This is a genomic window from Arthrobacter sp. MYb213, from assembly GCF_002979915.1.
GTDB lineage: Bacteria > Actinomycetota > Actinomycetes > Actinomycetales > Micrococcaceae > Glutamicibacter.
This window is the reverse complement of record NZ_PCQA01000005.1, coordinates 57,672-115,342: the sequence shown is the minus strand read 5'-3', so window position 1 is coordinate 115,342 and position 57,671 is coordinate 57,672. Positions and strand designations below refer to the sequence as shown.

49 protein-coding genes and 1 pseudogene (2 of these 50 cut by a window edge) are annotated in these 57,671 nt (G+C 54.4%); 22 read left to right on the top strand and 28 right to left on the bottom strand.

Translation table 11 applies throughout. The features are described 5' to 3' along the window. The 7 genes from CQ011_RS12950 to CQ011_RS12920 form a co-directional block, all read left to right on the top strand. On the top strand, positions 1–140 hold the 3' portion of the coding sequence (locus tag CQ011_RS12950; RefSeq protein WP_105678141.1) for a LamB/YcsF family protein. It extends 619 nt beyond the left edge of the window; 140 of the gene's 759 nt are visible here — the last part of the coding sequence; its start codon lies beyond the left edge, outside the window; it ends in the stop codon at positions 138–140. Further along, the gene (locus tag CQ011_RS12945; RefSeq protein ID WP_105678140.1) at positions 137–1,747 is read left to right on the top strand and encodes a 5-oxoprolinase subunit B/C family protein; all 1,611 of its coding nucleotides are present in this window, start codon (positions 137–139) and stop codon (positions 1,745–1,747) included. The genes CQ011_RS12950 and CQ011_RS12945 overlap by 4 nt, the downstream gene beginning before the upstream one ends. Further along, a complete protein-coding gene (locus CQ011_RS12940; RefSeq protein WP_105678139.1) occupies positions 1,744–3,480 on the top strand; it encodes an acetyl/propionyl/methylcrotonyl-CoA carboxylase subunit alpha in 1,737 nt (578 codons plus the stop codon). The genes CQ011_RS12945 and CQ011_RS12940 overlap by 4 nt, the downstream gene beginning before the upstream one ends. Before the next feature lie 47 nt (positions 3,481–3,527). Continuing rightward, a complete protein-coding gene (locus CQ011_RS12935; protein ID WP_286161190.1) occupies positions 3,528–4,208 on the top strand; it encodes a GntR family transcriptional regulator in 681 nt (226 codons plus the stop codon). A 7-nt stretch (positions 4,209–4,215) separates the two neighbouring features. After that, the gene (locus CQ011_RS12930; protein WP_105678137.1) at positions 4,216–4,659 is read left to right on the top strand and encodes an HD domain-containing protein; all 444 of its coding nucleotides are present in this window, start codon (positions 4,216–4,218) and stop codon (positions 4,657–4,659) included. A gap of 62 nt (positions 4,660–4,721) precedes the next feature. Further along, complete coding sequence (locus CQ011_RS12925) at positions 4,722–5,159, top strand: Clp protease N-terminal domain-containing protein (RefSeq protein WP_105678136.1); 438 nt, start codon at positions 4,722–4,724, stop codon at positions 5,157–5,159. Positions 5,160–5,382: 223 nt separating this feature from the next. Then, complete coding sequence (locus CQ011_RS12920) at positions 5,383–6,393, top strand: adenosine deaminase (RefSeq protein ID WP_105678135.1); 1,011 nt, start codon at positions 5,383–5,385, stop codon at positions 6,391–6,393. A 78-nt stretch (positions 6,394–6,471) separates the two neighbouring features. On the opposite strand, the gene CQ011_RS12915 is transcribed toward CQ011_RS12920, so the two are convergent. From CQ011_RS12915 to CQ011_RS12890, 6 genes are all read right to left on the bottom strand, one after another. Further along, entirely contained in the window at positions 6,472–7,278 is an 807-nt protein-coding gene (locus CQ011_RS12915; protein ID WP_105678134.1) for a putative hydro-lyase, read from the bottom strand. A gap of 29 nt (positions 7,279–7,307) precedes the next feature. Continuing rightward, on the bottom strand, positions 7,308–8,525 hold the full coding sequence (locus CQ011_RS12910; RefSeq protein ID WP_105678133.1) for an NRAMP family divalent metal transporter: 1,218 nt from the start codon (positions 8,523–8,525) through the stop codon (positions 7,308–7,310). Positions 8,526–8,769: 244 nt separating this feature from the next. Continuing rightward, entirely contained in the window at positions 8,770–8,892 is a 123-nt protein-coding gene (gene ykgO / locus CQ011_RS12905; RefSeq protein ID WP_105678132.1) for a type B 50S ribosomal protein L36, read from the bottom strand. Next, positions 8,889–9,992, bottom strand: coding sequence for a GTP-binding protein (locus CQ011_RS12900; protein WP_105678131.1), 1,104 nt, complete (start codon positions 9,990–9,992; stop codon positions 8,889–8,891). Before CQ011_RS12900 ends, ykgO begins: the two co-directional genes overlap by 4 nt. Before the next feature lie 124 nt (positions 9,993–10,116). After that, entirely contained in the window at positions 10,117–11,787 is a 1,671-nt protein-coding gene (gene purH / locus CQ011_RS12895) for a bifunctional phosphoribosylaminoimidazolecarboxamide formyltransferase/IMP cyclohydrolase (protein WP_181148116.1), read from the bottom strand. Between the two features lie 102 nt (positions 11,788–11,889). Beyond that, positions 11,890–12,645, bottom strand: coding sequence for a DUF4303 domain-containing protein (locus CQ011_RS12890; protein WP_105678129.1), 756 nt, complete (start codon positions 12,643–12,645; stop codon positions 11,890–11,892). A 149-nt stretch (positions 12,646–12,794) separates the two neighbouring features. Here CQ011_RS12890 and CQ011_RS12885 point away from each other — a divergent pair, with 149 nt between their 5' ends. Beyond that, a complete protein-coding gene (locus tag CQ011_RS12885) occupies positions 12,795–14,132 on the top strand; it encodes an MFS transporter (protein WP_105678128.1) in 1,338 nt (445 codons plus the stop codon). Positions 14,133–14,658: 526 nt separating this feature from the next. Here CQ011_RS12885 and CQ011_RS12875 read toward each other — a convergent pair. Further along, positions 14,659–15,573, bottom strand: a complete 915-nt coding sequence (locus tag CQ011_RS12875) for an N-acetylglucosamine kinase (protein WP_105678288.1) — start codon at positions 15,571–15,573, stop codon at positions 14,659–14,661. Positions 15,574–15,789: 216 nt separating this feature from the next. On the opposite strand from CQ011_RS12875, the gene CQ011_RS12870 reads away from it, so the two are divergent. Beyond that, positions 15,790–18,804 carry an alpha-mannosidase gene (locus tag CQ011_RS12870; RefSeq protein ID WP_105678127.1) on the top strand — a complete coding sequence of 1,005 codons (3,015 nt, stop codon included), beginning with the start codon at positions 15,790–15,792 and terminating at the stop codon, positions 18,802–18,804. Between the two features lie 76 nt (positions 18,805–18,880). Here the strand turns inward: CQ011_RS12870 and CQ011_RS12865 are convergent. Then, positions 18,881–20,396 (bottom strand): annotated as a pseudogene (locus CQ011_RS12865) (SDR family NAD(P)-dependent oxidoreductase). A 33-nt stretch (positions 20,397–20,429) separates the two neighbouring features. Continuing rightward, entirely contained in the window at positions 20,430–20,999 is a 570-nt protein-coding gene (gene purN / locus CQ011_RS12860) for a phosphoribosylglycinamide formyltransferase (RefSeq protein ID WP_105678126.1), read from the bottom strand. Between the two features lie 128 nt (positions 21,000–21,127). On the opposite strand from purN, the gene CQ011_RS12855 reads away from it, so the two are divergent. Together CQ011_RS12855 and CQ011_RS12850 are read left to right on the top strand one after the other, a co-directional pair. Next, positions 21,128–21,649: a DinB family protein gene (locus CQ011_RS12855; RefSeq protein ID WP_105678125.1), complete on the top strand. Its 522-nt coding sequence runs from the start codon at positions 21,128–21,130 to the stop codon at positions 21,647–21,649. A gap of 109 nt (positions 21,650–21,758) precedes the next feature. After that, the gene (locus CQ011_RS12850) at positions 21,759–22,394 is read left to right on the top strand and encodes a hypothetical protein (protein ID WP_105678124.1); all 636 of its coding nucleotides are present in this window, start codon (positions 21,759–21,761) and stop codon (positions 22,392–22,394) included. A gap of 25 nt (positions 22,395–22,419) precedes the next feature. On the opposite strand, the gene CQ011_RS12845 is transcribed toward CQ011_RS12850, so the two are convergent. The 4 genes from CQ011_RS12845 to CQ011_RS12830 form a co-directional block, all read right to left on the bottom strand. Continuing rightward, a complete protein-coding gene (locus CQ011_RS12845; protein ID WP_286161189.1) occupies positions 22,420–23,781 on the bottom strand; it encodes a cell division protein PerM in 1,362 nt (453 codons plus the stop codon). A 30-nt stretch (positions 23,782–23,811) separates the two neighbouring features. Further along, complete coding sequence (locus CQ011_RS12840) at positions 23,812–24,621, bottom strand: aldolase/citrate lyase family protein (RefSeq protein ID WP_181148115.1); 810 nt, start codon at positions 24,619–24,621, stop codon at positions 23,812–23,814. Then, positions 24,606–25,391 (bottom strand): 2-oxo-hept-4-ene-1,7-dioate hydratase, encoded by a 786-nt coding sequence (gene hpaH, locus CQ011_RS12835; RefSeq protein ID WP_096253701.1) that lies wholly within the window; start codon positions 25,389–25,391, stop codon positions 24,606–24,608. The genes CQ011_RS12840 and hpaH overlap by 16 nt, the downstream gene beginning before the upstream one ends. Before the next feature lie 154 nt (positions 25,392–25,545). Beyond that, positions 25,546–26,232 (bottom strand): CE1759 family FMN reductase, encoded by a 687-nt coding sequence (locus CQ011_RS12830; RefSeq protein WP_105678123.1) that lies wholly within the window; start codon positions 26,230–26,232, stop codon positions 25,546–25,548. A 149-nt stretch (positions 26,233–26,381) separates the two neighbouring features. Here CQ011_RS12830 and kynA point away from each other — a divergent pair, with 149 nt between their 5' ends. Next, positions 26,382–27,251 (top strand): tryptophan 2,3-dioxygenase, encoded by an 870-nt coding sequence (kynA, locus tag CQ011_RS12825; RefSeq protein WP_105678122.1) that lies wholly within the window; start codon positions 26,382–26,384, stop codon positions 27,249–27,251. Next, positions 27,238–28,077, top strand: coding sequence for a PaaX family transcriptional regulator (locus tag CQ011_RS12820; protein WP_105678121.1), 840 nt, complete (start codon positions 27,238–27,240; stop codon positions 28,075–28,077). The genes kynA and CQ011_RS12820 overlap by 14 nt, the downstream gene beginning before the upstream one ends. A gap of 20 nt (positions 28,078–28,097) precedes the next feature. On the opposite strand, the gene CQ011_RS12815 is transcribed toward CQ011_RS12820, so the two are convergent. Next, positions 28,098–29,486, bottom strand: coding sequence for a CoA transferase (locus CQ011_RS12815; RefSeq protein ID WP_181148114.1), 1,389 nt, complete (start codon positions 29,484–29,486; stop codon positions 28,098–28,100). Between the two features lie 143 nt (positions 29,487–29,629). Beyond that, positions 29,630–30,379, bottom strand: coding sequence for a LysM peptidoglycan-binding domain-containing protein (locus tag CQ011_RS12810; protein ID WP_105678285.1), 750 nt, complete (start codon positions 30,377–30,379; stop codon positions 29,630–29,632). A 577-nt stretch (positions 30,380–30,956) separates the two neighbouring features. On the opposite strand from CQ011_RS12810, the gene CQ011_RS12805 reads away from it, so the two are divergent. After that, positions 30,957–32,135: a YihY/virulence factor BrkB family protein gene (locus CQ011_RS12805; protein ID WP_105678119.1), complete on the top strand. Its 1,179-nt coding sequence runs from the start codon at positions 30,957–30,959 to the stop codon at positions 32,133–32,135. On the opposite strand, the gene CQ011_RS12800 is transcribed toward CQ011_RS12805, so the two are convergent. Beyond that, positions 32,103–32,828 (bottom strand): M50 family metallopeptidase, encoded by a 726-nt coding sequence (locus CQ011_RS12800; RefSeq protein ID WP_181148112.1) that lies wholly within the window; start codon positions 32,826–32,828, stop codon positions 32,103–32,105. The genes CQ011_RS12805 and CQ011_RS12800 overlap by 33 nt on opposite strands. 159 nt (positions 32,829–32,987) lie before the next feature. Between CQ011_RS12800 and CQ011_RS12795 the strand changes: the two genes are divergently transcribed. Both CQ011_RS12795 and CQ011_RS12790 read left to right on the top strand, forming a co-directional pair. After that, positions 32,988–33,296 (top strand): hypothetical protein, encoded by a 309-nt coding sequence (locus tag CQ011_RS12795; RefSeq protein WP_105678117.1) that lies wholly within the window; start codon positions 32,988–32,990, stop codon positions 33,294–33,296. 83 nt (positions 33,297–33,379) lie between these two features. Next, complete coding sequence (locus CQ011_RS12790) at positions 33,380–36,838, top strand: TM0106 family RecB-like putative nuclease (RefSeq protein ID WP_105678116.1); 3,459 nt, start codon at positions 33,380–33,382, stop codon at positions 36,836–36,838. Between the two features lie 31 nt (positions 36,839–36,869). On the opposite strand, the gene CQ011_RS12785 is transcribed toward CQ011_RS12790, so the two are convergent. Continuing rightward, positions 36,870–38,135, bottom strand: coding sequence for a polysaccharide deacetylase family protein (locus tag CQ011_RS12785; RefSeq protein ID WP_105678115.1), 1,266 nt, complete (start codon positions 38,133–38,135; stop codon positions 36,870–36,872). 217 nt (positions 38,136–38,352) lie between these two features. Here CQ011_RS12785 and CQ011_RS12780 point away from each other — a divergent pair, with 217 nt between their 5' ends. From CQ011_RS12780 to CQ011_RS12770, 3 genes are read left to right on the top strand one after another with little or no spacing between them, the layout of a single operon-like run. Beyond that, positions 38,353–39,819, top strand: coding sequence for a DUF3375 domain-containing protein (locus tag CQ011_RS12780; RefSeq protein ID WP_353616174.1), 1,467 nt, complete (start codon positions 38,353–38,355; stop codon positions 39,817–39,819). Continuing rightward, complete coding sequence (locus CQ011_RS12775; RefSeq protein WP_105678113.1) at positions 39,816–40,502, top strand: DUF4194 domain-containing protein; 687 nt, start codon at positions 39,816–39,818, stop codon at positions 40,500–40,502. Before CQ011_RS12780 ends, CQ011_RS12775 begins: the two co-directional genes overlap by 4 nt. A 3-nt stretch (positions 40,503–40,505) precedes the next feature. Further along, positions 40,506–43,838: an ATP-binding protein gene (locus tag CQ011_RS12770; protein WP_105678112.1), complete on the top strand. Its 3,333-nt coding sequence runs from the start codon at positions 40,506–40,508 to the stop codon at positions 43,836–43,838. Positions 43,839–44,086: 248 nt separating this feature from the next. Here the strand turns inward: CQ011_RS12770 and CQ011_RS12765 are convergent, their stop codons facing one another. The 4 genes from CQ011_RS12765 to CQ011_RS12750 all read right to left on the bottom strand — a co-directional run bounded on the left by CQ011_RS12765 (position 44,087) and on the right by CQ011_RS12750 (position 48,764). Next, complete coding sequence (locus CQ011_RS12765) at positions 44,087–46,573, bottom strand: ABC transporter permease (protein ID WP_105678111.1); 2,487 nt, start codon at positions 46,571–46,573, stop codon at positions 44,087–44,089. A gap of 4 nt (positions 46,574–46,577) precedes the next feature. Beyond that, positions 46,578–47,327, bottom strand: coding sequence for an ABC transporter ATP-binding protein (locus CQ011_RS12760; RefSeq protein WP_105678110.1), 750 nt, complete (start codon positions 47,325–47,327; stop codon positions 46,578–46,580). Between the two features lie 124 nt (positions 47,328–47,451). Next, positions 47,452–48,390, bottom strand: a complete 939-nt coding sequence (locus tag CQ011_RS12755; RefSeq protein ID WP_105678109.1) for a cation diffusion facilitator family transporter — start codon at positions 48,388–48,390, stop codon at positions 47,452–47,454. A gap of 2 nt (positions 48,391–48,392) precedes the next feature. Continuing rightward, on the bottom strand, positions 48,393–48,764 hold the full coding sequence (locus CQ011_RS12750) for an ArsR/SmtB family transcription factor (protein WP_105678108.1): 372 nt from the start codon (positions 48,762–48,764) through the stop codon (positions 48,393–48,395). Positions 48,765–48,846: 82 nt separating this feature from the next. On the opposite strand from CQ011_RS12750, the gene CQ011_RS12745 reads away from it, so the two are divergent. Both CQ011_RS12745 and CQ011_RS12740 read left to right on the top strand, forming a co-directional pair. After that, a complete protein-coding gene (locus CQ011_RS12745; protein WP_105678107.1) occupies positions 48,847–49,443 on the top strand; it encodes a DNA-3-methyladenine glycosylase I in 597 nt (198 codons plus the stop codon). Continuing rightward, positions 49,444–50,289, top strand: a complete 846-nt coding sequence (locus tag CQ011_RS12740) for a DNA-3-methyladenine glycosylase family protein (RefSeq protein ID WP_105678106.1) — start codon at positions 49,444–49,446, stop codon at positions 50,287–50,289. 311 nt (positions 50,290–50,600) lie between these two features. On the opposite strand, the gene CQ011_RS12735 is transcribed toward CQ011_RS12740, so the two are convergent. The 3 genes from CQ011_RS12735 to CQ011_RS12725 form a co-directional block, all read right to left on the bottom strand. Next, on the bottom strand, positions 50,601–51,452 hold the full coding sequence (locus CQ011_RS12735) for a siderophore-interacting protein (protein ID WP_181148111.1): 852 nt from the start codon (positions 51,450–51,452) through the stop codon (positions 50,601–50,603). 63 nt (positions 51,453–51,515) lie between these two features. Beyond that, the gene (locus tag CQ011_RS12730; protein WP_105678105.1) at positions 51,516–51,983 is read right to left on the bottom strand and encodes an acyl-CoA thioesterase; all 468 of its coding nucleotides are present in this window, start codon (positions 51,981–51,983) and stop codon (positions 51,516–51,518) included. Continuing rightward, a complete protein-coding gene (locus CQ011_RS12725; protein WP_105678104.1) occupies positions 51,983–53,065 on the bottom strand; it encodes an App1 family protein phosphatidate phosphatase in 1,083 nt (360 codons plus the stop codon). Before CQ011_RS12725 ends, CQ011_RS12730 begins: the two co-directional genes overlap by 1 nt. A gap of 96 nt (positions 53,066–53,161) precedes the next feature. Between CQ011_RS12725 and CQ011_RS12720 the strand changes: the two genes are divergently transcribed. Then, a complete protein-coding gene (locus CQ011_RS12720) occupies positions 53,162–53,593 on the top strand; it encodes a pyridoxamine 5'-phosphate oxidase family protein (RefSeq protein ID WP_105678103.1) in 432 nt (143 codons plus the stop codon). Positions 53,594–53,667: 74 nt separating this feature from the next. Here the strand turns inward: CQ011_RS12720 and CQ011_RS12715 are convergent, their stop codons facing one another. The 4 genes in view from CQ011_RS12715 to CQ011_RS12700 are tightly spaced (at most 30 nt apart) and all read right to left on the bottom strand, a layout consistent with a single transcriptional unit that may run on beyond the window. After that, the gene (locus CQ011_RS12715; RefSeq protein WP_105678102.1) at positions 53,668–54,534 is read right to left on the bottom strand and encodes a 3-hydroxyacyl-CoA dehydrogenase family protein; all 867 of its coding nucleotides are present in this window, start codon (positions 54,532–54,534) and stop codon (positions 53,668–53,670) included. 12 nt (positions 54,535–54,546) lie between these two features. Continuing rightward, positions 54,547–56,001, bottom strand: a complete 1,455-nt coding sequence (locus CQ011_RS12710; RefSeq protein WP_105678101.1) for an aldehyde dehydrogenase family protein — start codon at positions 55,999–56,001, stop codon at positions 54,547–54,549. Between the two features lie 30 nt (positions 56,002–56,031). Then, positions 56,032–57,216: an acyl-CoA dehydrogenase family protein gene (locus CQ011_RS12705; protein WP_105678100.1), complete on the bottom strand. Its 1,185-nt coding sequence runs from the start codon at positions 57,214–57,216 to the stop codon at positions 56,032–56,034. A gap of 13 nt (positions 57,217–57,229) precedes the next feature. Next, positions 57,230–57,671, bottom strand: partial view of a CaiB/BaiF CoA transferase family protein gene (locus tag CQ011_RS12700; RefSeq protein WP_105678099.1) — the 3' portion only. 704 nt of this gene lie beyond the right edge of the window; 442 of the gene's 1,146 nt are visible here — the last part of the coding sequence; its start codon lies off the right edge, out of view — the gene reads right to left on this strand; the stop codon is at positions 57,230–57,232.

Sequence of the window (57,671 nt, the reverse complement as noted above, 5' to 3'; positions counted from 1 at the left end):
AAGCCATCGATGGATCGATAATCCAGATGCCCGCCGAATCCATCTGCGTCCATGGCGATACCGCCGGATCCGTAGCAATGGCCGCAGCGGTGCGCGCCGGGCTAGAATCCGCCGGCGTCCAGATCAAGAGCTTCGTATGAGCATCACCAACGTATTTGCCGCCGGAAGCCACGATGTACTCGTCGAGATGGAAGACCTCGACTCGGTCCTAGCTCTCGACGCCTACCTTCAAGCCCAGCCGCTACCTGGTCAACGCGATGTTTTGGCTGCCGCCCAAACGGTCATGGTGAAGTTTGAAACCACCGAGCAAGCTCGAGCCGCCGTCAATCAGCTGCCCCAGCTGAAGCTCAACACGGCTGCAGTAGCGTCCGGAAAACTAGTCACCATCGAGGTCTACTACGACGGTGAAGACCTCGATACCGTCGCCCAGCTCACCGGCTTGAGCGCGCAAGCCGTGGTCAATGCGCACACCGGCCAGCAGTGGCGGGCCGCTTTTGGTGGCTTCGCGCCTGGCTTCGCTTACCTACTGGGTGAAAATAAGGTACTGGAAGTGCCCCGCCGTGAAACGCCCCGCACCTCGGTACCTACCGGGTCGGTCGCTCTTGCTGGGGAATACTCCGCAGTTTACCCACGCCAGTCCCCCGGAGGTTGGCAGCTACTAGGCCACACTGACTCTGCACTGTGGGATTTGGACCGGGAGAACCCGGCGCTTATCCGTCCACAGGATCGGGTGCAGTTTGTCGCCTCGCGCAACGTCTTGAATATCCACACCGAAACGCCCACCACCGAAGTCGCCAACGTGCCTAGTGGCGAGGGACTCGAAGTGCTCGATTCCGGTTTGCAAAGCTTGCTACAAGACGCCGGACGCTACGGCTTTGGTGCCCTTGGTGTCCCTTCCAGTGGCGCCGCAGATGCAAGCTCGTTGTATCAGGCAAATCGGCTGGTAGGAAATACCCCTAACCAAGCGTGTATTGAAAATTTGACTGGCTCCATGAGCTTACAAGCCCATGGAGATCAGGTCCTAGCGGTCAGCGGAGCGGAAGCTAAACTGAGCATCACTCCAGCACCTGAGGATCTTGTCCGCACCAAACGTGAAGCCTCAATGGACGCACCATTTGCACTGCTAGACGGCGAGCGCTTGGATTTAGAACCCACAGGTAATGGTTTACGTAGTTATATCGCGGTGCGCGGCACCATCCAACTGCCGAAAATTCTTGGTTCGTTAGCTACCGACACGCTCTCCGGCGTTGGTCCTACTCCATTGGCTACAGGAACTTTCTTGCCTATTGCGCAGCCAGAGAATCTCCAGATAGTTGGAGAGAGCGAACCGAGCACCTTACCGGTTGAAGACATCGAAGGGTGCTTCGTCTTACGCGTCAGCGTGGGGCCTAGAGATGACTGGTTTGGCCCGGCGGGTGTAGAAAAACTACTCAATCAGCAGTGGTTGGTGACTAGTGAATCGAACCGCATCGGGGTTCGTTTAGGCGTGGAAGGTGAAGCAAGCGCCCTGGAGCGAGTGAGAACTGGAGAACTTTCCAGTGAAGGTGTAGCTCTAGGCTCGCTACAGGTCCCACCGTCCGGGTTGCCGGTCTTATTCCTCGCCGACCATCCAGTCACCGGTGGTTACCCGGTCATTGCTGCCGTTATCGCCGAAGACTTATCTGCTGCCGCACAACTACCGCCAGGCAGCCGTATCCGTTTTGAACTTTCCGAATCCGCTCCACGCACCGAAGGAACCCAGGCATGAAAAAGGTCTTGATCGCCAACCGTGGCGAAATCGCTGTTCGTATCGCCCGCGCCGCCTCCGACGCCAACCTGAAATCGGTTGCCATCTACTCTGATCCGGACGCCGACGCATTGCATGTGCGTCGCGCCGATGAAGCGTACTCCCTTCAGGGGTCTTCGAGTGCCGAAACGTACTTGGATATTTCCAAGATCATCGCCATTGCCCAGCGCGCCGGTGCGGACGCAGTTCACCCAGGTTATGGCTTCCTTTCCGAAAACGCTGACTTTGCTCGTGCAGTCATCGACGCAGGAATGACCTGGATTGGCCCGTCGCCTCAAGCCATTGAGCTTTTGGGCAATAAGGTCACCGCGCGTGAAATCGCAGTTCGTGCCGGCGCTCCGCTGGTGCCCGGCACCGACGCCCCAGCAGCTAATGCTGGCGAGGTTCGAGCCTTCGCCGAAAAGTATGGAGTACCCGTTGCCATCAAGGCAGCCTTCGGCGGTGGCGGACGTGGCCTGAAGGTCGCTCACACCATGGAAGACATTGAAGATTCTTTCGAATCTGCAGTCCGTGAAGCCACCGTCGCATTCGGTCGCGGTGAATGCTTTGTGGAGCGTTTCCTCGACAAGCCACGTCACGTGGAAGCTCAGGTCCTTGCAGATACCCATGGCAATGTCATTGTGGTGGGCACCCGCGATTGTTCCTTACAGCGTCGTCACCAAAAGTTGGTAGAAGAGGCCCCTGCACCGTTCCTCTCCGATGAGCAGCGCAGCGAAATCCACGAATCAGCCAAGCGGATCTGCCGTGAGGCCGGGTATGTGGGTGCAGGTACCGTTGAATACCTAGTAGCCCCAGATGGCCTCATCTCATTCCTTGAGGTCAATACCCGGTTGCAAGTTGAGCACCCGGTCAGCGAAGAGACCTCCGGTCTGGACCTGGTCATCGAACAGTTCCGAATTGCCGATGGCAAGGAACTCTCGGTGCTCGAAGACCCAACCCCTGTGGGTCATGCTTTCGAATTTCGTATTAATGCCGAGGATCCCGCTCGTGGTTTCCTGCCAGGGCCAGGCACCATCACGCGGTTTGAGGCGCCTACCGGCTCCGGCATCCGCGTGGACGCCGGCGTCCGTAGCAACTCAGTGATTCCTGGCCAATACGACTCGCTAATGGCCAAGCTGATTGTTCATGGTGCAACCCGCGAGCAGGCCCTACGTCGCGCCCAGGTGGCTTTGGCAGAATTCACCATTGAAGGGGTTCCTACGGTTCTACCGTTCCACCGTGCGGTGTCCAAACATCCGGACTTCGTCGCCGAACAACGTTTTGGTGTCTACACGACGTGGATTGAATCCGAGTTCGCTGATGAGTTGGCTAATAGCGATGAGATTGCTACCACCGAGGCCGGTGCCGAACGTGAGGTACTGACCATAGACCTTGATGGCAAGGCCATGGCTCTTGGCTTGCCCGTTGCCTTGGTCAATGCAATCCGTCACGGCGGATCAACCTCAGCGGATTCAGCAGCCATTCAGGGTGCCAACACCGACGAGGGCTCCATCGTGTCCCCTATGGCCGGTAATTTAGTCTCGTTCGCGGCACAGGATGGCGAGTCGGTAAGCAAGGGACAAACAGTGGCCGTCTTAGAAGCTATGAAGATGGAATCCCCGGTTACTGCCCACCGCGACGGCATCTTTACTTCCACAGATCTCAGTGCCGGACAAAGCGTGCTTCGTGGCGATGTGCTGGGAAGTATCTCTTAGTCAATACGAGCTTTGCCGAGGAGCTGAACTAAATTAGGGGAATGAACGTGAGCGAGATTTACACTTCAATTCCGTTAGGCGACGGGTCCACCCATGCGCACACCAGCACGTGGGTGGCCTCGACCTTGCGTCAAGAAATCGCTGAGGGGCGTCTACTTCCAGGTTCTAAGCTCTCCGAACAAGCCTTGTCCAACGCACTGGGAGTCTCGCGGAATACGTTGCGAGAAGGATTCACGCTGTTAGATAGTGACCTGATTATTTCACGCATTCCGAATCGCGGGGTGTTCGTCGCTTCGCCAGACGCAGCGGATATCCGAGAAATCTATGCTGTTCGTCGAACTATCGAACCCGCCGCGTTAGCTTGGGGCCCAAAGCTAGATATTGATGAATTATCGCGGATCATAGGGCATGCTCGTGCCGCCGCTGAGACTGAAAATATTGCCCTCATGGCAGATGCGAATCAGCAATTTCACGAAACTATAGTGCGTGCGACCGGAAGTGCTCACCTGCTCGAATTGATGAGCCGGGTACTGGCGAAAATGCGTCTGGTGTTCCATGCGATGAGCGATGCCCCGGACTTTCATTCACACTACGTCTCACGAAATGGCGCCCTGGTTGACCTGCTTAACACCGGGCAACGAATGGAAGCGGCCGATACTTTGCAGGTTTATTTGAATACCGCTGAGGCCGAACTCTTAGAACACTACGAGTCCTCGCAACCCCGCTAGGAGCACCATGCCTGATTCTTCATTGCCCGTGATCGCTGAAGCTATTGCTCGCCGTGCCCATCGCGGCCAGGTAGACAAATCTGGAGCAGACTATATTGCTCATACCGCTCGCGTAGCAGCGAGTGTTCATGACCAAGGCGGTACCGATGCTGCGGTTGCTGCTGCTTGGCTTCATGATGTGATCGAAGACTGCGAGGTTACCGATTCAGATCTCTTGGCCGCGGGAATCTCTCAGGAGGTCGTTATGGCAGTCGAATCGGTGACTAAGCGTCAGGGCGAAAGCGTCGAGGATTACTGTGCGCGGGTCCGTGCAAATCCAATAGGACTACTCGTCAAGCATGCAGATCTTGCCGATAACACTTCCCCTGAACGCACCGCGCTCTTAGCCGAGGCGACCCGTGAACGGTTAGCGAAAAAGTACAGCTATGTCCGTTCACTCCTTGCGCTTTAGGCAGCTATTCGCTTCACAATGCGCGTAGCATCAGAGCATTGAGTCCTAAAGGACGTGAAGACATGTTTGAGAAGTTCACCGAACCAGCACGTTTGGTACTCGTACTGGCTCAGCAAGCGGCCACCGCTCGCGATGAGGATCATCTGGGCACCGAGCATCTCCTACTAGCTTTGCATCGCGAAGGGCACGGAGTAGCCGCGCAAGCTCTGCAGGCCCTCGACATTTCCCCTAACAAAATCCTCGCGCACCTAGAAACAGTGCCAAAGGTCAGTTCGGTTGAATCGGGTGACGATGTACGAATAACCCCGCATGCCAAAAAGCTCCTTCGTCTTTCGCTGCACGAAGCCAAGGAGTTAGGCCATGGACTAGTAGATACCGAGCATCTACTCTTGGCGTTGCTCCGTTTGGGTGAAGGACTGGCATTCCAATGCATTAAAGACCTCGGCGTAAATCCACATCAATTACGCCAGCGAATCATTATGATCCTGTCAGGAGTCTAAAATAGGCCTCTTCAGGTCCAGCGTTTCTCGCATAGACGGTGAGGGGCACCGCATCATAATGTGACTGGTCCCGATCAGTCACACGGGTATCGTTAAATTAGACTGTTGGCGACCTCGATCCGTTTCGCCCTTTGAAGCGTGGCCATCTTGTGCCAATAATTAATCGCACCAAAACGCACCAGACCCAGGTATCCACAATTGTGATCCCTTGGAAGGAACCTTCGTGAAATTGCCCCTTGCTGAATTACATATCCATTTGGAAGGCTCTCTGGAACCGGAGACAATATTCGCTCTGGCCTCCAAAAATGGCATAGACCTGCCCTATGAGTCCATCGAAGAACTGCGCGAACACTACGAATTTAACAACCTGCAGTCGTTCCTCGATCTTTTCTACGCCAATATGGCGGTACTACGCACCAGCGACGATTTCAAAGAAATCACGGCCGCGTATCTGAAACGCGCGCACGCTTCCGGGGTGCGACATGTGGAACTATTTTTTGACCCGCAGGCACACATTGAACGTGGCCTTTCGCTGTCCGAGGTCATTTCGGGGATTCGCGCGGGACTTGAACAGGCCGAGCAACGATGGGGTATCACCCATAAACTAATTGCCTGCTTCTGGCGTCACGCTCCGGCTGAATCAGCCATGGAAATCCTGAAAATGATTGTCACCGAGAATCATGACATCGACGGGATTGGTTTGGACTCCTCCGAGCTGGGATTCCCGCCAGAGCTCTTCGAAGAGGTCTTCAGCTACGCACGTGAGCACGGCCTACACGTCGTGGCCCATGCCGGCGAAGAAGGCCCAGCGGATTACATTCGCCAAGCACTAGACCTATTGAAGGTTGAGCGTGTTGACCATGGTATCCGTTGCATGGACGATCCCGAGCTGGTGGCTCGCTTAGTCAAAGAGCAGATGCCACTGACCGTATGCCCATTTTCTAATGTGCGTTTGCGCGCGGTAGACACCCTGGCCGATCACCCGTTGCCACAAATGCTCGAAGCTGGTTTGAAGGTTTCCTTACACTCCGATGATCCGGCCTACTTTGGTGGCTATTTAGACGCCAATATTTCTGCGGTGACCGAACAGTTCAGCCTGACTGTCAGCGATCTGGCTACGCTGGCTCGAAACTCCTTTGAAGGCTCATTTCTTGATGAGGCTGCCAAGAAGTCTCGTATAGCTGAAGTGGACGCCTGGTTGGCTCTGCAGCTAGATACTACGCGCGAGGTCTAAGCGCTTAAATTAGAAGTGCCGCGATTCCTTGGGGGCGGAATCGCGGCACTGGACTCAATCAGTTGCTCGTACTTGGGGTTACGGCACCTGATATTTCGAGTCCCTGGCGTCGGTGATTAGCATATGCCCGGGGGCGTGTCCGATCGCCAGCGTAGGACGGGATTCCATGACAGCGGCCTGTGGGGACACGCCGCATGCCCAAAAAACTGGAATCGTTCCGTCCGGTATGGAGGGGGCATCGCCGAAGTCTGGTTTTCCCAGATCCGTGATGCCGATTTCTTCGGGGTTTCCCACGTGAACGGGAGCCCCATGAACCGCTGGATAGCGGGAGGTAATACGTACCGCGTCGGCCACCTGTGCAGCCGGAATCGGACGCATTGAGACCACCATCGGTCCGGTTAGACTCCCGGCCGAGGCGCTACGGATATTGGTCTTATACATAGGCACGTTGGTGCCGTTCTCGATGTGCGCAATACTGATGCCATTTTCGATAAGTGCCGCTTCGAAAGTGAAGGAGCACCCAACAATGAATGTCACCAGATCATCTCGCCAGTACTCGCTAAGATCTGCCGGCTCGGCAATCTTCTCGCCATTTTCATAGACGGTGTACTTGGGCAGGTCCGTGCGGATGTCTCCGTCGACTAGTAGCTCGCTACTTGTCTCGCCTGCTTCAAGGACGCCCAGAATAGGGCACGATTTGGGATTGCGTTGGGCGAAGAGCAGAACATCAAATGCTAGATCTTGCGGAACGATGATCAGGTTAGCTTGTGCGTAGCCGGCGCTGTAGCCAGCTGTTGGTACGCTCAGACCTGCTCGGAACAGCTCACGCGCTTCCTTGGGCGTCAGCCCTGCTCGCGCGCTGCGCTCTGGTTGTTCTAGCTTCATGACGTCTTCCTCCCCGAATTAGTTGGTACTTAAGCCCATAGCTTGGCTAGGCCGGTCAGTGACATCCACCCAAGGTAGATCGTCAGCACCCAGGTTATTGCGCCGATAATCAGTAGCCACGCAGGGTATTTGTAGTTGTCCAGTAGGTCGCGTCGACGCCAGGCGACCCAGAGGAGAACCGCAAAACCGACGGGCAAGATTAGTCCGTTGAAGGCACCGGCGAAGATCAGCAGGGTCTGTGGAGCCTGTCCTAGGAACAAGTAGATTACGGCGCACACTGCGATGAACGCGACGGTGATCAGGTTGCGAGTGCGTTCGTTGGTCGTTGATTTGGTGATGAAGGAAACCGAGGTGTACGCAGCACCGATAACCGAGGTCAGCGCAGCGGACCAGAGAATTACACCGAAGGTGCGGATACCGATTTCTCCGGCGGCCGCGCCGAATGCCTCGGCAGCTTTGTTATCACTGGTCAATGCGACGCCACCGGCGACTACGCCGAAGATCGCGAGAAACAGCAGCACTCGCATGACACCGGTGACGATGATGCTGAGCACCGAAACACGGCTAACTGCCTTGACGTGCTCGACACCGGAGGTGCCCGAATCGATCATGCGGTGGGCTCCGGCGTAAGTAATATACCCGCCCACGGTGCCACCGATAAGTGTGGTGATGACCAAGAAGTCAATATTTTCAGGCATCACGGTGTTCTTTAATGCTTCACCTACAGGTGGTGCGGCAACGATTGCCACGTAAAGCATCAACAAAATCATCAATGCTCCAAGGAGCACTACAATCCGATCGAGCGCCATCCCGGCTTTTTTAGACAAGAAGACGAGAATGGCAATAAGTGCCGAGATTGCGCCACCGATTTTTGCATCTACGCCCAACATCGCGTTCAAGCCAAGGCCGGTACCGGCGATATTTCCGATATTGAAGACGACACCGCCGATGAAGACCAGTGCGGCGAGGAACCATCCAACGCCTGGAAGTACCTTATTTCCGAGTTCTTGGGCACGCATTCCGGAGATACCAATAACTCGCCAGACATTGAGCTGGACTGCGATGTCTACCAAGATCGATACGACAATCGCGAAGGCGAAGGACGCCCCGAGTTTGACCGTAAATTCCGAAGTCTGAGTGATGAAACCCGGCCCAATGGCACTTGTGGCCATGAGGAACATTGCCCCCATAAGGGCTGTCCGCCGAGCCTTCGCGCTCATCTGCGGCTTTATCTCTGAATCTGCCATGGTCCCATCCATAACTATCGGTGGTGATTGCGGTCACCTTCGCGAGTGATGACTAGTACATTACAGGTTGTTGAACAATCTGCGCAAGGGTTTGTTGAACAATCCTTTTCGTACTAGCTCGTAGCAGGCATTTGACCTGAAACTACGTATCAAAAACAATTGCACAAGAATCGATTAAAAACGACACCCCGGCACTCAATAGCACATCTTTGGCTTTCGAGAACCGGGGTGTTGCTGGTAATAATTAGCCCTGGCGAGCTTTCATCCGCGGATTCTTCTTGTTGATTACAAATACCCTGCCGCGGCGGCGGACCACTTGAGCTCCGGGCATCTTTTTCAGCGCACTGATCGAATTCCTAACTTTCATTCGTTTTCACCTCGCTCCCATATCTTCTGCTGTTGCTGCTCTGGACCAAATCCACCTGAGGCACCATTCAGAGCCAAGACCTGGCCATCACTGAGTTCACACGATTCCAGCAGCGCCTTTACCTCGGCTTCGCAGTGCTCCGAACCGGTCAGTTCAAGATGAGTGCAGGCAATATCGCCTTCCCATGCGCCGGTTGATTCCATCCAGATTCTGGGCCCAGTCCCCGTAAGGGCCACGCGCACGCCGGGACAATTAGCTATCCAGAGCGTCCCTCGAACACACATGCACGTCGCTACGATATCCGGCAGTACTTCGCGGAACCGATCGGCGTCTAGCGGTCGCTCAACCTTAATGAGAATCTTTGTATCGCCCGCCTCCGGGGCGTCAGAGCCTTGCTGAAAGTGGCCGGGGCGGGATCTGCGAAGCGCTTCGTCATGGTCATACGTACCCAAAGCGACCTTGTCATGCACGGAGGTGAGCGTGGCGTGCGGCGCCAACTCTCGTGTTAGCTTCACGCCATGCCTAAATTGATCTCCGCAAGACATCAGGTGCTCGGCGGATTTACCGAGTAGTTCGACACTCAACCCTTCGACAAGCAGCAGGCTGTCAGCCAGGGCGATTTCACGAATCAGAAACTCTCCCGCAGTGCGCTCGTCATTGGGCATGGCATTAAAACCCGACTCCCACAGGGTCCTACGATCCCAGAATTGGTCTTCCATGGCGGCTGGATCCAGAGCCAGAACAGCATGGTCAATAGCAACCCCGCGCTCTTGGAGCTCCGAGCGCACGATGTCCAAGACTTGATCACTATGCCAGGTAGCCGGCAACGACTGAATGATCACTGCATCTTCGTTTTGGGGCAACAGCCGCAATAGGGTCGGAAGGATTTCAAATCGAACCGCACAGCCGACGCATCCATGTTCGAGCACGGATTCGGCGCGCTCACTGGCGTTGGAATTTCCTTCAACCCGGCGAAGTACACGATTTCCTTCGAGGAGATCGTGGCTGATAACCAGTGCCTCAGGATATGCGTTCAACAGTCGCTGGACCGCGACATTTCGGCAGTGAACTTCTAAGGATGAGACAAAAATAAGCTTCATAGCAGTTGAGTCTACATGAGAATGATTTGCAATAGAGATAATGCGTAATTGGCGCTTAAAGAAGACGGGCCGCTCAAGTTATCGTCTATGGATAACTTGAGCGGCCCGTGCCGCGGAGAACTTCTTAGTGGAAGAAGTGGCGTGCGCCGGTGAAGTACATGGTGATGCCGGCCGCGTTAGCGGCGGCAATTACTTCCTCGTCGCGAACCGATCCACCTGGCTGCACGACTGCCGTAACACCGGCATCCAAGAGAATCTGCAGACCGTCGGCGAAGGGGAAGAACGCGTCCGAGGCTGCGACAGCTCCCTGACTGCGCTGTTCAGACTCTGCGCCGTCAACGTTTTCTGCGCCGCCGGCTGCATCTGCACCCGATTCAACCTTTACCCCGAGGGTGTTGGCTCGCTCGACCGCGAGCTTGCATGAATCCACGCGGTTGACCTGGCCCATACCAATACCAACGGCCGCGCCGTCCTTAGCGATCAGAATTGCGTTGGACTTCGCTGCGCGCACCGCACGCCAAGCAAAGGCCAAGTCTGCCAAGGTTTTTTCATCCGCTGCCGCACCGGCTGCAAGAGTCCAGTTAGCCACGTCGTCACCGGCTGCGGTGATCTGATCCCCGGCCTGCACCAGCATGCCGCCGGAGACCTGGCGGAATTCGTTGATATTACGTGCGTAACCTTCTGGCAGAGCCAGCAGACGAATATTCTTTTTAGCCGAAAGGATTTCCACGGCTTCTGGCTCGAAGTTAGGCGCGATAACAACCTCGGTGAAGATGCCCTTAACCGTTTCTGCCATTGCCTTGGTGACGGTGCGGTTGGCAGCGATAACGCCACCAAAGGCCGAAACCGGGTCGGTGGCATGGGCCTTGGCGTGCGCGTCGGCAATCGGATCTACGGCGTCAGGGGAAGCTACCGCGACACCACAAGGGTTCGCGTGCTTGATGACAGCGACCGCTGGCTGCTCAAAATCAAAAGCCGCACGCAATGCCGCATCGGCATCCACATAGTTGTTGTAGCTCATTGGCTTGCCGTGCAACTGGTCAGCCTGTGCAATGCCGGCAGGAGCTGCCTCATCAACGTACAGGGCTGCCTGCTGGTGTGGGTTTTCGCCGTAGCGCAGAACCTCGGCGCGCTGTAACGCAACACCGGAGTAAGCTGGCCAATCGATCACACCGTCGCCGTCTTCATCCAAGAACTGGCTGGCGGTCCACGAAGCCACTGCGGTGTCATAGGCTGCAGTGTGAGCGTAAGCCTTAGCGGCAAGACGCTGGCGGGTCTTCAGATCGAAGCCGCCCGCTGCGGCTGCCTCGACAACCTGCGAGTAGAACGATGGGTCAACCACGATGGAGACCGCTGCGTGATTCTTTGCAGCCGAGCGGACCATGGCTGGACCGCCGATATCGATCTGCTCAACCACTTCATCCTGGCAGGCGCCCGAGGCGACGGTCTGCACGAAGGGGTAAAGGTTCACCACGACCAGATCGATCTGCTCGATGTCCATGGAGGACAGGGTGTCCATATGCTCGCTCACGCGGCGGTCGGCAAGAATGCCACCATGGATGCGTGGGTGCAAGGTCTTCACCCGGCCATCGAGCATTTCCGGGGAGCCGGTAACCTGCTCTACTTCGGTGACTGGAATTCCTGCTGCCGCGATCTTCTTCGCGGTCGAACCGGTGGAGACTAACTGCACGCCAGCTTTGTGCAACCCAGCGGCCAGTTCCTCCAGGCCAGTCTTGTCATACACGGAAATCAACGCGCGGCGAATAGCTACACGGTCCAAGACGGTCTTACTCACGAAAATGCTCTCCCGGCGGTGAGATGAAAAGGGGCGGGCGGCCATAGACCGCCGCACCTATTCTAGCGCCGGAAGCTAAAGACTGAGCAGTTCATGTCGGCGCTATTGAACTGGCTGTTCAAGCTGCGGAAAGTGCTCATCAAGTTGTTCTGGGGTCAGACAGAGTTCTAGGAGTTTTTCTGCATGATCATCATCGGCAACGTAGGCAACCAGATCCACCTTGGTTCGTTCATTCAACTCTTCACGAATCGAATGAGCGACCGCAACGAGGGTGTGATAATAGCGTTTGATCGTAGTTTCCCACCCCTCTTGCGTGGCTTGCTCGGTCATTGCATCGGACCAGATTTGTGCCGCTGGATCCTGGCATAACTCAATGGAAGACCAATGCCAATCGCTTGGCTCCCATTTATCCGAGTAGAAACTGTCGTTGTCCTCGGCTTCGAGATCCGCTTCGATAGCTTCTAAGACCTGATCAAGGTCTTCGGTGTCTTCATCGCTATCATCTGCTGATTGTTCGGACTCGTCATCCTGCTCATTGTCGGAGTCCATGAGTTCTTCACCGCCAAGGCGTTCCTCATTTTGCGCATCCGAACGGTCCTCGTAGTCGGCATCCTCATCAAGGTCTTCGCCGCGCTCCACAAGTAGCTCGCGTGACTCGCTTTGCCGGTCCCGTTCGAGTGCTTCCACAGAATTGAGCGCCAGCAACGGCATAGAGATATTTTCACTCTCTGTGGTGCTCACCCCGTGCAGGGCGATGGCATAAAAATTCTGTTCCGGGTGCTCAGCAATCACTTCTGCAGCGTGTCGAAGGGCAGCCACCCGTATTGCCTCTTCGAGAGCGGTCCAATCTACTCCCATGACCAGAGAATACTCCCATATGCCCTGTCATAACAGGCCTTGACGAAGCTACTGAATAAGCGTAGTGAGGTGCGTGGGGCTCAAGGTTTCGGTATGCTTCGTGGCGAACGTGCCACACTTTGTGAGGCCCCCAGGAAAGGCTATTCAAGGTGCCAACTGCCACCATTCCCTCCGGTACACAAGTTGTGCAGGAACTCCCCTTCAAATGGAAAGTCCAGGGAACCATCTTCATCATCGGTGGCCTAGGTTTCATGTTTGATGCTTGGGACGTGACTCTCAACGGAGCGCTGATCCCACTGGTGGCAGCCGAGTGGGGCCTGGACCGGCCCACCGCTGCGTTGCTGGGAACCTCAAATCTTGTAGGTATGGCGATTGGTGCTTTCCTTTGGGGCGGAATTGCAGATAAGTACGGAAGAAAGAACGCGTTCTCGCTGACCCTGCTGATGTTTTCGGTGTTCACCGTGCTTGGTGCGCTCTCCCCCAATTTCGGGTTTTTTGTGGCCTTCCGCTTCTTGGCTGGAGTTGGCTTGGGTGGCTGCATTCCGGTGGATTACGCCTTAGTCGGTGAATTCACTCCATCAAAACTGCGCGGACGTGTGCTGACCGCCATGGATGGGTGGTGGCCCATCGGCGCCGCACTGTCATTCTTTGTTTCCGGCTGGGTGATGGCCACTGCGGGGAACTGGCGACTTATCCTTGCCGTGATGATTCTTCCGGCGTTCATGGTGTTCTTGGTGCGTCTGAAAATGCCCGAGTCACCCTTGTTTCTCGCCGCGAAGGGACGAGAAACCGAAGCTCGTGAGGTCATCGATGATTTAGTTCAACGTACCGGAGCGACACCGCGGGATTACGTCATCGAAGCTGCGCCCGCGGGCAGGGGCCCACGCTGGTGGGAGCAAGTAGTTGAATTGTGGCGTTATTCGGCCAAGCTCACTGCCACGAGCTGGTTGCTATTTATCACCGTGTTACTGGTCTACTACCTCGCTTTGACCTGGTTGCCCACCATTCTGACCGAGGCAGGCATGGCGCAGTCCGCATCCTTCTTCGCCACCGCAGTGATGGCGCTCATGGGTCTGCTTGGTGTGGTGATCGCAGCCCTGCTGGTAGAGCGAGTAGGGCGTAAGTGGTTGCTTGGTATTTCGGCTCCACTTTCGGGTTTGATACTTGTTGTGGTGGCACGCAGTCTTGATGCACCAGCCACCGCAGTGGCCTGGATTCTCGTCTTTGGTGTCGTCGTACAAATTGCCATACCGGTGCTCTATGCCTACGTATCCGAGCTCTACCCCACCGAACTGAGGGCTAGCGGCTTTGGTTGGGCTTCAACGATGTCGCGTTTTGCCGCTGGTTTTGGCCCCCTACTCTTTGCGGCCCTGTGGCCAATCGTGGGACTGCCGTGGCTCTTCGCGGGGGCTACCGTGTTGGTCGTCGTGGCGATGTTGGTGATGGCCCGATTCGCTCCGGAAACTCGTGGACTTCAATTGGACTAGTCGTGCTGAGAACAGGCGAAATCTTTGGACAGCCCTGCCCTAGGGTGAAGCTATGAAGATGCCCAAACTTCCTGGAAGCAGCATCGGTATTCGCAGATTTTGCGCCGCCGTAGCGTTGCTCAGTTTACTGAGCGCTGGGCTGACTTCTTGTCAAGGGAGCTCACTGCCTTTCACCGCCTGCATGCCACCAGATTATTCTGTAGCTCCAAATAGTGCTGCACGTGGCGAAACAGTGAGCGTTGCGGCTCCCGAAGCTACCTGCAATCCGCGTTATGGTCAGGATGCACAGGTAGAAATCACCGTGATCGACGCGCACGGAAAAGACGTTATTCACCTGATCGCGCCGATGGAAGACTCAGGGAAATTTAGTTCCACGTTCGTGGTCCCCCAGAACGCATCGGCCGGTGACGCCTCCGTGATAGCTGTCCCCTATGATGTGGATTGGTGCGACGATACCGGGAAGAACAACAGGGTCGATGGTGCGTTAAAGATCGTTCGCACCTCATGCGTTCTACCGAGCGAGCCTTTAAGTATTACCAACAAATCCGGCCAGAAACGCTACCCCGTAAACCGGACTTTGCTCCAAGAACCGTAAGTCATGAAATCCCGCGGAACCTAATTCCGCGCGTAGACGTTGCTGATAAATCCTCTGGTGTTCAATCACTCCCCCACCAAGCACAATTGGTCCGGTAAGTTCTAGCTGTTTGGCGACCTCACCGATGCTTGTCACAACGTAGGTGATGGCCCGTTCAAGAATTTCTTTGGCCGCTGTATCCCCGGCAGTAATGGCGTCAAAAACTACCGAGGCACACTGAGCCCAGTATTCGCGAGTGGTTTGACCGTGAAAGAGCGCAATGAGTTCTTCTGGATGCTCGCAACGGCAGTGCTCTAGGAGCAGAGATGTCAGCACCGAACACTGCTGTCCGCGGTTGAATTCATCTAAAGCATGGCGCACCGCTTCACGCCCAAACCAATAGCCGGCGCCTTCATCACCTAAGAGATAGCCCCAACCGCCGTAGCGCGCGGTTCGCTCTTCAGCGTTCACGCCCCAAATTGCCGAGCCAGTACCGAGGATCACTGCAATTCCGGTCTGCGCGTAACCTGCGGCAAGGATCAGCCTCGTATCGTGCACGATACGCACCTCGGCTTTCGGAGCAAACTGTTCGATCAGCTCGCTCAGTGCCAGTTCGTCGGCTACCGTATCTATTCCTCCCGAGCCGGCAATGACCAAATCAACCGGTCCATCACCGAGCGCAGAGAATGCTTCACCCAGCGCCTGTTTGGCTTGATCCACGCTCACATTTTGCACATTGGCACTTCCGGTTCGAACCTCGGCCACTATCTGATCCCTTAGGTAACGAACCGCATGGGTTTTAGTCCCACCGATATCCAACGCGACTAAGTGCAGGGGTGCCGAAAGGGCGGTATGCGCTGATTCCATGAAGTCTTCTACCGCCAATTCGTCAAGGTCTTTGTTTCGTCTTATCTTGGCACACTTGTTCATTGCCAGAGCAGGAATTTTCGCTACTTAACGGATACCTGATTTTCTCGAACCGGGCACGTGAGAGTGCGGTGGATACTGAATACGGCAACTTATTAGATAGTCTGAAAGCAAGCTTATTCTTCTCAAGGAACATCGTTTCCGCGAAAGGCATTCATGCATGATGACATCTCTTTGACCACCGGGCGCGTCAAGCGCGTGCTCGATGAACGTATCCGCCCTATGGTCTACTCGGATTCAATTCCCTTAGAGGTGTCATGGCATGAGCTCGCCGGCGAACCAATCCCGGCATTAGAAGGCATAGCACTGGATTACACAGAAACTCCGGTCGGTACACAATGGGGTGCTGCCTGGGGTACTACGTGGTTTAAATTACGTGGTCAGGTTCCTAAGCACTGGGCAGGACGCCGTGTGGAAGCCGTCATTGATCTCGGATTTGATATCAACATGAGCGGATTTCAATGCGAAGGGCTCATCTATCGTCCCGACGGCGTCACTATCAAAGCGTTGAACCCACGCAACCAATGGGTGCCGGTAAGCGATAGCGCCGAGGGTGGGGAGCAACTGGAGCTTTTCCTCGAAGCAGCCTCTAACCCAGTACTTCTTGACTACCATCCCTTCCTTCCCACGGAACAGGGCGACCTCCTCACCTCGTCTCCGCGCAAGCTCTACACCATCCGCCGCATGGACCTGGCTGTCTTCGAGCCCGTAGTCCACGACCTAGTGCTTGATCTTGAAGTCTTGTTGGATCTGCAAGCTCAGTTGCCTGAGGGGCCACGGCGTATGCAGATTCTGCAGGCGCTAGATAACTCGATGGATGTGCTGGATTTGCAGCACATTGTGCTGACCGCTCAGTCCGCGCGCGACCAGCTAGTTCAGGTACTGGCAGCACCGGCAGAACATAGTGCCCATAAGATTTCGGCTATCGGCCATTCGCATATCGATTCGGCATGGCTCTGGCCACTGCGTGAAACCATTCGAAAGGTCTCACGGACCTGCTCGTCCATGGTGGAACTGCTAGATTACGATGAGGAATTCATCTACGGCATGTCGAGCGCGCAACAGTACGCTTGGCTCAAGGAACACCGTCCCGAGGTCTGGGAGCGGGTGAAGCAGGCAGTAGCCGACGGACGTTTCCTCCCCTTGGGTGGAATGTGGGTGGAATCTGACACCGTCATGCCCTCTGGCGAATCATTGGTACGACAGTTCCTCTACGGCCAGAAATTCTTCCGCGACGAATTCGGCATCACTTCGGCCGGCGTCTGGTTACCTGACTCCTTCGGTTATTCTCCGGCATTGCCACAACTCATGCGCCGAGCTGGATTCGAATGGTTCTTCACGCAGAAAATTTCGTGGAACCAGCAGAACAAGTTCCCCCACCACAGCTTCCTTTGGGAAGGAATTGATGGCTCACGAATTTTCAGCCACTTTCCGTCCATGGATACCTATAATTCCCAGCTCTCCGGCGAAGAAGTTGCTAAGGCTTCTCGCCAGTTCCGCGAAGCCCGCGTCACCAACAATTCAATCGCACCAGTTGGTTGGGGAGATGGCGGAGGTGGGACCACCCGCGAAATGACAGGCAAAGCCCGCCGCCTGGCGAACCTTGAAGGTAGCGCCATGGTGAAGTGGGAGCATCCAAATGACTTCTTCGACCGCGCACAGCAAGAAATGCCGTCTCCACCGGTGTGGGTCGGTGAGCTCTATCTGGAACTTCACCGCGCGACGCTGACCAGCCAGCATCAAACCAAACAGGGAAACCGTCGCACCGAGCAACTACTCGTTGAAGCGGAACTGTGGGCTGCGACGGCCAGCATTTATGCAGGAACTCAGTACCCTTATGAGCAGATCGATTCGCTGTGGCAAACAGTACTGTTGCATCAGTTCCATGACATCCTCCCAGGCACCTCGATCGCCTGGGTGCACCGTGAGGTTGTAGCGCGCTACGCGCAGGTTATCGAACAAGCCGAGGCACTGATTGCCGCGTCTCAGCAGGCGCTTGCCGGTACCGGTTCAAAACCGCTGACCTTTAACGCAGCTCCCTACGAACGCTCCGGGCTATCTTTTGGCGCGGCCGGCGAAGTCGAAACCACCACTGGCGGTGCAGTTCACGCGGTCGGGCAAAACAATGGATATCTGCTCGAAAATTCGCTCGTACGCATTTTTGTCACCTCCGAAGGGTTGATCACCTCAGCGGTAGATTTGTCGACCGGACGCGATGCTATCGCGCAGGGGCAAGAAGCAAACCTACTGCAGCTGCATCAGGACTTCCCGAATATGTGGGACGCCTGGGATGTAGATAAGTACTACCGCAACCAGGTCACCGACCTGCGTGAGCTTGAGTCGATTCAGCTTTCCCAAGATTCCGACGGAAGCGCAAAGTTGAGCATTGTGCGAAGCTTCTCAAAGTCCAAGGTGGTACAGGAACTAGTGCTGGCCCCGGGATCACGCACGCTGCAGATCACGCAGAGCACCGACTGGCATGAGGCGGAGAAATTCCTCAAGGTCGCCTTCCCATTGGATATTCGTGCAGAGCACACCATCGCAGAAACCCAGTTTGGATATCACCAACGCGTCACACACGTGAACACCAGTTGGGAAGCTGCGAAGTTCGAGACCTCCATGCATCGTTTTGTACTTGCACAGGAGCCAGGCTTCGGGGCTGCTCTGATCAACGATTCAATTTACGGTTTTGATGTCACCCGAGATTCCACCGAAGCTGGGATCTCAACGACGTTGAGGCTATCGCTACTGCGCGCTCCACGGTTCCCAGATCCGCATACCGACCAAGGTCTCCAGACTCACCGTTATGGGCTGGTCATTGGCGCCGATATCGCTTCGGCCACTAAAGCGGGTGCGTTGCTAAATAGCGCTGAGCGTGTCATTAGCGGAGCTCAGAGCGTAGACCCACTGGTGCGTCTCGAAGGTGCAGGTCTCGTGGTGTCCAGCGTGAAGCTGGCTTCGGATCAGTCCGGAGACTTAGTAGTGCGCGTATACGAGTCACTCGGACGCAGAGCGCGCGGAACCCTGGAGCTCAATACGCAGTTCACCGCTGTAAATACTGTGACGCTGCTAGAAGACCCGTTGGCCGATGAAACAACTGACGTAGTAGATGGCGCAGTTCAACTGGCCTTGGGCGCCTTCGAGGTAAGAACCCTACGATTTAAACTCTAGATTCATTCACTAAGACGGGAGGGGTCCAGCCGTCGGCTGGACCCCTCCTGTCATAATCAGTTACGTCGAGTCTTACTCACCACGGGGACGGTTCGTAATCCTTAAGGAAACAGCCGTACAGATCAATACCGCGTTCGCCATCAACTATCGGCTGGTAAACACGTGCCGCGCCATCTATCAGATCCAACGGCGCGTGCCACCCTTCGGCCACCATCCGGACCTTTGAATCGTGGGGCCGCTCATCGGTGATCCACCCGGTGTCCACGGCAGACATCAAAATTCGATCGGTCTGCAACATTTCTTCGGCGCTCGTGCGGGTGAGCATATTGAGCGAGGCCTTGGCCATGTTGGTATGTGGGTGACCCGCACCCTTGTACCGACGTGAAAACTGCCCCTCCATAGCGGAGACATTCACAATATATTTACGGTGTGCATCCGAAGCCGCTAGTGCCGGACGCAGTCGGGAGGCCAACAAGAAGGGAGCAGTTACATTGCACAACTGCACTTCGAGCATCTCCAGGGCATCCACACTTCCAAGGATCTGGGTCCAAGAATTTTCGGTGACCACATCGGGGACCAACCCACCAGCATCGATGGCAGTTCCAGCGCTAATGCGTTCTAAACTTGCTGACCCAGCGGTCATGGCAGCTTCGGCGAGCGCTTGCGCGTCATAGTGCGAGTTCTCCGATACCGTGAGCAACGCAGAGTCTTCGAGTCCCAGGGCACTGGCCAGCGCCTTGGGATGCTCGGCCGGCGGGTTGGCTTCACCCCAAATTTCAGGGCCACCCTCAGAGAATTCAAGTTCTGCCGGTAATTGCTGAGCTTCCGCTTCGATCAGGTGCTGATAGGAGTTCGAGGTGCGGCGCACCGTTTGCGCGGCGTTGTTGATCAAGATGTCTAAGGCCCCCCCCGGCAGCAACTCGGTCAGCCAACGAGATCACCTGGGCGGGGTCACGTAGATCAATACCAACGATCCGCAGCCTGTGGATCCAGTGAGCAGCGTCTTGCACCGCAGCAAAGCGTCGGGCGGCGTCTCTAGGAAAGCGGGTGGTGATGGTCGTATGCGCGCCATCACGTAAGAGCCGAAGTGCAATGTGCATACCAATTTTTGCTCGCCCACCGGTGAGTAGCGCACGTTTGCCGCTGAGGTCTACCCGGGCGTCTCGGCGTTCCCGGCCTGCTGCCGCGCACTCGGGACATAGGTAGTGGTGGAAGGCATCAACTGTGGTGTACCGCTTCTTGCAGATATAACATCCGCGCGGTCGTAGGTACTCCCCGGCGGTAAGTTCTTCGGTGCCGGAGCTCAGATCAAGGCCGAGGGTTTCGTCATCCAGACGTTGCGGGGAGCCGGTAGCGGTCCGTTCAATGGCTGCCCGGTCTGCCGCGGTGATCTCTGCGCGCTTCTGCGACTTCCGGTAACGCTTAGCTGCCTTGAACATATTGCTCGTGGCGCGGCGCACGGCGATATGCCGCTCGTCTTCGCTGGGAAGTTGATGCACTATCCCCAGCACTTTCAGCGCCGTCGCCAATTCGGCGTCGGTGAAGAGGGGCTCGTTGCCAGCCGGTTCGGCCAAGTCTGAATGTTCGCTCATATCGCCATCCATTCTACGTTGGCCTACGGTGAGCTATTTGTTCCGAGCCAAGTCTCCCAGGGTGGCAATGAGCAGCCGGCGTTCGACCACTTTGATGCGCTCATGCAAGGTTTCTTCGGTGTCCTCATCGAGAACTGCCACTGCTTCTTGACGCAGAATCGGGCCGGTGTCCACCCCTGCATCGGCAATGTGTACCGTGCATCCGGTGACCTTAACGCCGTAGGCAAGCGCGTCGCGCACTCCGTGCGCACCAGGGAACGAGGGAAGCAATGCCGGATGAGTGTTGATATAGGTACCGTCAAATGCGTTGATGAACTCTTCGCCCACAATTCGCATAAAGCCCGAGGAAACCACATAGTCAGGCTGATATGACTGGCATTTTTGAGTCAATGCGTGGTTCCATTCGGCACGGTCTTCGTAGTCTTTGAAATTAACCACAAATGTTTCGATACCGGCAGCTTCGGAACGTTCTACACCGTAGGTGCCATGCTTGTCAGCACCAACCGCTGCTATCTGTACATCAGCTAATTCATTGCTGGCGACGGCGTCGATAACCGACTGAAGGTTCGAACCAGTTCCGGAGACAAGTACAACAATGCGCATACTAGCCATTCTACGGTTCGCGGTGCGCTCACTTTACATACCGCCCGGCAGGTGAAGTAACAGTGCTCACACATGCCAATTCACTGCACCTAGACTGTGCTCAAGAGCAACCAGCATAGGAGCTTGTCATGACCGAGATCATCCCAGATAAGAAGAACTGGACCTTCGTTCTGGAATCTATCTGCACCCAATGCCACCATGATGTGCGTGAGGTTTCCCCTGCACAGGTAATTGAGCAACTGCCCCAGTTCGTGGACCGCTTTTTACCTGCTTTACACCGTCCGCAAGCAAAAGTTCGGACAGACCCTGCGCGCTGGAGTGATCAAGAGTATGTGGTTCATGTCGCCGACATGTTAGTGACGATGACCGAACGCCTGAAGTTGATGACGAGCCAAGATGATCCGACCTTCCCTGATTGGGATCAGGATCAAGCCGCCGAAAAAGGTCAGTACAACGATCTGGATACCGACACAGCTGCCACCCGGTTGAGAACTTCTGCGTCGCTTTACATGCAGAAGTTGGAAGCAGTTGATCCGACTGATTATGGCCGTCAAGGATTGCGCTCAAATGGAGCGGCATTTACCGTCGCAACCCTAAACCAATATGCCTGGCACGACGTATTGCACCATATGTGGGACTTGCAGGCATAGAGATTTACTAGGTCATATTTATTTCATTCGATATTTTGGTTCGGCGATTCTCGATGTTTAGACTTCTAGCTAGGCACCCAAGCCATCACCGATCAAGGAACTGATAAATATGAAGATTCGACACAGCGCTAAGATCTTTGCGTTAACACTCACCGGCCTCTTGACGGTTTCCGGGTGTTCTAGCGAGGATTCTAGAGTCGAAGAATCACAGTCTCCAACTTCCGCGTTCGAGCTCATGCCGCGACTCGTTGACGAAGCGACAGACAAAGATCAGCTTCCCGAAGGATTTGAAGCCAGCGGTACCTACGCGGTGGACTCGCTTCGCCACCTTGCCAGTTCGGGATATGGAGAGCACTTTGTGGCGGAGGGTAATTCCGGTGAATTGTGTCTGCTAACGGTCGCAGCGCCCAAAGAACAAGGTGATGAACCCGAGATTGCTTCGTCTACGTGCCCACCTGTTCAGCACGTGTTGGACAACGGCATTCTGTTAGAAGTCACCGGAGGTGAATCAAGCTTTGATGTTGTCAGCTACTTGCTGCCGCCAGATATTTCTGAGCAGAGCGCTACCGAAGCTATTAGGGAACTGGTCCCTGACAATCACAGCGATCTGCGCCCACCGGTCGAGATCATCTCCGCGGATTCAGCAGTCTTGCTCGTGATGACTTCGCAAACTTCCCAGCAACTGGGCGAGTTTCAGCTCCCACGTGCCAACGGTGAATCGTTGACACTACGTCCGATCCGTTAAGGCCTTGCCTCACACGTAAGCGCGGTTAGCCTTCGAGTACTGGATCGGTTTCGAATAGTGGAGCCACTAAATAGCCAATAGCCGTACCTAGCCCGATTTGTAGCGCTAGGGCACCGGCCGTGACCCACATATGTGGCCCTAGCTCGGTCAGCCTTCCTATGGCTAACGAGCCAGAGGACAGCCACGAACCGGCTAGGCTCACCAGACCTGCAGCGATTCCGGTGAACACTGCGAGGCACAGTGTCGAGACGCCAAGCGAAAGAATGTTGAAAGGTATGCGGCGGGCAAACCAATCCTCAAGGTGATTTTCGCCCACACGAAGGAAGTACCAACCGGCAACGATTCCAGCGATCACCGGCAACAACAGGAATAGCCATTGATTTCCTGCCTCACCCGATGGCAATGCGGCGAAAAGTGGCATCGAAGGTAGCGGACCCACGGTCGTTTCGAGTGTTGAAAGGGTACTGCCAGTTCCAATACTGAAGCCTCCGCCGCTAATCCACGAAAGTACCCAGAAAACCGCGTTCGGGATGAGTCCGAGCTGCAGTAACGTGAGCGCGAAGGATCCGATAGGACCTGGGCGCAGCTCTTGGTAAATATTTGCGACATCGGCCCAGTGCAAGCCTACGGTGATGCTCATGAGAATTCCGGAAATGGCTACCGCTGCCATATATCCAATGAACCCTGCCACGATCACGTGCCACACATAGGTTCCGGCCCATCGGCGGTGCGGGGAAATGCGTGAAATATGCGCCGCGACGTCTACACCGATCAGTCTGCCCCAAGAGCCTGCTTCACGGCGTGCACCAAAAATCAGTCCAACAAAAGCGATGATTAAAGGGATAAACGTGGCCGATATGAGGTTGGCCTTGGCGTAGGAATTACTAGCCAAAAACGCGACTCCGGTGCCGATAGCTCCGTAGGTGATAAATGCTCCGGCCAAACCTTGCCAAAGCTGGTCGGTGTAGGAGGCTCTAGCAATGCGCCGGCCGGCACGCCAACAAAAGATCAAGGGCAATAGACTCAAGCCCAAGGGCAGCAAAGTTAGCAGACCTGAAACCGCGCTCGGGTCCGCTTCCGGGCCGAGGTTTAGCACTTCAAGTGGCACCCCATGAATGAGCAACCACAGCAACCCACCAAATTGCAGGATCGTCTCAAATGAATTTTCGAGGAATCCACCGCTGAAATACACCGCCACCAGAGGCACGGTTAACAGTGCCATGCAGAAAACGATGGACTGTACAATTTCGAATACACCCTGCAGGGCAAGAGGCATTGGCCATCCGTTGCGTAGACGCAACATCACGGCTTTCATGGGTTTCTTTTCGCGGCTCATCATCTTCAATGGTGCCACCATTGGCGTCGCCGGTTGAGAATCGACGCGCAACGGTGGCACATCACCTCACCGATGCAGGTATCAGTAGCTCGCCGGGGCGGAGCTTTGTGACTCACCTTTAAAACTAGCCGCGAGTGCCTCGGTAGCTCGGGCCAACAGTGCAACATCGGCACCGACACCCACATAATCGGCACCGTCCTCGATGTACTTGCGTGCGCTGACTTGATCAAAAGCATTAACGCCTGCGTATTTCCCGGCAGACTTTGCGGCTTGAATCGACTTCATGACCCCAGCGACCACGTCTGGGTGACCTTGTTGTCCAATAACCCCCATGGAGGCGGCAAGATCTGACGGGCCGATAAAGATCCCGTCGATTCCTTCGGTGGCCACAATATCGGCGACATTGTTTACAGCCTCGGCGGATTCAATCTGCACCATCACGGTGATAGTCTCCGCCGCACGGGTGAGGTAGTCCGGTATGCGGTTCCAGCGGGCCGAACGAGCCAACGCTGAACCGACACCGCGGACGCCCAGTGGCGGGTAATTGCAAGCCGCTACCGCAGCTGCGGCTTGCTGTGCGTCATTAACCATCGGGATGATCAGTGATTGCACACCAAGATCTAAGAACTGCTTGATAATCACCGGGTCATTGACCGGAGGGCGAACCACAGGAATTGTAGGATAACCGCGGACCGCCTGGAGCTGTGCAAGCACATTTTGCAGATCGTTTGGCGAGTGTTCAGCATCAATGAAGAGCCAGTCAAAGCCGGCACCAGCACAGATTTCTGCATTCAGTGCCGAGGCAGAGCAAACCCAAATGCCAGTTAAAGCATGGTCAGCGCCGTGCAAGGCGTCTTTCAGAGATGGGTCTGGCTCTACTCGAAATGACATGTCACTGTTCCCATCGGTCCGTAGTCGGCAAAGACCGTGTCATTTTCATTGACCCACATAGGTCGGGTGAATGAACCGGCCAAGATGATCTCTCCGGCTTTGAGCTTGTCGCCGTGTGGGGCGATCTTGTTAGCCAGCCAGTACACGCCGGCTGCCGGGTGGTTAAGCACCCCTGCGGCTACGCCGGTTTCTTCCACCGTCTGGTTCTTGAAGAGGATTCCCGAGACCCAACGCAGGTCGATTGCATCAGGCTTCATAGGATTTCCACCCATGACCATCGCACCCATAGCTGCGTTGTCGCTAATGGTGTCGACGATGGTGCGCCCTTCCATTTCCACGCGAGCGTCGAGGATCTCTAAGGCTGGAATGACGTATTCGGTGGCTTCAAGTACATCGAAAATATTGGCGTTCGGGCCCTCGATATCCTTCTTCAGCTTGAAGGCAAGTTCCATCTCGACTCGTGCACCGGTGAAGTCAGACCATTTAAAACTCGCGCCTGAGTCGTAGAGCATGTCATCAAAGATGATCCCGTAGTCCGGTTCGGTAATACCTGTAGCCATCTGCATGGCCCGCGAGGTCAACCCGATCTTGCGTCCTACAAGTTTGCGTCCGGCGGCTTCCGAGCGCTGTCGCCAGAGGTTCTGGACGCGGTAAGAATCCTCCACCGTCATCTCTGGGTAGCGCGCAGTTAAGCGCGGAACCGGAGTGCGAGTGGCTCCTGCTTCGACAAGTTCATCGGCAATCGCCGTGATAGTTTCCTCGGATAGCATCGACGGCTACACCTTTCGCTTTCGAGTTACATCTACGTGAGCACCTGGATGATGTAGCTCACAAGGAATAATGCTATCGAGCTTCAAGGTTTCTGGCACATCGTACTAACATTCGTACCCCTAATATTTAGCGCGGTCATGCCAAATCCATGCTTTAGCTTCTGCTTCCTTGCACGCTTGCTAGCAAGGCTTCAAAAGGAAGAGTTGTCAGCGGATCATTGGGATTAGCCGTGTCACTGACCGATGGCGCAATCGAACGCGTATCACCTAAATCGCTATCTGCCTGCAAGGTTCCCTCATCGACAGACAAAGCTAAAACGACTTCGCGAGCAGCGCGACGGGTTCTCTCGGACAGTGTTCCGGCAAGTCCTTGGCCGCCAAAGTCTTCGGAGGCAGCGAATACGGTGGTCGGCATAACCTGAGTGCGTAAATAGGAGAAAATCGGCCGCATGGCGTAATCAACGGCGAGCTGATGACGCTGCGAACCGGCCGTTGCTGCTAACACCACTGGCTTCGCTTCTAAGGACCGCGGATCCAGAATGTCGATAAAGGATTTAAACAGTCCCGACACTGAAGCAGAGAAGACCGGGGTGACAGCCACCAAGACATCCGATGCGACCACCGCATCGACAATCTTCTGTAACTCCGGAGGCGCGAAGCCGGTGAGCATGTTGTTCACAATATCGTGGGCGTACTCACGTAGTTCTACGTTCAGCACGTCAGCCTGGACGCCAGCAGAGGCAAGTTCAGAAGCGACGCTTTCGCCAATCTGACTCCCCAGAAGTGAAGTGCTCGAAGGGTTACCCAGACCACCGGAGATGACCACGATTGACTTGCTCATTTTCTATCCTCACTTCAAATTTATATGCGTATGCATGTAATAACGAGAGTATCGCAGAATCTATTCCAAAATCCGGGAAAGTTTGCGAACTCACATTCGCGGATTTTCAGTATTGTGACGCTCGCCAAGGAATTGATATGATCTAACTCATGAGCAACGAACAAGCTAAGCCCGTAAATCAGCGCGACATCGAGTCCGGCGTCCGTACCGACTTCCGAAATGCCATGTCATACGGCAGCTACCTGGATCTGGAACGAATCCTTTCCGCGCAGCATCCGGTAAGCGTTCCTGAGCACCACGATGAAATGCTGTTCATCATCCAGCACCAAACCAGCGAGCTGTGGCTCAAGCTGATGCTGCATGAAATGCTCGAAGCACGCCGACTCATCGAGGCCGATGACCTAAGTAAGGCACTCAAATGCCTCGCCCGCGTCAAGCACATTCAGAAAACCTTGACCGAGCAATGGTCCGTGCTGGCCACGCTGACGCCGCGCGAATATGCACAGTTCCGCGGGTTCCTTGGCTCATCCTCTGGCTTTCAGTCCTTCCAGTACCGGGCAGTGGAATTCATCCTCGGCAACAAGCACGAAGGAATGCTCAAAGTGCACGAGGCAGATCCACAGGCTCATGCGACACTCACACAGCTATTGCACGAGCCGACACTGTACGACGCATTCTTAGCCGCACTCTCCCGTCAGGGATATAAGATTCCTGCCGAAATCCTCGAACGCGATGTCACCAAACCCTGGGAATACCAAGAATCCCTCATCCCAGTATTCAAGGAAATTTACGAGTCCGAAGACACCGCGTGGAGCCTTTATCAAGCCTGCGAAGATTTGGTTGATGTCGAAGACAACTTCCAGGCGTGGCGCTTCCGCCATATGCGCGTGGTGCAACGAACCATTGGTTTCAAAACAGGTACCGGAGGCTCCTCCGGCGTGAGCTTCCTCAAGCGAGCCCTGGATCTGACATTCTTCCCAGAACTATTTGCGGTGCGCACCGAAATTGGCGCCAGCTAACTCTCTGGCCGCGTTCGCCCTCGACGATTTTGAGTCACGCTTTGGTAGCGCAGCGTCGGTGGTGCGAACCATCGCTGGCCTATATCTTCGCCACCAGAGCGTACCTATCCCCCGGCCTCGGGTTATCGAGCTAGCCTGCGCGGCAGGAATTTCCTCTCCCGCAGCACAAACTGCTACTTCCCGACTCATCGACCGTGGACTGCTAGAAACGGTGCAATCGGGCGAGCTAACGGTCACCGCTCCCGCCAAATCGATGTTTGCCCGTGGCAATAGACGGATCTTTACGCCACGGCACATGTCGAACGCAGACCGTTGGGTGTTAGTTGCCTTCTCCGTGCCTGAGTCACTACGCGCACTGCGCCACCAGCTACGCAAACATTTCATTCAGCTCGGTGGCGGACTGGTCTCGGCAGGGCTTTGGATCTTTCCCGAATACCTTCATGCCGAAGTATTAGAAGTGCTCAATGCGCTCAAGGCTCGAACGTACGCGACGCTTTTTGTTACTCAAACTCCTCAGTACCCTGGGGATGCCCACCAAGCCGCGGCACAGTGGTGGGACCTAGCAAAAATTTCGAAACTGCATCATGCATTCCTTGCAGCTACCGCAGGACTCGACGCGGCCTCAGCTGACGAGCAGATCGCCTACCGAAGCTACGTCACTCTCATTGATGCGTGGCGGGCTATACCGTACCTAGACCCTGGACTTCCCGAAACGATGCTTCCAGAGCGCTGGCCCGGACAGGAAAGTCGACAGCGTTTCTTGGAAATATCAGGATCCTGTCAGGGCCGGGCACAGAGCTACGCTTCCCTACTATTAGGTCACTAATTAAATGTAGCGAATTTGGCTCATGACCAGACTGGGGCGTTGGCACCGTACGGCGGTGGCGGTGCCAAATAATCCATTGCCATTCCCGACGCACGAAATGGTGGCGGGACGTAGCTCAGAGTTCCGAAGGTACTGCCCATGGTCCGCAGAACGGGCTTTTGTAGGCGTTCAACTGGAGCCGTCGTGACGGGTAGCTCAAGCAAGCTTGCGGCGGTGCGCGCCAGCGAAAAGCGCACATGTCCAGTTCGCCCTTGAACACGTCGGGCATCGGCTAAGGCGATGATGGCTGCAGCCAACCCATATCCAACCGAATGGTCCAACGCTTGCACCGGCAAAGCTCCCGGCTCCCCATTGACGTCCTGGTAAATTTCGGCGATTCCGCAGGCAGCTTGGACGATACTATCGAATCCCCGATTAAACGCGTAGGGTCCGTCATATCCCCAAGCACAAAGCTCGCCAATGATGAGGTTGGGATACTTTTCGCGCAGCAAATGAGCGTTTAGCCCAAAGGCATCCAATGCTCCTGGCCGATACCCGAGCAATACAACATCAGCGCCTGCAAGAAGACGTTGAATCTCTCGGAGCTGGTGCACCTCGCGCAGGTCTGCCTCAATGCTCTTCTTACCGAACCCAGTCACAATATATTGACCGTTGAGTTCGGGCATGTGCGGCGGGTCTATCCGGAGCACCTCGGCGCTCCACAAGGCCAAGGTACGCGACGCTGTCGGGCCGGCGATAACGCGCGTAAAATCCAAGACGCGCAACCCCCGAAGCGGTTGAGCTGGGTCAGCAGAGTATGTCCAGAGCCGCTCTTGGGTCACTTCACTCATCGTGAAGTCCGCCCATGGGCCACGTGACGCGCTTTTTCCCATCTCAGTATTGTTCCATTGCGCTCTTGAGCGAACGCTGGTGGCGATTGCGCCATGTCCAGTTATATCTGCCGCCGCTTCTTCAGCCGACCGGGTCAGAAGGTACTCCGATAAATTCTCGGTTGTCTCAAAATTTAGCGCTTGATGCAATGCCCGCTGATGATGTTCATAATTAGCATGAGTGCGTATCCACCCATCACGAGTGCGAAAAAATCTGGAGTTCGCGCCGAAGGACGGTATTTGCCGACCATCAACCTTCAGATGCTCGGATGAAGCAAAAACTTGAGCGACCCCGTGAGCATCGACCGAGTACATACCTTCGGCATTGACCAATTTGTTAATTGTTGCGACGCAAAGTTCGGTAGCCGCCAGTGCTAACCCTTCAACATCCAGCGGGCCACCCCACCAGCGACGTGGCCCATCCCAGTGCTGAGTCCGCTGCCCATCGGCTAAGCCCGCATGGACAAAGTCCGTGTCGAGACGCGGCAATTGCCTTGAATCTTCGGTGAACTGATGTGCCGGAAACCGCTTAGGTGCCATTGCTCGAGAATGCCATCGGGACCCGGGGCAAGCAAGAAATTCTCGGTGGCTAGCCATGTGAAAGTGATTTCACCGTTTAAATACTTTGAGCTCATGCCATTCCCCAAACGGGGAATGGCATGAGCTCAATGCGGAAAGCGAAATTAGTTCGCTGGAACGTTCAAGGTCTGTCCAACCATGATCACGTCTGGGTTGGTCAGCTGATCATCGTTCAAGACAAACAGTCCACGCCAATCCTTTACGCCCAAGCTGTCAGCAATCTCTGCCAAGGTATCGCCGGACTTCACGGTGTAGTTCTTACCCGAGTCGGAAACCTTGATATTGAATACTGGCGCCTGTGGAGCGGCTTCGACATGCTTGCCCGCGTTTGGCTGAGCAACCTTCTTGGAGCTGGTGGTGCGCTCCAGTGACTGCGATGGGGCAGCCTTCTGGGTGCTCTGCTGCTTCGGGGCAGCCTGCTGCTTAGGAGCGGCCTGCTGCTTCGGGGCAGCCTTCTGCTTAGGAGCGGCCTGCTTCGGTGCTGACTGGGTCGAGCTGCCCGAAGGGGAACCGCTGATACCTAGCTTTGCGGTACATGCTGGCCATGCACCCCAGCCCTGAACCTTTTGAACCTTGCTTGCAATACGGATCTGCTCAGCCTTCGAAGCCTGGTGAGCCATTCCTGAGCCACCAAATGCCTTCCAAGTCGAAGCTGAGAACTGCAGGCCACCGTAGTAACCGTTACCGGTATTGATGGACCAGTTTCCGCCGGACTCACACTGAGCCAACTTGTCCCAGGTGCTTGCAGCCGAGGCTGGCACGGTCGAAGCGGCTACCGCGGTGCTTGCAACTGCCACGGCAGCCAAGGTGGCTCCGCCACGACGAATGATGTTCTTGGTCTTCTGCTGGATCATGATTCTCCAGTGCTCTTCCACGCTCAGGCCTTCCTAGGCCATCCTCGTGCACCGCTCAGCGTCGCATTTCGACTTTTCTGAAGCACTGCCATGGCGAGCGGTTTGGAAGTCCCCGCAGTGCGTGTTTCCCCATAACACAGCGAGTGTTATCGAAACGTTATAAATGACCATAGCCCATGACCCCATACCCATTGCAACTCAGGAACCACCCAGAAATGCCGTATTTACAGGTCAAAACGCTCAAAATAATTTTTGAGGGAACCGGATTTTGGGTCACCTTCAAGGGTTCTGCCGTCCAAAACGTTACGCCCTTCAGGTGGAGATCAACCATCTATTTGTGATATAGGTTGCATGATTTTCTCAGCATTCACACCGGCCACTTAGACCTTTAGATAATGCGTCATTCAGGAACGAAAAATGCTGGACAAACAATCCGGCAAATATCTCCAGGGACTTTTAGTACGGCTAGAAGGACGACAATCGGCTTTCGACTTGCGCCCCACCGCACACAATTTAGGTAGTCTGGAACGCAGAAGAATGAAATGTGATTCTGCAAGCCGATAGACAAAGGGATCAGATGGCGCTGAAGGACCGATTCACGAAGCAACGAATGAGCGAAGCGATGAGTTGTTACCCACGCGCTATGCGTGAGTTCTTCCGCAACGACGGGCTTGACGGTGCAGCATCACTTTCGTACTACATGGTGCTTGCGATGTTCCCCGGACTCTTGGCCCTAATATCTCTGCTGTCACTAGTCGGTGCCAGTGAAAGCAGCACTCAGTGGATGCTGGATTTGTTGCAACAAAGTCTCGCTGCGAGTGGTCAGCAAACTAGCGACTCACAGCAACTTGTGGAAACAGCCGAACAACTTCTCACGGGCCTTGCTGCTTCTACCCAAGGTACTTTCTGGGCCATCCTCATTGGTTCTCTTGGTGCACTGTGGAGCACCTCCGGTTACGTCACTGCGTTTAGCCGACAAATGAACCGGCTCTATGGGGTTCGTGAGGGACGCCCCCAATGGAAGCGTCGGCCACAGATGTTCGCCATCACTGTGCTCATCATGGTAGTTGCAGTCATTTCGCTAGCACTACTGGTAACTTCTGGTTCCGTTGCCCACGGCATTGGAAATATTTTTGGTTTGGGTGACAGCTTTGTACTGATCCTCAACCTTGCTAAACCGCCAGTGCTCTTTGTCATGATGTTATTGGTTCTGGCTTTGCTATATCACTTCACCCCCAACGTTAAACGCCTGAAACTTCGTTGGTTCTCCCCCGGAACTTTCACCGCGCTGGTCGTACTGGCCCTTTCGGCGGTTGGCTTCGCCGTTTACCTGTCCACGTTTGCAAGTTACTCAGCTACCTACGGAGCCATTGGTGGCGTCATCGTTCTTGTACTTGCCTGCTGGATCAGTAATATCGCTTTGATCATTGGTGCGCTAGTCGACATTGAGTTCACTCGCCTGCGGCAATTGCGAACTGGAATGGCATCCGCAGAAGAAGTACAGCTTCCACTGCGCGATGACACTATGGTGGCTCGGGAACAACTTGCTGCGTATAAGGACTTGGTTCGCGCTCAAGACATTCGAATTAGTCACGGTGGCGATCCCTTGCAGGACATGGAAATCGACCCTTCCGGGCGTACCAAGCGGAAGGCCAAATGGCTTCCTATTGGAATCGCCGCATCTGCAGCTTGGTTTATTTCACGCCGTCGAGTGGCCAAGAATCTACAGCAGCCTCACGATACTTTGGAATCCTAGAAATATTCCAACGGCCCCGAGAAGCATAATGACCAGCAACCACAGGGTGGCAAAAGTTCCGGTCGAACGCGCAATTAAGTAGGCATCGGATTGCTCAATATCTTGGCGCCGCCAAGTATGCACCGAGAGCAGTTTAATGAAATCGCGCAAGCCTGAGCAGAAGAGAAAACCGCCCAAGAGCAGAGCCAGATATATGTAAGCACTGGATGGTGCAAAGAAAACTACTCCGAGTGCAATGACGGCACTTGCACTACACACCACAAATGCTGGCCAATTACGCACGAACACCAGAGCGAGCACGAAGAATAAGGCGTAAATTCCTAGGGCCCTGCCTGCATATCCTGTAGCAGTAGCCCAGAGTAATGCAGCTGAAATTAACAACGGCGCGGGATACCCGAAGATCCCTGAGATGATAATCGAGGCTTTGCCGCGGCCTCTACTCACTACTTCTCCAGAATGATCCCATCCCAAACGGAGCCCGGTGACAAAGCGTCCGGTAAACAGCGCACTGATGACATGACCCAGTTCATGAACCAAAGTTGAGTACATTCCGGTGATACGCCAAATCGGTCGCGGAAGAACTAGTCCCAGCACCAGGAGTAGAAGTACAACCAATTCTCCGGTAGCCAAGTCGACAATCTGCGGTTGCCACAAACGGTGCCATGCGTCGTTGAAGTTTACGGTCATGTCCATTCTCAAAGTCCTTCGCTCGCCAAGTGTCACCATTCTTTCAATCCCCGCAAGATTCGCCCGGTTGCCACTTCGTCTATGTGGAAACTTCTGGGGATCGTCACAGGTGACGGTCATAGCCTTGAACACGTCAATGTACGAGTTTTATCTATGGAGGTTCCGATGTCTCGTTTGGCTTCTACCGCTGTCGCAGTCACAGGGTTGACCGGCGGTTACGCCACTGGCCGCATCACCAAGAAACGCCCGCTGGCCGCGGTGGTCTTGGCACTCGCTGGTACTGGAGCATTTTTGCTCTGGAAGAAGGATGCTGGAACCGTGAAAGCAACCGCACTAGTCACGACCTATCTCGTTGCTTTTGGCGCATCGCATCCGCTGTCCAAGAAAATCGGTGCGTGGCCGGCGGTCAACTCGGTAACTGCAGCTGTAGGCGTGCTTTCGTTGATCTTGGGCGGAGCTAAGAAGGGCCAGTAAGACGGGTCAATATACCTTAAAGTGTCGGGGCCGAGTGCTACGTTGACTAGGTAAGCTTCCAGTCTGCGAAAGGCACCGGCCCCGTGTTCTTCCTTGGTGATCAGTTCGTCTTTTCCGCTAGTGATCTAACGGTCGCCGTCGAGTGTCAGTATCAGTCACTGTTCCTTCTTGATGTGAGGCTCGGACGTCGCGAAAAGCCTGCGAAGGTCACCGATGAAATGCTTCAACGAACTGCCGAGCTCGGCGATGTTCACGAGCATAAGGTGCTCGCTGAGCTGATCGAGAAGTATGGCAATTACGACCCACACACCGGCACGGGTGTTAAACAATTCTTAGACCGGCCCGAAATCAATGAAACAGCACTAAAAACAGCGCACCGCGAAACTATTCAGACCATGCGCCAAGGTGCTGACGTAATTTTTCAGGCCACCTTTTTTGACGGAAACTTCATCGGGTTTGCTGACTTCTTAGTCCGGCAGCCAGATGGCAGTTGGGCCGTGTGGGACACCAAGCTTGCACGTCATGCCAGGGTCTCCGCGTTATTGCAGGTCGCTGCATACGCTGATCAGCTTCAGGCAGAGAACATCGACGTGCATCCCCAGACCACCCTAGTCCTAGGCGACGGCACCCATTCGGTGCATCGCATCGACGAGATCTTGCCTGTATTCCGTGCCCAGCGGCAGCAATTCACCACTCTGGTCAAAAATCATATCGAGTCCAGCCATCCAGCGGATTGGGACTCAGACTCAATTCGTTTATGTGGACGCTGCGATTTCTGTGCCGAGCAGGTCACCGCTTCACGCGATGTCTTACTAGTAGCCAACATGTCCATGGTGCAACGTGAAAAATTACGTCGCCAAGGTATCTACACCATTGACCAGCTGGCCGACCACACTGCGAAGGAAGGCACGTCACTGGCGCGCACCGTAGATCAAGCACGGATGCAACTGGGTATTGGCGAAATCGACGGAACCGAACATGGCGTCTCGTACCGGGTGAAAACCACTCAAACAATTACTGCCCTGCCCAACCCGGATCAAGGAGATATCTTCTTCGACTTCGAAGGAGATCCGTTATATCAGGAACCCGTGGATCAGACCTGGGGCCTGGAGTATCTTTTTGGCGTCATTGAACATGACACGGGTTCGCCGGTATTCCGTCCATTTTGGGCGCACAGCCGAGCCGAAGAACGACAGGCATTCCTGGACTTCATTGAGTATGTTGAACAACGCCGCCAACAATTCCCGCATATGAAGATTTACCATTACGCTGCCTACGAAAAAAGTGCATTGCGTAAACTCTCCCAGATCCATATTGCTGGCGAAGAAGAAGTTGACCAGTGGCTACGTGAAAATTTACTGATTGATCTTTACGAGACCGTACGCAACTCGCTGGTGGTTTCAACCCGGTCTTATTCGATCAAGAAGCTCGAACCACTGTATATGAAGGAGCATCTGCGTTCCGGTGACGTCACCGACGCCGGAGCCTCGGTGGTGGCTTACGCCCAATACATGTCAGCTTTGGAATCTTCTTCAGATCAACGGGCCGCCCAAATTCTCGAATCCATTGCCGATTACAACGAATACGACTGTCTCTCGACACTTCGCCTGCGTGATTGGCTGCTCTCATTGGTCAACTTCCAGCCCCAGGCTCATCCTGAGGTTGCGCTTTTAGATGAGGTCACCGACGAATATGAACCCACCGAAGAAGAAGTACGCCTCCAACAGTATTTAGCTCAACTTCCGCCGAACCAAGTACTTAGCAATGACGACCGAGCTATCGCCATGGTGGCTGCGGCCACCGGATATAACCGACGGGAAAAGAAGCAATTCTGGTGGGAGCATTTCGATCGTTTGTCCGCACCCATAGACGATTGGTCTGACGTGCGTGGTGTGTTTATTGTTGACTCGGCCGAAATTCTCGAAGATTGGCACAAGGCCACGGAGCGTGCTCGTACCCTAACGCGCGTGAGTAAGATCCATGGAACGCTTGCCGAAGGTTCACTTCTTAGTCCGGGGTCCGGAGTCTTTGCGATGTACGCCGGCCCGCTACCCGAAGGCATGGAAGTAGACGAGGATGCCTTACGTGGAGGCGCCTTCAACGCGACAGTTGTAGAGGTCGGTGAAGGATGGGTCAGCCTGGCAGAAAAGACTAGTGGAAAGATCCCCGAGTATGGGTCCTTCCCCGTGGCGCTGACCCCGGGACAGCCCATTGCGACCAAAAGTATCGACGAAGCACTCACCCAAATCGCCCAAGACGTCGGAGCGATCGTTCCGGACCTGCCCCAACAGCCAGGGAACGATATTCTGCGTCGCATCCCGCCACGCCTGAAAACTCTTCCGGCACCAGTTGCCCCATTGCTCGTGGATGGCGACGCTCAGATATACCCTGCTGTGGTTCAAACCCTGAAGGATCTTGATCATTCATATCTTGCAGTTCAAGGTCCTCCAGGCACCGGAAAGACTTTTGTTGCTTCACATGTGATCCACGCTTTGGTCAATGAAGGATGGAAAATTGGCGTTGTCGCTCAATCCCACGCGGTGGTTGAGAACGTCCTACGTAAGGCCATCGAGGCTGGTGTGCACCCAGATCAGGTGGCTAAGGAAGTCAAACATAAAGATCCAGTTCCGTGGACCGGCATAAGCCCCGCCTCGCTAGATGAGGCTTTGAGTTCTCCAGATGGTGCTTTAGTCGGTGGCACGTCATGGACCATGACAGGCAAGCGCATACCCGCCGGAAGTCTAGATCTACTCGTTATCGACGAGGCTGGACAGTTTTCCTTGGCCAATACCCTGGCAGTCTCGCGAGCAGCCCGAAACCTGTTATTACTCGGCGATCCACAGCAGCTACCTCAGGTAACCCAAGGGACTCACCCGCAACCGGTAGATGAGTCTGCTTTGGGTTGGCTCTCCGAGGGTCGTGCGGTCCTGCCAGAAAAGTTGGGATATTTTCTAGCAACCTCTTGGCGGATGCATCCAGAACTATGCCAAAAAGTCTCGGCACTGAGCTACGACCACAAGTTGTTTTCTGCACCAGCGGCCGGGCGTCGTGAGCTTAACGAATCGCTTCCAGGCGTTGAAACTCATTTTGTGCACCATCAAGGCAATACGACCAGCTGCATCGAAGAAGCAACTGCCATCGTGGAGCTTGTCCGGGAACAGCTGGGCAAGGTCTGGAATCCCGGTGGTGCCGAACCAGTCCGGGCGCTGGCACAGTGCGATATTCTCGTCGTTGCAGCCTACAACGCACAAGTAAATTTGGTGCGTGATGTGCTGGAGACCGAAAATCTTGCTGAGGTGAGAGTAGGCACGGTGGATAAATTCCAAGGTCAGGAAGCCCCGGTAGTACTGGTAACTATGGCTTGTTCCAGCGCCCAAGACGCGTCCCGAGGCATCGAGTTTTTGCTCAACCGAAACCGTATCAACGTGGCGATCTCGCGCGGTCAATGGAAAGCTGTGATTGTTCGTAGCGAACGCTTGACGGATTTCCTTCCCTCAAATCCTGCGGCGCTTTCACAGCTCGGTGCTTTTATGGCGCTTTAGCACTACACCACGGATCGGCCCGGCTCACTGCCTAACGTGCTGGGTCGATCACTTTTTCAACGTCGAAGAAGCTATCCAACACCGGGCGGTCTCCACGTTGTTCTTTGGCGAACTGCAAGCCATCAATGTTGATTCGCATTTGTCGCTGATAGTTATCGCGTTGTTGCATCCAAGCAGTAATGGTCCCATCAACTCCGTAGAAATATTTGAATCCTTCTTCTTTCAGCAACTCATATTTAGTCCCTGAATAAGATCCGGTACGCGCAATATCTGATCCGAAGGGGTAAATGAACTGGTCTGTCTTGCCGATGATCGGTTCGACTTCGTCTTTCCACAGCTTCATGTCCCGTTTGAAACGTCCGAGGTCAACTGTGCCCGTCGCAATGTGTCCCCACGAATGTGAGGCAAACACCCAGCCTTCTTTTTTCATTGCGTCGGCGATCTTAGTTGCAGTTTCACGATCCTCTTTGAGATTTTTGTTATCAGGATACTGGCTTGGCGAAGTACGGTAACCGAAAACTCCGTTGTATCCAGTCATAGCGATAATTCCGCGAGCATCGCGATAAGAAAAGTCTGGATGACCAGTAACGAAGTCATCTAGGATCGTGGTCATGTCGTAGGCACCAACGTGCTTCTTCCCGGAAGCATCTACATATTCGTTACGGACTTTGCCCTTTTTGTCGAAGATCAGCCGGTCTGCGAATCCATCGCCCTGCATATATTCGTAGTAGCTCAAATCATCGAGCGATAGGACGATGGGCTTCTTCCCTTCCGGAAGCATGATCTTTCGGTAACTCATGTTCTTCTGCTTATCCAGGCCCGCAAAATCAGCCGGATTCACCAGAACAAAGTCACGGCGGTAAAGCTCGTCAATGATGGCTTCGAACTCTTTTTGCGTCACCATGTAATCTTCATAGCCCTGAGCCGTGCTCTCCTCGTCAAAGGCGCGCTTTGGATCAACCACTAATGAGTGGAAAAACAAATGCGGGATTTGATCCGGATGTTCCCACGCCTGAGCGTCCTTCTTTTCGGTTTCTAAACCGCGCACAAGCTCGTTGAGTTTTTTGCTTGGGTCGTCTTTGGCAAGCTTGATCGCCTTGTCATAGTCATAACCGTCTGCCAGCTTATTGATCTGCGCCAAAATGCTTTGTTCGCGCTTCGCTTCCGCGTCGGCCTTCTGTGAGGCTTCTGCCTCCTGAGACGCACTGCTCGCTGAAACTTCGGGGTCGCTTTGGTCACTACAACCGACTAAAGCCAAGATGGTTGCAGCTACTACCACGAACTTGATGAGCTTCACTGTGCGCCCCTTCCCTGACGGCGGCGATCCCCGTGGATCTACGATTTATACATGCCATCACCTTGTTTTCGACCTTACACACACTTCTCAAAGCATTGAACCCTGTGACGTGAGTCCTAGCGCAACAACTTGATTACATTTTTGATGCAGAAATTCTCACATGAACCTTCACGCTCAATGGCTTAGAATTAGTTGGTTAGGCGTCGAAAGATCAAGGATGTACATGCAGCCCTCGCATCGCGCGAATAGCTTGTGGCTTCAGTCCCAGCAGTTCAAGAGTTCGGCATCATATCGGCTTCTCACCGCGCAGCCTTGGGCCGTGGCCTTTGTTCGCTCGGAATTTACTGCAGACAAGCCACGTGTCGCTATGGAACTTTTCCATGCTTCGTTGGACTCGTTTTTGAAATTAGCTCGTACTAGTGATGAGCAGATCCCACAGACCTACTCTGCGCAAGATTTCGCGGAGTCATGGGTTAAACAAGGTATCTTGACTCGACCCTTGATTGACGGGCGTTTTGTGTATGAGCCAAGTGCCCAGACGTTAAGAACATTGCGCTTCTTGGCGGACTTTTCTACCGATGATTCACATTTGAACTCCTCGCGACTGAACACGTTGTTGTCGTCGCTAGAATCCTTGGCACACGAAACAGATCCAGATCCACAAGCACGAATCCGAGCTTTAGAATCGCAAATTGCCCTACGACAAGCACAAATTGATGAGTTGCGCACCGGGGATGACCCGGCGGTGTTGTCTCGGGCCACCGCCCTTTCGGCTACACGATCTGTCCTTGATTTGGCTTCTAGCCTTCCGGCGGATTTCCGTCGTATGCGCGACGGTGTCCAAGAGATGCTCTACTCCTTACGTGAAGATATCTTGGATGCGTCCACCGCTAAGGGGGTAGCCATCGGTCAGGTGCTGGAAGCCGACCGGCAACTTCGCTCTACTTCCGAAGGCGAAACTTTCCGCGGATTCACCGAGTTCCTTAATTCTCCGGATGCACAGCAACGGTTCCGTGCCGCGCTTTCCGAAGTGCTTGAGCGCGACTTTGTTGACGACCTCGACACCCCGGAACGTCAGATTCTCACTAATTTGTTGCGTGAACTGCGTCGTCAAGCGGCCGAAGTTCATACCTCCTACGGCAAACTCTCCGAATCTTTGCATGCCTTCGTGCAATCAGAGGATTACCAACAGGCACAATTACTACGCCACGCGGTACGTAACGCGGAGACTGCAATCATGAAGTCCGTGACGCTCAAACCGCGAAGTGGTTTGGCCCCGCTGGAGTTATTCGCTCCACAATTCATGACCCTCGCGGGACTCGGAATATTTGATCCCTCCGAGCATGTGGCGCCGCCGCCATTGGCTGCAGCACCTCAATACAGCGTCTCCGATATCGTACGCACCCCGGCCACCCCTGAAGCAGATATGTCATTCCTGCGTGAAGCGGTCACCGAACAACTCGATGCTAGCCCGCACGAACAAGTACCACTAGATACGTTGTTCCACGTTCTGCCTGAGACGCATCGCCATTTGAATACTGTGCGAGCCCTGATTGAGATTGGCCGTACAAATGGCGAATCAATGAGTGAAACGCAAACGATGACACTCGCCTTCAGACAGGTTGATGGTTCTGAACGCACCGCTATTCTTCCCGCCCTGACCTTCACCAAGGAGCCGCTATGACCAGCACCAGCTCGTACGCTGCACCCATCACCGATCCGCTCTTCGACGGGGATCTCGGGAATTTCTCCTTAGAGTTACGTCAGTTGCTAGTGCGTCTATTGCGTGGCCCGTATCTGGATGGGTCAGTCGATCCGGCTGCCTGGCAGTTGTTACTGGACCAGCAACAGGTCGTCAGTGCCTATGTTTCGGAAATTTTCCTCTGCGTCACTTTGGATACGGATCGAAAAATCGCGATGCTTACCCCTGCCCAGGTCGATCAGGTGCATACCACCCCGATCGCCCCACGTCGCGCGCTCAAACGAGATGAAACACTGCTGGCACTGCGTCTTCGGCTGCTATTGGAACAGCATTCGGGTACCGGCAGCGACGCAGTCCTTTCCCGCAATGCAATGCATGAAATTTTGACCGAGCACCGAAGCGCCTCAGACCGTGATGATAAGCGGTTTGCTGAATCTTGCGATGCCGCGATAGCTCGCCTTAGCGCTTTACGTCTGTTGACCGGCACCGAACTGGCTGACGAATTTCGCATTTCCCCTGCGTTAGCAATGGCACTTCCTATTACACGGATCGAAGATATTCCCCGATACATTGCAGCTATTGATGCCAATGAATCGACGCTAAATCTGTTATCTGAGGGCTCAGATGAGCTGTCCTTAGACTCGACCGAACTGATGCAGGAGTAATCCATGAGTATTGAAATGACGCTCCCGCTCGGTGGAGCGACTAATCCCGGACAGCATCGACTATCGCGGATTCAAATCGTCAACTGGGGCACTTTTCACGGCCTACACGATTTGGCCATCGACAGAGCCGGAACTCTGGTGACCGGTCATCCAGGCGTGGGTAAATCCACCTTGTTTGACGCCATGGGGCACGTATTTTTTGCAACCCCAAAACTCAACGAGTCAGCCAACGACGCGACAGCGCGTGCTGACCGTCGAACAACTTTCTCCTATATGCGTGGACGCAAGTTCAAAACCAGCTCGGGTACCGTTTATCAACGCCCCGGCGCCACGTGGAGCGCGATCTTGTTGGGTTACGAGGACGGGTTAGGCAATACCGTGAGCCTTGGTGCCGTCTTCGATCTACCTGACGCTGGTCTAGAAAACCAGGTGTCCAAGCATTACCTGCTTTCCGAGTCCTCGCTAGATATTGCGGAACTGGAACACCACGGTCCTCGACGTTTTACCGTCTCCTCGTTATCTAAAGCTTTAGAACCTACCGAAGCCTTTGACACTCATAAGGCTTTTATCGAACGTGTGCGCCGTCGTCTTGGCGTTGAAAGTGATAAGGCTTTTGCCCTACTACGGACCTTGCAAAATGGTAAGGGCTTGGCCAAAGGCGTTAACCAGTTCTTCCGCCATGAAGTATTAGAAGAACCCACCACATTAAAAGCGGCTGCAGCAGCGGTCGAAGACTTCGCGCACCTGCGCGGCATCTACCGCCAGTTGGATACGGCACGCGCACAACGCGATGTCTTGGCGCAGGTTCCAGCACAGGACAAGGCTTATCGCACCTTGGCCGAGCGTATTGGCGCAACCGAGCAGCTGCTCCACAATGACATTCAGGAACTTGAAACTAAGGTTCGTCACCACCTATTGCGCAACGATATGTCGCGCCATCAGGAAGAATTGGCGCAGCTCAAGGACCAAGAACAAGACCTCGTGGAGCGAAAGAGCCAGACCGAAGGCCAGCTGCGATCCCTTGAAGCTGCTCATGACTCCACTGGTTCTGCCTCACTCATGCTTTTGGAACGCGAAGCCGATTCAGCCCGTAAAGCGCTGTCAGAGAAAGAGTCTGCATTACGCGCACTTCAAGAGCAGGTGGCTGAAGCAGGCCTGAATTTGGAATTCAGCGCCACCGGACTTGATGACCTACGCGCCAACGCGACTCGGACCATGCAACAGCTTGCCTCCATCACCAAAGACGCGCAAACCGTCGAATACGAGGCTATGGCTTCGCTGATGTCGCTGCGTAAACGAGCAGAGACCCTAGACGAACAAATTCGTTCCTATCAACGTCGTGGCACCAACATCGATGATCGCTCGGTGGCAGCCCGCCGCGCGATCGCTTCGGCCTGTTCGCTGAGCGAAGACCAGCTACCGTTCGCTGGCGAATTGATGGATGTAGCGGCAGATTCCACCATTTGGAGATTGGCTGCGGAAAAGGCCTTACAGTCGTTGGCCCGGACGATTTTAGTTCCCGGCGAATTCCTGAACCAAGTCACGCACGCCATTGATGAGCTCGATGGGTTGGGGCGAGTTCGTTGGGCTGATATTTCCGTCCAGCCTCGGCAAACCGAAGCTGGACCAGCTGATCTAGTAGCTAAGCTCGATTTTGCTTCCGGTGAAGCCGGTAGGTGGTTGCGTGCCAAGATCACCGCCGATTACCCGTTGGTTTGTGTTAAGAATGATGCAGCAATGCATGTCCATCCCAAAGCCATCACTCCTGCAGGAACGATAAAAACCGGCACAGGTAGCTTTGAACGAGATACCCGCAATCTCCCGGCTTCGGACTACTTGCTCGGTTTCACTAACGAATCCAAAATCTTAGAACTCCAAAATAAAGCTGTCTTCCTTCGGGAGAAAATCCAGAAGGCTCAGCAGTCTGCGGATGAACGGACCGCGGCGAAAAATAAGGTGCTCGCTAAGTCCCAGAGTTTGGCAGCTATCGTGGCGGACGAGCGTAATTTCGCCCAGCTCGATGCTTCACCGGCCTTAGAAGCACTGCGCCGCAGCGAGCAGAAGCTCGGTGATGCGCTAGTACTTTCAGGAGATTCTTCAAAGATCCGGCAACAGATTGAAAGTGCCAAGGCGACGTCGGATCAGTTAGTTGGCGATCTCGCTTTGGCCCGTGCGCGGGTGGGCGATTTGGAACTTCAGATAGACCGAGCCAAGCACTTACTCGCCTCAATTGATGTCGCAGAAGCGACCGGTGACTGGGTCCAGTCAGTGCCTAGCCACTTACGCGAACATGCAATCCTTGGCCCGATTCTGCGCCAAGTTGCCGCAGGTGAATGCCCAGCAGCAGACGCCATCGCAGAAGCCTTCGCTGAGGTCAAGATCCAGCTCGGCGGCCAGCTCAATGACCTTAGCTCGCAGCGTCATGAAGTTGCCGGGGCATTGAGCGAAACCTTTAAACGGTTTGCCCGTGAATTTGGGACTTCACATGCTCAAACACACGGTACGAGCCCGGAGGCGGCGGAACACTACGCCAGCCTGCATGGGCAGATTGTCGCGGACGGGTTACCGCACCACGAGGCACAGTTCCGCGAATACTTTGCGAATCGTTCCTATGAACGTTTCAGCGATTTATTGCAGTTGCTCGATGAGGAACGTCGGATGATTTCTGAGCGTATCAAGCCGTTGAATCAGATTCTTGCTGACGTCACCTTCGAACACGGTTCTATTCTGCGTCTGGAGGTTGAAAACTCCATTCCTGTCGAGGCAGGGACGTTCCGTAAGGAATTGAAGGCGGCTCTCTATGATGCTTACACGACGAAGGAAGAAAGCACGTTGGCGAAGTCCTACCAAGCTCTTGAATCTTTGGTTTCCGCGCTGAGCGACCCTGGACTCAATGCATGGCGTTCAACAGTCTTAGACGTTCGCCAACATGTGGTGATTAGCTGTAACGAGCACAAACCGAACGGTGAAATCGAAACAGGGTTGGAACCGGGCACTCTTTCCGGTGGCGAGGGGCAACGCTTTACTTCCTTCATTATGGGCGCTGCCCTGGCTTATCAGTTGGGGTTCGCCTCGGCTGGTTTCACTTCCTACGGCACGGTAATGATTGATGAGGCCTTCATTCAGGCGAACTCGGAATATGCCGCGGCCGGCATACGAGCCTTGCAAGAATTCGGTTTTCATCTGGTGCTTGCGGCACCAGAGGACAAGATTGATTTGAGCCGTCATCTGGGTTCTATCACCGACATCATCAAGCATCCAGGTTCTAACATCTCGGGTTTTGTCACCACCGGACGGTCCCCCGCCATGGCGACAAGTATTACCTTACGTAATTAGTCTGAGGCGCAAAGGAAGGCAACGCATTATTTGCGTTGCCTTCCTTTGTCTTCTCTGACGACGTCTGATGCTCTCCTGGGCGCTTTGAAGTCAGAGAAACCCGGAGGTCTAGATCATCAGTTGCATCCAGTCGAACCTCGAACTATTCCACCGTGATGGTAACCGGTTTGCACGAATAGTCTTATCCATCGACAGAGGGCCGAACGAGTTGCATTGCAACTCATCCGGCCCCCGATGGTGAACATTTATTATTCGGTGGCGAGCCCCTCTACTGGGGAAAGTTTCGCCGCTCGACGCCCTGGGGTAATCGAGGCAAGTAACGCCGCAACCAAGCTCACAGCTAGAACTGCTGCCAGCTGAGCCCACGGAATTTCATACTGCATGCTTCCCAAACTGGATAGCGCTGAGTGTGCACCGAGTAGGCCGTAGATGGCGCCTAAGATCAATCCCAATAATGCAGCAACTCCACCGATGAGTACTGCCTCAGTAGCAAGCATGGAACGCAGCTGCTTCTTTTTCAGACCCAGTGCCCGAAGGAGTGCGTTCTCTCGTGTTCGTTCGAGTACCGAAAGGCTCAGCGTGTTGGCTACGCCAATCAACGCGATAAGTACGGCTACCGCCAGAAGCCCCGAAACAATCATCAGCAATACATCGATAACCTGAGAGAACATGAACTTTTCCATGACGCCGCCGCTGACCCGAGAGTTCTCGACATTAGCGACGTCGGCAATGGTTTCCACCAGCGTACTAATTTCCGTGTTGGACAGCGATGGATCTACCTTAATCGCCACTCCAGACATTCCGTCTTTGTCTGAAATTCCCAGATTTTTTGCTGTTGCTGCCGTCAAGGTATTTTCAACGAAACTGGCCGAGGTAGTTTTCAGTTTCACTTCGTTGCCGTTCACTTTGGCAAATTTTGATTCGTTCTGCCACCAGGTGGACAGCAGTTCGCCGTCCTTCGGAACGATCTTTTGATCAAGCACCACCGCTGAGTACGACTGCGGATCAACGATCATTGCGTATTCTTCGCTCGTCGAACCGTTGAGGAAATCGATATTGACCGTGCGCATTTGGTAAGCAGCTGCGTGTTCAATGCCCTCGACGCTGCTGAGCTTAGCTGCCAACTCATCACTGTTTTTTGTGTCTTGCTGTACTTGCAAATCAATAGGGTATTCACCGCTAATGCTGCCGTTGAGCGTGGCTTTTGCACTCTGTCCGCCGACCATAATCATCGACACCAGGGTGACTCCGATCAACAGTGCAGTGGCAGTCGCGGTGGTTCTTCCAGGGTTTCGAACTGCGTTAAGCGAAGCTAGCCTTCCGGCTACCGAACGCCCAGCTAATAGCTTGCCCACGCCGAAGACCGTGGCAGGGACAAACAGTGAGGCCAGCATGAGGATGCCTGGGAAGGAAAGCAGTCCACCGGCAAAAGCGATGAGCAGGTCGCCTTGGTAGGCGCCGAAGCCCAATAGTGCTGCCCCGGCCAAAGTAAGCAACGCCCCTAAGATTATTCGAACTAGACCCGCTCGGTTCTTCACGCTTGCCGCATCGAATGGCCGCAAGGCCGCGAGCGGCGCCAGACCCATAGCGCGGCGCGCAGGAACCCATGCTGCCAGCACCGTCATGAGTATTGCGACGACGAGCGGAACGATAATACCGCGTGCATCTAAGGCTAAAGTAGCGTAGGACATTTCCGGCACGAAGCTGCGCAATAGCTGGATCAACCCAGCCATGAGAGCAATGGCCATCGCCATGCCGATTACCGAAGCAATGATGCCGATCAGCAATGCCTCGATCAGTACCGACTTTCGAATCTGTGCACGTTTGGCGCCGAGAGTACGAAGCAGTGCCAGCTCCCGGGTGCGCTGAGCGATAACTACCGAGAATGTATTCATGACGACTAGGCCGGTGACCACCAAGGCCACCAAAGCAAAGACTAGAAGGATGATGGTCAGCTGATCGGTTCCACCGGTCATACTCGCCACATCTTTGAGCACCTGCTCGTCGGCGGTATTGACCACCACGTCAGCCATGCCCTTGTCACTAAAATACTGTGCGATAGTAGATTTCGTCTGAGCGATGTCCCCCTTTGAATCGATCATCAGCAGGTTCATTCCAAAGTCTTTGCCTGCTAGTCGCTCCCAGGCGCTTTCCTCCATGGCTAGTTGCGCATAGGAAGAAAACATTGGGTCGGTGGTGGTCTCAACGATCCCGACCACCTTCAGTTCACGCGTCTTGTTCGACTCGTCCATCGCGTTGACCGCAACGGTATCGGATATCGAGACACCCATTTGTTCTGCATGTTTCTCGTCGACAACTACTTCCTCCGCTCCCAGCGGAGCGCGGCCTTCAAGCATCGTCATACCAGAAAGTTTTTGATCGGCAGAGATCGGCTGCATCATCACGCTGTAGCTGTTTTCTCCGGTATGGAGGTCCGCGCCGAAGAAGCCGTTGCCGTAGACCCCGGAGGTATCCGGAAGTTTACGAACCTCACGAATCACGTCCATGGTCAGGCTGGTCGTCTCAGCGTCCGCAGGAGTCAATTCCCAATCGATGGAGGCGACTAAATCGGCGTTTTTGTAGGCGTCGCCAACGCTGTTTTTAAGTGTTGCGCGAGTGGAAGAATCTACCGCGAGCGTAGCGCCGAGGAAGGCGGTACCAATGGCGACGGCGAGAAGCACAGCGATATATCGCCGAGCATAAGTTTTGATGTTGGCTAAAGCTACCTGAAGCATGGTCCTACTCCGCTAGGGAGGCGAGTGCCTCGGTGACGCTGGAGACGGTGGGATTCTCTAGAGAACCGACAAGGGTTCCGTCCTTCATGAGCAACACGGTGTCGGCGTAAGATGCTGCTGCCGGGTCGTGGGTCACCATAATGATGGTTTGTCCCATTTCACGGGTCGAGGTGCGCATCAAGGAGAGCACTTCTGCGCCGGTACGGGAATCCAGGTTTCCTGTGGGCTCATCGCCAAAGACGACCTCTGGGCGGGTGAGGAGGGCACGGGCCACCGCTACACGTTGTTGCTGACCGCCGGAAAGCTCATGTGGTTTGTGCGTGAGGCGGTCTCGTAAGCCCAGCGCATCGATAACCACATTGAACCATGAGCGGTCGTGCTTTTTGCCGGCTAGAGACAACGGAAGCAGGATGTTGTCTTTGGCATTAAGTGTGGGAACCAGGTTGAAGGACTGAAAAACAAAGCCGATCTGTTCACGGCGCATAGTGGTTAACTGATCATCGTTTAGCTCGGTGAGGTTCTTGCCGCCAATGATGATTTCTCCACCGTCAGCGTTGTCCAAACCTGCCAGACAATGCATCAAGGTCGACTTACCGGAGCCTGAGGGTCCCATGATGGCAGTAAAGCGAGAGCGAGCAAATGCCACGTCAACTCCGCGTAGTGCTTCTACTCGTGTGCTGTCGTGCCCGTAGGTTTTGGTGAGTCCTCGCGCTTGAACTGCGTAGTCGGTTACTTGGTGCGTATCTGTTGTCATGCCTCAATTATATAAATCCCCTAGCCAATTCAGGATCGGCCGGAAGGTCTGTATCTTCGGTAGGCAAATCATACCCAGGGATGAGAACGCGTGGTCTGAGCTCAATATCTAGGGGTTACCGACGCTAGCATTGCGAGTGATACGACGAGTCTCGATGGCTTTTGGGTTCAATTTGGAAAGTTGAATGCTCAATACTCACCTCAAAATGGTCGGCAACGCATTGCTGTAGATCGCGTAAGAGTTGGCCCGTAGCGCCGGCGGTAAACATCCGGTCTTCGGCAACGATATGCGCGGTCAGTACCGGTAGGTTTGAGGCAATCTGGCTTGCATGGAGATCATGGACCGCGATCACTCCGCCTTGTTGTTCCAAGTGCGCTCGAACAGCTTCCAGATCCAACCCTCGTGGAGTGGATTCAAGCAAAATATGTGTGGTCTCGCCCAGTAGTTTGACCGCCCGTGGCACGATCAATGCTGCTATGACTATCGCAGCGACCGAGTCGGCACTCGTCCAACCAGTGAAATGAATGACTAACGCGGCAATAATGACTGCAACCGAACCCAACGCATCATTGAGTACTTCAAGAAACGCTGCACGCATATTCAGATTAGCTTCGCGTCCACCAGAGATAATCCACATGGCAATCAGGTTTCCGACCAACCCGATGATGCCGAAGATGAGCAACCCGTCAGCGTGCACTTGCGTCGGGATAAAGAGCCGGCGCACCGCGTCGACCGCTGCGTAGATTCCGACAGCGAGTAATAGTGCAGACTGCACGGTCGCGGAGAGCACTTCGGCTCGCCGGAACCCCCAAGTGCGTTTGAGAGTAGGTTTTCGCAAGACAAGATTTGCCGCGGTCAGGGCGAGCAAGAGCCCAAATGAGTCAGTCAACATATGCGCCGCATCAACTAGCAACGCCAACGAATTAGTCAGCAACGCGCCGACCACTTCGGCGACCAGAATGGTTGCGGTAATGACGAAAGCCCAGGTGAGTCTGGTGCGGTTCACCGTGGAGTGGTCATGGTTATGCCCGTGTCCAGAACCGTGGTCGTGATCGTGTCCCATGGTTAGACCTCCTCTGGCTGATTCGGGTGCTCTTCATGCCAATGATGTTCACTGCCGGTGACGCTTGCCAACTCCACCGCTTGGGCGAGAATTAATGAAAGTTGCGGGCTTTCTGTTCGTGAATAAAGGCTGGCCCTGCCTTGAGTTCGAACGGAGACTAAATCAATTTCTCGCAGACAGGCTAAATGTGCGCTGACGGTGCTTTGGGCCAGACCCAGGTGTTCGGTGAGTTCTTTGACTTTGTGCTCACCGGTTAATAGGTGCTCGAGGATGAGCAACCGAGTAGGGTCGGCCAGCGCATGAAATAGCGCAGCCATTTTTTTAAGCTGTGTTACCTGATCTACTGCATCGTCAACCGACATTATCATCGCCATCTAACGATGATAGCGTGGAAGGCCAACTTTAGCGATCTTCATGACGCCATCCCGGCCAGCCCGAAAGTGGCATGATGAAAAGATGAGTGAAGATCTAGTCATTGGCACAGATGGCCTCGCACGCCCACTTTGGGCTTCGACCAATGCAATGCTCCGCGATTATTACGACTCCGAGTGGGGCATGCCAGTCACCGAGGAACAGGCACTCTTCGAACGCCTCTGCTTAGAAGGGTTCCAGTCAGGTTTGTCTTGGTCGACAATTCTGGCCAAACGAGAAAATTTTCGTGCCGCTTTTTGCGACTTCAACCCGCAACTGGTTGCCAGCTTTACAGACTCTGATTATCAGCGACTCATGAGCGATCCTGGCATCGTGCGAAATAAACTTAAGATCCGTGCCACCATCAATAATGCCCAAGCAACACTCGATCTACGCGCTTCTGGGGGTCTGTCCGCATTCATTTGGTCTTTTAAACCCGAGTTCACTCCCGAGCCGAGAACCTATACCGAAACCCCGACTCAAAGCATCGAGTCAAAAGCATTGGCCAACGCGCTAAAGAAGCATGGCTTTAAGTTTGTCGGTCCCACAACCATGTACGCACTCATGGAAGCAGTGGGCATAGTCGACACTCATCTAGTCGGCTCGCATCGGCGCGGATCCTCTGGAATATGGACGAAATAGATGAATTTCACGTTGCCAGTGTCAGGGGTACTGGATGTCGCGCAGACACTCTCGGTCCTCAAGGTACATTCGTTGGCAAATCAAGAGATCTTGGATCTTCATGCGGCGAGCATCAAACGGGTGCTACGCCTCGGCGGTGAATACTACGCAACGAAGCTATGGCTCAGCCCCACCGAGGTAACCGTTGAGACTCAGACCCCGCAGAGGTTACAAAGTGAGCTTGTAGATATTATCAACAGTTGGTTGGGATTACCTCAGGACCAACTGCAAGGCTACGCGAAACTGGAAACGCTCGACATGCTGAAGCCTGCGGTGAAACGATTCCCGAACCTACGGCTCATCGGTTATCCAGATCTTTTTGAGGCCTTGATGACTACTATTCTGGGTCAGCAAATATCCACTAGCGCAGCCCGTACCTTGGCAACTCGTTATGTCCAAGAGCTCGGAGAACGTCATGAGTGTGGTCTTCACGTATTTCCTGATGCGCTGAGCACCTCCCAAAATACTGCCGAGGAGCTGCAACAAATAATCCGGTGCCCATTATCTCGCGCACAAACCGTGCAACGTGTTGCTCATTGGTATGTTCACACTGGGCAATATTTGGCCGAGAGTCAGGAAGATTTTCTCGACTCATTACAGGCACTGAAAGGCGTTGGCCCTTGGACCCGTGATTACGTGGCGTTGCGCGGTCTGAGACAACAATCCATCTTTCTCCGGACGGATCTAGTGGTAAAACGGGCATTGGCCACGCTAGGGGTCAAGCAAACAGATCCCCTCGAAATCCCCGATGGCGCCGGGTCGCTAGCTACCGTTTTACTTTGGGCCCTGGATACGAAGAAAAACTGAGACATGCCGCGAGGAACGTATCGGCATGTCTCAGCATTAGGTTCGTCTGAATGAGCGCTTCAGTCGCACCGCATTTTTCGCTTTTTCGGTGTACTAGATACCGCGACGGTGAGCAATCCGCGCTAGTAATTCCAAACAACCGATGCAAGCATTTTGATCGCCTTCTTCGACCACACACGAAGAAGGCGTTGATCTCAGCTTACCTGAAAACCAACAGATTAGGCCATGGTTCAGTCGCCTAATTTATCAAAAGTATAATTAGGCTCACCTAAAGAAGCAAGGTCCTTGATCCCACACGTCGCATCATACGTTTATTTCGAGGCCCGTGGCTCGTCAAAAATCTGCCCGACCGGCGATCGCTTTTCTGCTTGAAAAGCATCCTCGGCGCGACCATAGGCCCAGTACGCCGACAACGACATGTCTCGCCTGTCCACGCCGCGTTCATCATAAAAGTAGGAACGCAAGGCCTTCACCACTTCTCGCTCACCGTGCGCAAACACCTGCACGCGCCCTGAAGGCCACGGAAACTGGCGTACTTCAGATTCTAAGATCGATGATTCCGGAGTGAACTCGCTGCCACGGTGAATCCAACGAATTCCCACGCCGCTTGGTGCTGAGAGTTCAATTTCATCCCCCGCATACTCAACTTCGATAAGCACCTGCCCAACCATGCCGTCTTCCATGGCCTCAAGAGATGCCGCAATAGCGGGGATTGCAGTTTCGTCGCCAGCAAATAAGTGGAAGTCGAAGTCACTTTGCGGCGCGAACATACCGCCCGGCCCGGAGAAGCAGACCGAGTCGCCAATCTTGGCATCGCGAGCCCAGGGTCCGGCCAAACCCTCGCTTCCGTGCACTACAAAGTCCACCTCTATGGTGCGTGATTCCGCGTCCGAACGGCGTACCGTGTAGGTTCTTCGCACCGGGAGGTCTTCACCCGGCAAGCGTTCACGTAGCGCATCCAAGTCATAGGGAGGCGTTAAGCCAAGCTCTGGCTTCGCAAAAAGTATCTTGATATAACGGTCGGTTGCCGACTTATCAACAAAATTTTCATATCCAGGACCGCCAAAGGTGAGGCGCACCAAATGATCGGAAATTTGTTGACGCTTAACAACCTGCAAAACTACCTGTGGACGCACTGGGCGACCATCTTCTGGTCGTGCCACAAAACCACTCCCCCATCGAATAAGGCTAGATAGTTCTATCCTATTTGATTAGTCGTCGAATGTTTACCGCACAAATGTCGAAACGCCTTCCATCGTGGCCAGCGAACTACGCTCGCCACTACTGAGACGCTGCACACGACCGACCGCCGGATCGAAGTAGGCAAGCGTGGTTAGTGCTTTAACACAGACATGATCGCTCACCGGATCTCGAAATTCGTAACAGATATCGAAGCTTGCAGGTTTGATATTAGCTACCCACAAGTCCACGTTGACTGGAACATTTCGGTATTCTAAGGGCTTGGAATACCGCACGCGATGCTCCACTACAAGAATCTGGACACCTTCGGGAACCGCGGAAAAAATATTTACCTTCGGCATAACACCCGGCGCACCGGTACCCCCTGGTACCCCGAATCCAGCGATCCTCGCTTCCTCCATAAGCCTGATCAAATTGACGTTGTTGACATGACCGTATGCATCCATGTCACCCCAACGCATGGGTATCTCTACACGTAAAACTGCGCCGGTCATCAGTTCGCCTCCGGCATGCGTTCTTCAGGACTGATCAATTTGTACTCAGATAGCTGTTCAAGAATTTGCGATCCATCTGGTTCATAAGTCCAGCGAATACCAGGTGTGGTGCGCCGCAGATCCGTGGAACGGCCACCTGCAAGCACTGCTTCTGAAGGAGTCAGCTGACGAATGACGATGGTACGCACGTGCTCCGGATAGCGACGCGCAAACTCAGCATAGATTGTCGGGTCATGCTGCCCATCATCGCCGATGAGCATCCACTCGATGTTTGGAAATTCCTCGGCGAGTCTACGCAACTGATCAACCTTATGTTGCATCCCGCTACGGAACCACGCACGATCTGTGGGTCCCCAGTCCGTTAGCAGCAACGGTCCCCTCGGGTACAGATTGCGCGATATGAATCTCTCTAAAGTCTGCGCGACATTCCACGCACCGGTGGACAGATAAATCGTGGGACTCGTAGGATGCTCAGCCAGTACACGTTGCATCATTACCGCCATGCCAGGTGTCGCAACACGGGCATGTTCGGAAAGCACAAAAGAATTCCATGCCGCGAGAAGAGGCCTGGGCAACGCGGTGACCACAACGGTGTCGTCAATATCGCTAATAATGCCAAAGCGCTGTTTCTCGTCGATCACAAGAACCTGCGCGGTGGCCGATTGCCCATTGTGCGCGATCAATTGAATATCATTCCACCCAACGGGCAAATCGACCGCGAGCTTAACGTCGAGTACCCCACCACGATCTGCGTGAACTTCGAAGTGCTGGCCGGCGGCTAATACCGTGACCTTACCGAAAGGTAGAACCGCGGAAGTGAAGTTTCGAAATCCACGGATACCATCTTCGACAACTTTGGCTTTATGCTTTCCGCCTTCAAAGGCGCCGGGTTTAGCCATTACGACTCGCGCCAGGACACGCACCCACCCACCGTCTTTAGAGGCATAGCCATATCCGTTATAGGGAAGGATTACTGGGTCTAGACCCTTGTCTATGGCACGACGTGCCCGAAATTGCAGAAACTGATCTTCAATTCGCGACGCGACGTGGCGCGCGACCCCATCATTTGCAGCATGGCTCATATTCCTAGTCTTTCACGTTCAACGGCTTCGATGTGGCTCAAAACAAAAGCCGCTATACCTCTTGCCTTTTTCTACATAACGTAGAAAACTTAGGTTATGAGATTCGAACACGAAAACGGTGCACCCGTATTGGTGCTCAACGATGAGCAATCTTGGGAATTACTCGCCCACACAGCACATGGACGGGTAGCCACGACTGTTGGCGCGATGATCGATATCGTCCCGGTTAATTACGCGGTTCATAAGGGGAATATTTACCTACGAACTTCACCTGGCAACAAACTTGCCTCGATGGTGGTTAATTCTTCTATCGCGTTCGAGGCGGATGGAATTTTATCTAATGAGGCTTGGTCCGTCGTTGTCCATGGAACCGCGGAAGTACTAGAACACGAAGCCGACATCACTGAGGCACGTGAAAGTGGTGTCACCCCGTGGGTACAGACAATTAAAGATTTCTGGATCCGAGTTACCGTCGACTCAATTTCGGGGAGACACTTTATTCTGGGCGAACAGCCAGAAATCGTCTAGTGTTTCGCTAACAGCCCGCAGGCGATAGTTGTGATGGCCGCTCAAGGCGCCGGCCATCACAACTAGTACGCAGGCTATTTTTCTTGGTCGTAGCGGTAAAATCCCTGACCGCTCTTACGTCCGATCTTTCCCGCACCGACTTTCTCGGTGATCATCGGGTGCGGCTGATCGCTCGGCTCACCAGTTTCCGCGTAGGTCGCCTGCGCGATGAAATCAATTACGTCCAATCCCACCAGGTCCATCAATTCAAAGGGACCCATAGGGTGGCCTAGTGCCGTGCGTGCGGTGGTATCGATATCCTCGATACTCGCTACCCCTGTCGAAGCCAAATTCAGGGCTTCTTGCTGAATAGCGCCCATCATACGGTTAGCGATGAACCCTGGAATCTCCTTATTCACCAGCACTGGCTCCTTGCCCAATGCTCGGGCCACCTCAGTGACCGCAGTAATCGTCGCATCGCTAGTCTGCGCATTTCGCACAATCTCCACACATTTCATCACCAAGGCCGGGTTGAAGAAATGCATGTTGCAAACTTGGGAGGCCCGCCCACTCGCTTCAGCTACGTGGGATGATGCCAAGGTCGACGAGTTTGTTGCAAGAATCGCGTGGGCTGGCGCGTGCTGGCCCAACTCGGCGAAGATGGCTCGCTTGATATCCAGGCGTTCGGTGGCAGCCTCGATCACAAGATCCGACTGCGCAGCACTGGAAGCTAATTCGGTGGATTGAGTCAGCCGAGCTAGGGCCAACTCAACGTCTTCGGCGCTCAATTTACCCTTGGATATTCTCCCAGCCGCCCAATTTTCCAATTCCGCGCGAGCTGCTTGCAAGGCCGAGTCTGAGATATCTTGCAGGACCGTCGTGAAGCCGCTCAGCGCACAACTCATGGCAATCTGACGCCCCATGGTCCCGGCGCCAATGACGAGAATATTATTGATACTCAACTTTTCTTCTTCCTAACCTCGTAAATAAACTGTCGTGGTGTGAGTATAGAACTCTCTCGCCGCTGCTCCTTGCTCTTTCGGACCATAAGCCGAAGCTTTGGCACCGCCAAATGGTACATGCGGATCGGCTCCGGCAGATTCCGAATTCACATGGAGAATGCCGACATCTAGGCGTTGCTGCGCGTCGATAGCCGTAGCTAAGTCCCGGGTGAACAAGGCTAGACTCAACCCAAATTCTGAGTCCTCAGCAGCGGCAAAAGCCTCTTCATTTCCAGAGACTCGCAACAAGGTGAGTACCGGCGCGAAAAATTCGTCGCGCCAAGCCGGATTGGCTCGGCCTCGGGCATCATTGCTGATCCCCAAAATTGTGGGCGCGATATAAGTTGCGCCCTTAGGTGCCAGACCTTCAAAGACGACCTCGGCGCCCTCGGACTTCGCCTTGGTAATCCCATTCCGGACGGAGTTAGCTGATTTGATATCAACGACAGGCCCCATATGTACGGCTGGATCCAGCGGATCACCGGTAACCCATTGGGACAATCGTAGGATGAGTTTTTTCAGAAATTCATCGGCAATAGACTCGTCAAGGATGAGTCTGCTGGTGGCGGTGCATTTTTGTCCGCTAGACCGAAAAGCGCCGAACAGTACTTGTTCGCTGGCAAGATCCAGATCCGCATCAGCAAGCACTACCGAGGCATTCTTACCGCCCATTTCAGCTTGCACCGGTATTCCGCGCGCCGCTCCCAGAGCACAGAGTTTACGTCCAACTCCTGTAGACCCAGTGAATGACAATCCTGAAAGCTGTGGCTGATCCATAATTGAGTCCCCCAGCGAGCCAGGACCGATGATCAGGTTAAGCACTCCCTCCGGCAGGCCCGCATATTCAAAGGCCTGGACCAACCGCGTCGCCAACAACGGGACGAGGCTTGCAGGTTTGAACACCACGGTGTTCCCAAAAATCAGTGCCGGCGCAATTTTCCATGCGGGGATGGCTATCGGGAAGTTGAACGGCGTTACGATCCCCACCACGCCCAAAGGCTTATGGGACACCAGGATCTGTTCTCCCGCGCGAGGAGAGTGGAAGATACTTCCGCTGCTTCGTTCAGACTCCGCTGCGTAGTAGGACAGTATTTGCCCTGCCCTACGTACCTCGCCGATTCCTTCGGCGAGAGTTTTGCCCTCTTCGGTGGCCAGCTCGGTTCCAAACTGCTGCGCATGCTCGTTAAGATAAGCCGAGGCCCTAAGGAGATACCCTGCGCGTTCGGCCATAGGCGTGGCGGACCAGCTAGCCCTGGCACCCTCAGCTGCTGTGAAAGCCTCGGTGACCTGTCCGGTATTTGCGGCTTTTCCAGTGGCCACGAGAATCTCTGGGTCGGCTGCACTCGTCGAGACGATCTCGTCGGCTTGGCCGAGGTTCCACTGGCCATTTATATATTGGCGGAGAGTTACTGCGGTCTGCTGTGTCATATTTTTCGGCTTTTCTTGTACAGAAGATCTTTAGCGGAAGGCCGGAATGCCGGTGAGCTTATTACCAAGTATCAGCGTGTGCACTTCATCGGTTCCTTCGTAGGTACGCACGGACTCTAGGTTGTTGGCATGACGCAATGGCGAGTAGTCCAGAGTAATGCCGTTACCGCCCAAAATGGTTCGAGCTTCTCGACAGATTGCGATGGCCTCACGGCAGTTATTGAGTTTGCCCACTGAAATCTGGTGCAGATCCAGAGATCCGGCGTCCTTCTGACGACCAATATGTAGCGCAAGCAGGAAGCCCTTGTTGATCTCCAAGGCCATGTCGACCAGTTTCTGCTGTGTCATCTGGTAACCGGCCAGCGGCTTATCAAACTGCAATCGTTCTTGCGAATATTTCAACGCCACTTCAAAGGAGTCGCGTGCAGCGCCCATAGCACCCCAGATAATTCCGTAGCGAGCTTCATTTAGACAAGAGAATGGGCCCTTGAGACCGACCACGTTGGGAAGCACTGCGGTTGCCGGCAGACGAACCTCGGTCATTTCAATTTCACATTGTATAGAGGCACGCATTGAGAGTTTAGGCTCAATGGGTGTGGCTTTGAACCCGGCAGTCTTGGTGGGAACCACAAATCCGCGGATACCTTCGTCGGTTTGCGCCCAAATTACCGCTACCTGAGCAACGTTGGCCAAGCCGATCCAACGCTTCAGTCCGTTGAGTACCCAGTCATCCCCATCCCGGCGGGCGAAAGTTGTCATGCTAGAAGGGTCCGAACCCGCGGTCGGCTCAGTCAAACCAAAACAACCAATCGCTTGGCCCGCTGCCATCTGTGGCAACCATTCTTGTTTTTGCTCTTCCGAACCGTGCTTGTAAATGGCGCTCATGGCCAATGATCCTTGAACCGAGACGAAGGTGCGTAGTCCGGAATCTCCGGCCTCCAATTCGGCACCAGCTAGACCATATTCAACTGCTGAACGTCCTGCACAGCCGTAGCCTTCAAGGTGCATGCCAAGCAGGCCGAGCTTCGCCATCTCCGGTACGATTTCCAAGGGGAAAATGGCTTTTTCATACCAGTTCGCAATATTCGGCTTGATGTTTTCATTAACAAATGAGCGCACGTTGTTACGTAAGGCGAGTTCTTCGCCGCTGAGTAACGCATCAAAATTGATCAGATCGGCCGGATCTAGAGGTGCAGTCGACAGTGAATCATTCATGAAATTATCTCCTTTAGAGTTTGGTGGTGCTGAGAAAAGACTGCTGGTGTTCGCCTATGTCTGGAGGCACAAGACGGTATTCTGCTTTACTTCGCGAGAGGTTAATAGGACTTGCCACCTGTGTTGAATGCCGTCCGGTAGCTGAGTCCTCGATACTCACCAGCGGTTCCAGTCCGAGCGTTGCCGCGAGCTCTAAGGCTTCACCGACAGAGTTGACTTTGCCTGCTGGAACTCCAGCCTGCATTAGGCGATTTGTCCACCGACTAGCGCTGTCCTGAACGGTAATTTCTTCAATGAGCTCCTTGAGCTCGCGTCGATGTTTTACGCGCTCCAGGTTTTCAACAAAACGTTTGTCGATGGCGAGCTCAGGCACCCCTAGTTCTGCAACCAAGGCCGAGAACTGGCGATTATTTCCGACAGCGATCACCATTACTCCGTCCGCTGTTGCGAAGGTT

Excerpts from the sequence above, each read along its gene's own strand:
- CQ011_RS12755 (WP_105678109.1), bottom strand. The coding sequence starts at position 48,390 with ATGGGACACGATCACGACCACGGTTCTGGACACGGGCATAACCATGAC.
- kynA (WP_105678122.1), top strand. The coding sequence starts at position 26,382 with ATGAGCAACGAACAAGCTAAGCCCGTAAATCAGCGCGACATCGAGTCC.
- CQ011_RS12830 (WP_105678123.1), bottom strand. The coding sequence starts at position 26,232 with ATGAGCAAGTCAATCGTGGTCATCTCCGGTGGTCTGGGTAACCCTTCG.
- CQ011_RS12875 (WP_105678288.1), bottom strand. The coding sequence starts at position 15,573 with ATGGAATCAGCGCATACCGCCCTTTCGGCACCCCTGCACTTAGTCGCG.
- CQ011_RS12765 (WP_105678111.1), bottom strand. The coding sequence starts at position 46,573 with ATGCTTCAGGTAGCTTTAGCCAACATCAAAACTTATGCTCGGCGATAT.
- CQ011_RS12855 (WP_105678125.1), top strand. The coding sequence starts at position 21,128 with ATGACCGAGATCATCCCAGATAAGAAGAACTGGACCTTCGTTCTGGAA.
- CQ011_RS12800 (WP_181148112.1), bottom strand. The coding sequence starts at position 32,828 with ATGGACATGACCGTAAACTTCAACGACGCATGGCACCGTTTGTGGCAA.
- CQ011_RS12725 (WP_105678104.1), bottom strand. The coding sequence starts at position 53,065 with ATGAGCCATGCTGCAAATGATGGGGTCGCGCGCCACGTCGCGTCGCGA.
- CQ011_RS12795 (WP_105678117.1), top strand. The coding sequence starts at position 32,988 with ATGTCTCGTTTGGCTTCTACCGCTGTCGCAGTCACAGGGTTGACCGGC.
- CQ011_RS12910 (WP_105678133.1), bottom strand. The coding sequence starts at position 8,525 with ATGGCAGATTCAGAGATAAAGCCGCAGATGAGCGCGAAGGCTCGGCGG.
- CQ011_RS12940 (WP_105678139.1), top strand. The coding sequence starts at position 1,744 with ATGAAAAAGGTCTTGATCGCCAACCGTGGCGAAATCGCTGTTCGTATC.
- ykgO (WP_105678132.1), bottom strand. The coding sequence starts at position 8,892 with ATGAAAGTTAGGAATTCGATCAGTGCGCTGAAAAAGATGCCCGGAGCT.
- CQ011_RS12850 (WP_105678124.1), top strand. The coding sequence starts at position 21,759 with ATGAAGATTCGACACAGCGCTAAGATCTTTGCGTTAACACTCACCGGC.
- CQ011_RS12740 (WP_105678106.1), top strand. The coding sequence starts at position 49,444 with ATGAATTTCACGTTGCCAGTGTCAGGGGTACTGGATGTCGCGCAGACA.
- CQ011_RS12780 (WP_353616174.1), top strand. The coding sequence starts at position 38,353 with ATGTACATGCAGCCCTCGCATCGCGCGAATAGCTTGTGGCTTCAGTCC.
- CQ011_RS12945 (WP_105678140.1), top strand. The coding sequence starts at position 137 with ATGAGCATCACCAACGTATTTGCCGCCGGAAGCCACGATGTACTCGTC.
- CQ011_RS12810 (WP_105678285.1), bottom strand. The coding sequence starts at position 30,379 with ATGATCCAGCAGAAGACCAAGAACATCATTCGTCGTGGCGGAGCCACC.
- CQ011_RS12915 (WP_105678134.1), bottom strand. The coding sequence starts at position 7,278 with ATGAAGCTAGAACAACCAGAGCGCAGCGCGCGAGCAGGGCTGACGCCC.
- CQ011_RS12745 (WP_105678107.1), top strand. The coding sequence starts at position 48,847 with ATGAGTGAAGATCTAGTCATTGGCACAGATGGCCTCGCACGCCCACTT.
- CQ011_RS12750 (WP_105678108.1), bottom strand. The coding sequence starts at position 48,764 with ATGGCGATGATAATGTCGGTTGACGATGCAGTAGATCAGGTAACACAG.
- CQ011_RS12770 (WP_105678112.1), top strand. The coding sequence starts at position 40,506 with ATGAGTATTGAAATGACGCTCCCGCTCGGTGGAGCGACTAATCCCGGA.
- CQ011_RS12730 (WP_105678105.1), bottom strand. The coding sequence starts at position 51,983 with ATGACCGGCGCAGTTTTACGTGTAGAGATACCCATGCGTTGGGGTGAC.
- CQ011_RS12720 (WP_105678103.1), top strand. The coding sequence starts at position 53,162 with ATGAGATTCGAACACGAAAACGGTGCACCCGTATTGGTGCTCAACGAT.
- CQ011_RS12900 (WP_105678131.1), bottom strand. The coding sequence starts at position 9,992 with ATGAAGCTTATTTTTGTCTCATCCTTAGAAGTTCACTGCCGAAATGTC.
- CQ011_RS12805 (WP_105678119.1), top strand. The coding sequence starts at position 30,957 with ATGGCGCTGAAGGACCGATTCACGAAGCAACGAATGAGCGAAGCGATG.
- CQ011_RS12705 (WP_105678100.1), bottom strand. The coding sequence starts at position 57,216 with ATGAATGATTCACTGTCGACTGCACCTCTAGATCCGGCCGATCTGATC.
- CQ011_RS12760 (WP_105678110.1), bottom strand. The coding sequence starts at position 47,327 with ATGACAACAGATACGCACCAAGTAACCGACTACGCAGTTCAAGCGCGA.
- purN (WP_105678126.1), bottom strand. The coding sequence starts at position 20,999 with ATGCGCATTGTTGTACTTGTCTCCGGAACTGGTTCGAACCTTCAGTCG.
- hpaH (WP_096253701.1), bottom strand. The coding sequence starts at position 25,391 with ATGCTATCCGAGGAAACTATCACGGCGATTGCCGATGAACTTGTCGAA.
- CQ011_RS12815 (WP_181148114.1), bottom strand. The coding sequence starts at position 29,486 with ATGGCACCTAAGCGGTTTCCGGCACATCAGTTCACCGAAGATTCAAGG.
- CQ011_RS12840 (WP_181148115.1), bottom strand. The coding sequence starts at position 24,621 with ATGTCATTTCGAGTAGAGCCAGACCCATCTCTGAAAGACGCCTTGCAC.
- CQ011_RS12930 (WP_105678137.1), top strand. The coding sequence starts at position 4,216 with ATGCCTGATTCTTCATTGCCCGTGATCGCTGAAGCTATTGCTCGCCGT.
- CQ011_RS12925 (WP_105678136.1), top strand. The coding sequence starts at position 4,722 with ATGTTTGAGAAGTTCACCGAACCAGCACGTTTGGTACTCGTACTGGCT.
- CQ011_RS12710 (WP_105678101.1), bottom strand. The coding sequence starts at position 56,001 with ATGACACAGCAGACCGCAGTAACTCTCCGCCAATATATAAATGGCCAG.
- CQ011_RS12775 (WP_105678113.1), top strand. The coding sequence starts at position 39,816 with ATGACCAGCACCAGCTCGTACGCTGCACCCATCACCGATCCGCTCTTC.
- CQ011_RS12890 (WP_105678129.1), bottom strand. The coding sequence starts at position 12,645 with ATGGGAGTAGATTGGACCGCTCTCGAAGAGGCAATACGGGTGGCTGCC.
- CQ011_RS12870 (WP_105678127.1), top strand. The coding sequence starts at position 15,790 with ATGCATGATGACATCTCTTTGACCACCGGGCGCGTCAAGCGCGTGCTC.